Here is a 57671-nt window from a genome sequence, read left to right as displayed (position 1 = left end):
GATGAACCTATGAAAGCAAAAAACCTGATCGCCATTTCACTCGGCCTTGGCATCGCCTTTGCGGCGGGCGTTGCCAAAGCCTTCCCGGATGGCCCGATCACTATTGTCGTACCCTTCCCGCCAGGCGGCGCGACCGACACGACTGCGCGGCTCATGGAGCCGCAGATGTCAAAAGTATTGGGCGCAAACATTGTCGTGGAAAACAAGCCGGGCGCCACCGGTGCGATCGGGGCCGGCCTGGTCGCCGATGCCGAAGCCAACGGCCAAACGTTGCTGGTCGCCTCGCTCGGCACCTTTGCCACCAATCCCTATCTGCAGAAGAAGCTCTCCTACGATCCGATGAAGGACTTCGATCTCCTGACCGTCGCCGTGAGCACGCCCAATGTGCTTGTCGCGACGCCGAAATTCACGGCAAACAGCGTGCAGGAACTGATCTCCGCCATGAAGGAAAAGCCGGAGAGCGTCACCTTCGCAAATTCCGGCACCGGCTCCTCCGACCACCTGACCGCAGCCCTCTTCTGGCAGGCGACCGGCACCAAAGGTGTGCATGTGCCCTATAAGGGAGGTTCCGCCGCACAGGCCGATCTCGTCGGCGGCCATGTGGACGTGTCGTTCCAGAACCTCGGCGCCATCATGAACTTCGTGCAGGCGGGGCAGATGAAGGCGCTCGCACAGACCGGCGAGAAGCGCCATCCGCTGTTATCGAACGTGCCCACGCTCACCGAACTCGGCTACGGCAATGTCGTGGTCAACGCCTGGCAGGGTGTTGCCGCGCCCAAGGGTCTACCGGCCGACGTCAAGGCGAAACTCAATCAGGCGATCCAGGCCTCGCTCAAAGACCCCGAGGTGGTCGCCAAGTTCAGCAAGCTGGGCTTCGAGGTCGTGGCGAACTCCAATGAAGAGTTCGCCACCTATCTCGGCAAGGAGATGACGCGCTGGAAGGACGTCATCGAGAAAGGCAATATCAGCGCGGAATGATCCGTGAAAATGGCCGCCGAGGTCTCTTCGGCGGCCATGTTTCATAAGGAAGCCGCCCTGAACGGATAGAACTGCAGGGCCGTTTCATCAAGCTGGTAGACGCTAGACAAGCGGGGCCGACGCTCTTGCGCTCTCTGCGATCGGAACAACGGCGGCTTCCATGCTTTCCGTCGTCGTGCCGGTCACGATGAAGCCGAGCAGCGGCGCAGCGATGCCAGCGGCTTTCAGCTTCGGTATGTCGTCCCCGACGAACCGCTTCTGGCTCGGCGCGATGACCGGGATGCCAGCCTTGCTGGTGATGTCCCTGTAGCGGGCAAGATCGGTCTCATTCAGCGGTTTGCCATAGTCTGCGAAGGCAGCGACAGACGCCTCCATCATCACCCCCGGAATGGCGATGATCTTTGCCAATTCCTCATCCGTGCCCTTTTCACCGAGAGCCGGCATCGGCCTGAGCCTGGTTTGCAGGAGATGCGGCTGCATGTCACTGAAATAGATATTGAAACCCTCGAAACCGAGATCGGCAAGCGCATCCATTTCTTCAGGGCTCGGCACCTTCTCCTGTCCAGCCATGACCAGTAACGGCACGCCAAGTGTCGCAAGTTTTTCGTAGAAGGGCCGCTCCTCGGCAAAGCTTCCGAAGGTCGTGCCCGAGGCGCGATGATAGGCGTTGAGGTGGACCTTGATCGCGAACGCCCCTGCCCCGATCGCGGCTTTCGCAAGATCGAGATCGTGGCGGGCGAGCGAGACGATGACGGGAAATTCCCCACCGCGCAGCGCCCTGGTAAGTCTGGTTTCCGGATAGATTGGCATGGATAAGACCTCAGTTCAAACGCTGCCCATCATCGGCCGCGAAGAGGTGGGCGGTATTGATATCCGGACGAACACGGATCGTCGCGCCTGGAGAGAGCGAGACGCGCTCGCGAAAAACGCCCGTGATCTGCGTTTCGCCGAGCTTCATCGTCACCTGAGTCTCCGAGCCCATCGGCTCGACGAGCACAATTTCGGCCGGCACCCCACTGCTATCGAGGACGAAGTGCTCCGGCCGGATACCATAGATCGCCTTGCGAGCACGGAATTTATGTGCCGATTCCGGCAGCGGCAACAGGATACCAGGCGCAGCAAATCCTTCCGCGGTGATCATGCCGGTCAGGAAATTCATGGCCGGCGAACCGATGAACCCTGCCACGAACTGGTTGGCGGGTCGGTCGTAGAGATCGAGCGGCGCGCCAATCTGCTCCACCCGGCCACCGTTCAGCACCACGATCTTGTCGGCCATGGTCATGGCTTCAACCTGATCGTGAGTAACATACACAGTAGTCGTCCTAAGCTTCTGGTGCAGGCTCTTGATCTCGCCCCGCATGACGACACGCAGCTTCGCATCGAGATTCGACAGAGGCTCGTCGAAGAGAAACACTTGCGGGTTGCGAACGATCGCCCGGCCCATAGCGACGCGCTGCCGCTGCCCCCCGGAGAGCTGGCGAGGGTAACGGTCGAGCAGCGGCGCGAGACCGAGAATATCAGCCGCCCATTTGACCCGTTCGGCGATCTCCGCCTTGCCGCCTCCGCGGTGCTCCAGCGAGAAACCCATATTGGTCGCAACCGTCATATGCGGATAAAGCGCATAGTTCTGGAAGACCATGGCGATGTCGCGGTCCTTCGGGTCTAGATCGTTCACCACCCGCCCGCCGATCTTCACCTCGCCGCCGGAGATCGTCTCGAGCCCCGCTATCATCCTGAGCAGCGTGGACTTGCCGCAGCCGGACGGCCCGACCAGCACGACGAATTCGCCGTCGTTGATGCCGAGATCGACACCATGGATGATATCGACGGCGCCATAACTCTTGCGGACATCAGAAAGGGTAACTTCAGCCATAGGAAATCCGATTTTCAGCCCTTGAGACCGGTATGCGCGAGCCCTTCGACGAATTGCTTCTGCGCGATGATGAAGACAATGAGGACGGGAAGCGCCGTCAGCGTTGCGGCGGCGAGCTGGATATTCCACATCGGGCCGCCGTAAGCGTCGGTGTATTGGGTCAGCGCCTGCGGCAGCGTGAACTTTTCCGCGCTCGACAAGAACACGATCGGTTCGAGAAACAGGTTCCAGGAATGCAGGAAGGTAAAGATCGCGACTGACGCCAGTGCCGGCTTGGCGAGCGGAAGCGCGATCATGCGGAATATTTTAAAGCGGCCAAGGCCATCGACGCGTGCCGCCTCTTCGAGCTCTGCCGGCAAGGTCACGAAAAACTGTCGCATGACGAAGGTGGCGAAGACGCTTGGCGCTCCGAAAATCGGCACCAGGATCAGCGGCCAATGGGTGTTCACCATGCCGGCTTTCAGGAACATCCGGAAGAGAGGCACGATCGTCACCTCCGAGGGGATAAGCAGGCCGAGCAGCACGATCATGAAGATCGTATTCGCGAATGGAAAGCGGATACGGGCAAACGCGTAACCAGCCATCGACGAGACGGCCATCGTCCCGATCGTCACGACCGCTGCGATATAGGCGGAATTCCAGTATTGCTGCACGAATGGCTGCAACTCGAAGACCTTGGAATAGGTCGTCCAGTCATAGCTCTCAGGAATGAGCTGCGGCGGAAAGGCGAAGATGTCGCTAATCGGCTTTACCGAGGACGTCGCCATCCACCAGGTTGGAAAGACGAAGGGAATGAGAAGCACACACATCAGCCCATAGAGAAAGGTTTTCAGGCGCGGGGAGAGTTCAGCTTTCATAAAAGACGATCCTCTTGCGCATCTGCCACTGGGCGAAGGTCAGCACGGCGACGATCAGGAAAAGCAGGATCGACAGCGTCGAGCCGTAGCCAAAGAAATGGAACTGGAAGGCCTGCTGGTAGAGATAATAGACGAGCACGGTCGTCGACAGACCAGGCCCGCCCTGGGTCAGAACCGCAATCTGCGCGAAGACCTGCAGCGACCCGACGATCGTGATGATCGAGGTCAAAAGGATGGTCGGGCTGATCAACGGCAGCGTGATGCGGCGGAACTGCTTGAAACGCGGCGCCCCGTCGACACGTGCGGCTTCATAAAGTTCATTCGGCACGCCCTGGAGTGCTGCGAGGAACAGGATCATATTGAGCCCGACATTCTTGAAGACCTGTACGACGATCACCGAGATCATCGCTGTCGTCTCTTCGCGCAGCCAGTTCGGCCCCTCGATGCCTAAGACCTGCAGCATGCCGTTGATGCCGCCGTTTTTTTGAAGAAGAAATCCCCAGACGATCGTCCAGGCGACGAGCGATACTACGACCGGCGAAAAGAACAGGGTGCGGAAGATGGTTATTCCGGCGAGCCTCTGGTTAAGCAGAATCGCCAAAAGCAGCGCCAGCGACAGATTGAAGACGACCAGGCCCGCGGAAAAGACGGCTGTCGCACCGAGTACTTCGAGGAGATTGCTATCCTCGATCAGCATTTGATAGTTCTGTGCGCCTGTATAGGTAAAAGTATTGGCAAGCACATTCCATTCGTGCAGGGAATACCAGAACACGAGCCCGAGTGGGATCAGCACGAAGACGATGATGCCGACCAACTGCGGGGCGATGAAGAGGAAACCGGCGAGGCTGTCGCGCCGGGCAATCGTCCAGAACGGCGATGAGGAGCGTCCTTCCGGACTTGCGTGATCCTGCGCGACAGCCATCTTATGCTTCCTTAGCGTTTCAGGAGCGGGCCGATCTGACCGCAGATCTTTAGGAGCGTGCCCGGGATATCCGCATCCGGACGCCAAATCGCATCGAGGCCAGAGCGCACCGCCTGCTGGATCTGCGCAAAACCCGTATGACCCGGGATGACCTTGCCCGTAGCGATGCCTGAGATCACGACCTTGTCGATTTGCTCCTGGCTCAAGAGCGGGTTGGTCTTTTTCAGCACTTCGGCATTCAGCAGCGACTTGCGGGCCGAGGGGAAGAACTGGCTGAGCTTGGCCGAGTTCTCCGGATTCGTCATATACGCGACAAATTCGGCAGCGGTTTTGGCGTTCTTGCCCGTCTGCATGACGCCGAGGCCGGCCTGGCCGATCAGCGCGTAGTTGCCGGCTGGCCCCTTCGGCAGCGGTACGAGATCCCAGGCAAAGGGGTTTTCCTTCGGCAGCAACGAGGCGCGGCTGATCTGGGTAATCGTCATTGCCGCATTGCCGGCGAAGAAATCGACGTTTTCTCCGGGACCCGGGATCGCCTTCTTCTTGAAGATCGCGTCATGGATGAAGGTTAGCGCATCGACCATCGGCTTTTCGGCCATAGTGCATGCCTTGCCGTCGGCGCTCCAGGGCGAAGCGCCCCAGCCGTTCCAGACCGAGGCGAGATTCTGCCAGATCTGGTAGTTGAAATCGCGGACGATCAGCCCACCCTTGCCCGTTTGACCCACTGCCGAAGCCGTCGCGATGGCATTGTCCCAGCTCCACTGATCGGCAGCAATCAATTCGGCTGGGGGCTTGGCGCCTGAAGCCTTGATGAGATCGTTGTTGACGAACATCGCGAACGGCGACGTCGAGAACGGATAGGCATAGAGTTTGCCATCCTTCGACCAGCGTTCGGCGGCGCTCGCACTCAGCTCTTCGAGATTGTAGCCCTTGGTTGCCTTAAGGGTATCGCTCAGCGGGAAAAGCGCACCGGAATTGACAAAGTCGTAGGCTGCGGTCTCGAAGATCCAGGCCATGTCCGGCGCGTTGCCGCCAGCGATCTGGGTGGTCAGCGCGGTCGTATAGGTATCGAACGGCAGCGACTCGTATGTCACCGTGACATTAGGATGATCCTTCTCGAAACCTGCGGCGATCTCATTGAACAGCTTCAGATGGGCCTCGTTGGCGCTCCAGATGGTCATGCGCAGATTGACCGCATCCTGCGCAGTGGCAGTGCAGCTCCAGCCGAGCGGCATAGCAAGCGCCAATGCCGCGACCGCCGATTTCAGTGCCCTATGATAGTTCATTCCCGTTCCTCCTCCAAAGATGGGTTCGATCAATAAGCCGAGATATCAGGCCAGCGTATTTCAATGCCCTCGCGGATGAGCACTCGCTGAAGATCCTGCAGATGCTCGTCGTTTGCCTGCACCTGATGCGGCTTCAGCCCCTTTTCGAGGCAATAGGCGGCGAGCATGCCCGCCGCTTCGCCGATGTTCCATTCGACCGGATGCAGGCGGTAGCAGCCATTGGTGATATGGGTAGTGCCTATATTCTTGCAGGCCGCGATGAGATTCTTCATCCGCTGCGGCAGCAGGCTCCCAAGGGGGATCTCGAACGGGCAGGACGGCACGTCGATATAGTTGTCGCCACCGGTCGAGGGGTGTAGGTCGATGCGGTACATGCCGATACCGACGCTGTCGCGATAGTTTACCGCGCCCTTGTCGCCGCGTACCGCATGGGAAAGATCCTGTTCGACAATGCGAGTGACCGGCTTGATGCGGCGACTTTCACGGATATAGGGCGCCATGGCGAGACCGTGCTCGGTGCCGGTGATGTCGCCGCGCAGACGAAGGCCGCGATAGCCCTGCCCGCCGTCAATACGCGGTGCTTCCGTCTGCAGCCAGTAGAAGACCGAATAGGAAAGGTCCGCAGCGCCTTTGAGGTGGCGCACCTTTTCCTCTTCCGAGACGTCAATGATCGTACCGTCCATGTAGTCGATCATCGGCCAGTTTACGAAGCAAATGTCGGACTGATAAAAACCAGGCGTAAAATTGCGCCGCGCCGCGATGCGACGGAAGAGCCAGAGGTTCTCATCGCCACCACCCTTTCGCTGGTCGGCATCGACAGCCAATGGATCGTCGTCGACATTCGGCGTGAATGAGCGGGTGGTGAATTCCAGCGTGCGCGGATGCGGTGCGGTGAAGCCGAGTAGCGGCCCGCCCCAGAAATGCGGCTCATACTTGCGCCAGTAGTCGTAGTTCTCCGGCTTGTCGATCGTCTGGTCGCCATCGACACAATCGACCGCGAAACAAACGGAAACGGCCTGGACATTGTTCGGCTGCGCTTCGGAAGGTGCGCTCGGCTCGCCGGTATCCGACTGCGCCTCGAAACCCTTCACATATTCCGTACCGGTCATCGGCAGCAGGTCGCCGAGTTCGGTCGCGTCGAGCACATAATCTGCGAAGATGACGATCTCCCAACCCGTATCGCGATGACGGACGGCGACCGAGCGAATGATGTCGCCCTCTACATCCGCCGCGACCGGACGAAAGGGCTGCAGCACCTTGAGGCGGCCGGCACCGCGATAGGGCATCAGCATCGCTTCCATCACCGCAAGGCTGACACGCGGCTCGGCGCAGATACGGCTGACCCACCCGCCACCCGGATTGAGATCACCCCAGGCGCGAGCGCCTTCGGTCAGCGGGTAGTTGTCGCGGTAATACTGGCGGATGCCGTTGCGCAGCTTGCGGTAGGAGCGTGTGATGCCGAATTGCTCGACCCAGGTATGTTCGTCGGAGGGAACTGCCTGGCTCGTCAACTGGCCGCCGATCCAATCGAATTCCTCGGTCATGATGACACTTTTGCCCGCCCGGCAAGCACCGATGGCCGCCGCCACGCCGCCGAGGCCGCCGCCGACCACCAGAATATCCGCACGCATCTCTTTTGCAGGCATTTCAATCACGTCCGTTTGTTCGCGAGGGTTTGCCCCTCGACCGGTTCACAAGTCAGAAGAATTTGTTCGATCGGGGCCGCACCCTCGATGCGACGCACCAGCATCGCCGTAGCCTGTCGCCCCATTTCCTCGCGGGGAATGTCGAAGGCGGTAAACTGCATATGGCTGCGTTCTGCACGCACGTGGCTGCCGAGCACGATGGCTGAGAAGTCCTCAGGCACGGAAAGCCCTCTCGCCCTCGCCGCCGCCTCGACACGCACCGCATCAGCCAGTTCGACGAAGAAGACCGCGGTCGCACCACTTGCGACGATCGCATCCAGCGCTTCACCAGCAGGTCGGCCGACCTCGTTCACGTGCAGGACCAGTTCGGCGCCTTCAGCGATCACTTCGGAAAAACCGCGCCAGCGGTCGACGATCGATTCCGCCGAGCCGCTCGGGCCGACATAGGCGAGTTTCTCGTGCCCGAGCGCTCTCGCCTTTTCGACCAATGCACGGGTGCCGTTCGCGTAATCGCCGCCGACATAAGGAACGGGTCCGCCAGCGTCCTCACGTCGGCCGATAGCCACAAAGGGGTAGTCACCCAGCACCAGCCGCCTCAACTCAGCCCGATCGAACTCGCGGCCGAGCACGAGGCAACCGTCAGCGATCCGAAGCCGGTTGCCATCGGCAAAGATTTTGCGTTCCCGCCCGACGCCTGCACCGGTTAAAAGCAGAAGGTCGTAATTCTGCGCCTGCGCCTCTTCCTCGATGCCGAGCAGAAAAGGCGTGAAAAAGTCCGCCTGCTCGCTCGGAAAAGCCGGCTCATAGGTGAAGACGCCGAGGATACGGTTGAGGCCCTTGGCCATGCGTCGGGCAATCGGATCAGCCACGTAGCCGGTCGTCCGGATAACGTGCTGAACGCGCTCGCGGGTTTCCTGCGGGATACGCGCCAAGGCCGTGGGAGCACCATTGAGGACAAGCGAAACGGTCGCCTGGCTCACACCGGCCAGTTTCGCAATATCGCGCTGGGTCAAGCGCTTAGTGCCCGCCACGCATCATCCTCCCAAGCTCCTCTTGACTGCTAATGCGTATTAGCAGCTAATACGTATAAACAAAATTAAACGACCGACTGTCAAGCGGGAAAATGAAGGAAGACTGATGAGGTTTGGAGAACATTTGAAATCGCTGGGAATTTCCGGCATCCGCGTGTTCGGCGACAGCATCACCGCCGGCTTCAACGCCAGTCGGCCGAATCGTGCCTGGCCGGCTCTGTTCGCAGCCGAGGTCGGCAGCCTCCCCATCCGCAATTGCGCGATCCCCGGCACGGTGCTGCAGGGAGCACGCCTCGCGGATGGCAAAGCACGGCCGGACAACGGCATCGGCCGTTTCGAATACGCGCTCCTGGATGCCCGCCACCGCGACGCGATCCTGATTCTCTATGGCTATAACGACGCCCGTTATACGGCGGCGCCCGACACCATGAATGTCCAGAACTTCACGCGCGACTATGCATGGATGCTGGAAGAATTGATCAGAGCCGGCCACGGAGATCGGCTCGCAATCGGCAGCCCGCCCTACATTCCTGATGCTGGGTTTGCGGTTGGCAGCGCCGGATTCACGGGCCAGACGCGGATCGGTTTCGGAAGTTATGCCGAAGCGGTGCTCATGCTGGCACGACGCTTCTCACTTTTTTATGCGCCTGTTTACGAGACCATGAAAGCTTACGGCGACGGCGCCTTGGCCTCCGCCGATCTAGTCCATCCGAGCGATGCCGGACATCGCGCGATTTCTGGCGCTTTTATAGGTGCGGATCGTCCATAGGTCTCCAGACAGCGTGGCTCCAACATCGGTGTCTGTGTCGCCGTCTCAAAGTGCAGGATGGCCCGCGCACACAAATGTTTTGCCCCTGCCTTGGTGATCATTCTGTGTCATAAGGCATGACTCATCGTCAGGTAAGGCAAACTCGTCATGAAAAAGATCGGTTTTCTGTCCTTCGGCCATTGGACGCCGTCGCCCCAATCACAAACGCGCTCCGCCAGCGACGCACTCTTGCAGTCCATTGATCTGGCGGTTGCCGCGGAGGAACTGGGGGCCGACGGAGCCTATTTCCGCGTTCATCATTTTGCGCGCCAGCTCGCCTCGCCTTTCCCTTTGCTGGCGGCCGTCGGTGCCAAAACCAGTCGTATCGAGATCGGCACCGCGGTGATCGACATGCGTTATGAAAATCCCCTCTACATGGCTGAAGACGCAGGTGCCGCCGACATCATCGCCGGCGGCCGCTTGCAACTTGGCATCAGCCGCGGTTCGCCGGAGCAGGTGATCGATGGTTGGCGTTATTTCGGTTATGTGCCGCCCGAGGGACAGACCGACGCGGAGATGGCGAGGCATCATACGCAAGTATTCCTCGACGTTCTGCGCGGCGAAGGTTTTGCCAAGCCCAATCCGCGGCCGATGTTCCCCAATCCTCCAGGCCCGCTACGCTTGGAGCCGCATTCCGAGGGATTGCGCGAGCGTATCTGGTGGGGCGCAAGTTCCAATGCGACGGCTCAATGGGCGGCAGAGCTGGGGATGAACCTTCAGAGCTCGACACTCAAGAACGACGAGACGGGGGAGCCCTTTCATATCCAGCAAGCCGCTCAAATCCGCGTCTTCCGGGAGGCATGGAAAGCCGCCGGTCATGAGCGCGAGCCGCGGGTATCAGTCAGCCGCAGCATTTTCGCGCTGGTGGACGATCGCGACCGCGCCTATTTCGGCCATGGAGACGACGGCCAGGATCAGATCGGCTTCATCGACGAGAAGACCCGGGCGATTTTCGGTCGCAGCTACGCCGCCGAACCGGAGGTTCTGATCGAGCAACTGGCGAGGGACGAGGCGATTGCGGAAGCCGACACGCTGTTGTTGACCGTGCCCAATCAGCTCGGCGTCGACTACAACGCCCACGTGATCGAAGCTATTCTCTCGCACGTGGCCCCGGCGCTGGGATGGCGATAGGCATCGGCTTCTAGTCCACGACCGTCGTCGTGAAAGACAAGGCCGCAGCCGAGTCAGGAGCCGCTGCGGTCGTGGAGCTCCCGTTCGGCGCGTTCCAACGCACTGGAATTCAGGACTTTGCGGAGTAGCGCAACTGCGACGGCACGCATGCGCAGATTGTACCAGCCTTCCATGCCATCGTCCGGCAGATCATAGACTTCGAGCTTTTCGTAAAGCTGCTGTAGCCTGTTCTGGACGCTACGCAATGAAAGTCTCTTGCGTTGGGCGATCGCCTTGTCGGTCAGGCCGAGTGCCACATCCACCAGAATCTCGTATTCCGCATCCGTCAGTCCGTGAGCATTGCCCAGGCTCTTTTGCTGGATGCCCCTCACTTCGCGGTCGATGACACATTGGGATTCGACAAACACGCTTCGAAGCGCCAGTTTTAGCCGTTCATCCGAGGCCGATTTCAGCACATAACCGTAAGTCGCCCCTTCCGGTACGATCCGCGAGACGCCGCGTACATAGGCTTCATCCGAATAATTGGACCAGAAGAGAATTTTGGTGTCGGGTCTTTCGCGCCAGATGGTGCGGGCAGCTTCGATCCCGTTGCGCTCGCTCATCTGCAGATCCATGACGACATGTTCCACGCGCGCCTTGCGAGCTTCAATCTCACCGCTTTGGCCGCTTTCCGCCTCGACGACCATGTCGCATTCCGGCAGCGCCGCACGAACCGCTTCATGCAGATAAGAACGGTGCAACGGGTCGTCTTCAACGATCAAAACCCTCATTTTAATGATCCCGTATTCGTTTGCGGCCGAGAGGCAATTGGACCTTCACGAAGGTGCCGGGGCCTGAGTCGTTCTGACCGATCTCAAATCTTGCAGCGATGAGACGGGCGCGCGTCTTCATATTGTCAATTCCGTGGCCACCCGGATTGCGGGAGGACATCAAGCCGCTACCGTCATCGATAACCTCGATGGACAAAGTGCCGTTCAGATTTCTTATATGCACGAGGATGACCTCCGGCTGGGCATGGCGGATGGCATTATTGACGGCCTCCTGCACGATACGAAACAGCGCCGTCGCCACCGTTTGGCCCAGGGCGTCGAGCGCACCATTGCTTTCGTCCACCATCCGCCATTGGATCGACAGGCCGCTTTCTCGCGCCGAACGATCGAGATGGTTTTCGATCGCTTCCGCGACGCCGAAGAGCTGCAGAACCGTGGGTTTTGCCTCTTCGATAATTTGTCGCAGATCATGCATGCACTGCTGCAGCGCTCGAGACAGGGGCTCCAAACTTTCCCCGGGCAGCTCTGCCTGCCCGCTCAGCCGTTCCATGCGTCGGGCAAGCCGCGTCAGGTCGGCGAGCGTCTGGTCGTGCAGGTCCATGCCGATGCGCTGCCGCTCCGCCTCCAAGGCCTCGGTAAGCTTCAACGCACCGAGTCTCAGCCCCTCCTCGCGAGCCCGGGCTTCAGCCTCCACGATGGCCGAGCGTTTCGCTTGCTCGGCGGCCCGCAGCGCAAAGAAATAGGGGGCCAGCAAGTCGGCAATCGAGCGGGCGTTCTCGACATCCTCCATGGTGTAACAGTCATGGGAATGGCTGGAGCAGCTCAGTGCGCCGATAATATCTCCCTGCACCTTGAGAGGCACGTGCAGTCGGCTGCGCAGCGACAGTTCGACGATCGGGCTCGAAAAGGCACCCTCAAAATGAAATCTCGGATCTGTGCAGGCATCCGGCGAAAGAAGAAAATCCACCTCGCCCGATAGAAGGCTGCGTATCGGGCTGCCGGTCAAGAGAGCCGGCGGGTGTTTGCTCCAGGCGGTTTCAAGACCGCTTTCATAGGCAATGTGATATTTGCCGTCGACCATCTTGATGCACACATCGAGATGGTCGTGCGGGATGATGTGGCTGATCTCGGCAGCCACGGCCTGGATGATGGAATGAAAATCGAGCTGGCCCGCGAGCAGCCGCGAAATCCCGAGATAACGGTCGAACAGCGATTCTCGCGCCGGATTGAGCATGCCTGGACCTCCTCCCAAGTCCTTTTGCAATTAAGCGCCTGCTTTACACCTTTGTCCTGCGGAAACCCGCATATTTTGCGCGAATATCCGCAAACAGATTGCTTGGATGCGCCTGTACAACACCGGTATTTTTCCTCATTCTCGATCTACTGAGCAACCGGGCCTCAGCGCTTTCACTATCTCCGCAAACCGTTGAGGAGCGGCCGGAGATGAGCCCGTCGGGACTAGGGAGGAAATCATGATCATCAGGAAGATGCTGTTTGCATCTGTCGCCACAGCCTGCATCGCAATCCCACTTTCCGCGGTCGCAGACACCGCCGGCAAAAAGATTGCACTGTCTAACAACTATGCCGGCAACTCATGGCGGCAAGCCATGCTGACGAGCTGGGACAAGATCACCAAGGAGGCCGTTGCCAAAGGTATCGTCGCAGCAGCCGATCCTTTCACGACAGCTGAAAACCAGGCAACCGAACAGGCTGCGCAGATCCAGAACCTCATCCTGCAGGGCTATGACGCCATCGTCGTGAACGCGGCCTCCCCGACCGCTCTGAATGGCGCGATCAAGGAAGCCTGCGACGCAGGTATCACCGTCGTTTCCTTCGATGGCATCGTCACCGAGCCTTGCGCCTGGCGGATTGCGGTAGATTTCAAGGCGATGGGCGAAAGCCAGGTCGAATACCTTGCGAAAAAACTGCCGAAGGGTGGAAACCTGCTGGAGATCAGGGGTCTTGCGGGGGTTTCGGTCGACGATGAAATTCACGCGGGCATTCAAGCTGGCGTCCAGAAAAATCCGCAGTTCAAGATCGTCGGATCCGTTAATGGCGACTGGGCTCAGGATGTGGCTCAACGCGCCGTTGCCGGCATCCTCCCGAGCCTTCCGGAAATCGCCGCTGTCGTGACCCAGGGCGGGGACGGCTATGGCGCCGCCCAAGCCTTTGCGGCGGCCAAGCGGCCGACCCCAACGATTGTCATGGGGAACCGCGAGGACGAACTTGTCTGGTGGAAACAACAGAAGGACAAGAACAGCTACGAGACGATGTCCGTCTCGATCGCCCCCGGCGTCTCGACCCTGGCTTTCTGGGTCGCCCAGCAGATCCTCGACGGCAAGGACGTCAAAAAGGACCTCGTCGTGCCCTTCCTGCGCATCGACCAGGATAACCTCGAGGCGAACCTTTCCAAAACCCAGAAGGGCGGTGTAGCGAATGTCGAATATTCGCTTGAGGACGCCCAGAAGGTGATCAGCGCCGCGAAGTGACGGTTAGAGAGAGCCGATACGGTTGGCGGGCCATCCGCTCCGCCAATCCTATCTCGGCGGCCTCTCGGCCGCGCCACAAACACGAGCCTTCATGACTGCAGACCCAATGAAAAACGAGGTGGTAGCCGCCCGCGGCATCAAGGTCGCCTTCGGTGCCGTCAAAGCGCTCGACGGCGTCGATCTTGTTATCCAGGCCGGCGAATGCGTCGGTCTCGTCGGCCATAACGGGGCCGGCAAATCGACCATCGTCAACGTCATCAATGGCGGCCTCTCGCCTCAGGAAGGCGTCGTTAGCTATGGCGGCAAAACCGGCGCGCACGGAATTTCGGCGGCGCGGGCCAATGGCGTGCGGTGCGTCTTCCAGGAACTTTCGCTCTGCCCCAACCTCACCGTCAACGAAAACGTCAGGATCATGCATCCAGACCTGAAAGGCTGGGATTGGCGCAGCCGCGCCTTGGCACTCGTAAAAAGGCAGCTTCAGGACATCTTTCCCGGCCATCTGATCGATTGCGACAGCACCGTGGACGATCTTTCGATTGCCGAACGCCAGATGGTTGAAATTGCCATCAGCTTTGCGGGGCTTGGCGCTCCGCCGAAACTAGTCATTCTGGATGAGCCAACGTCCTCGCTGGACGCAGGGCTTGCCGCGCAGATGATGGCCTATATTCGACGTTTTGTTGCAGGCGGCGGCGCGGTTTTGCTGATCTCGCACATTCTTGGTGAAATCCTGTCGACCGCAGATCGTATCGTGGTGATGAAGGACGGTCGCGTTGTCGCTGATCGTCAGGCCTCGGAAATGAATTCCCGGAGCCTTGTCGAAGCCATGGGCAATGTCGTGCGCGAACAGGAATACCTGCGCTCGGCCGCCGCAAGGTCGGGTTCGCCTGTACTTTCGATGCCGCCCCGGCGTGGACGCGGGCTCGCCTTTGAGGCCCATCGCGGCGAAATCGTGGGACTCGCAGGCCTTGGCGGCCATGGTCAGACCGAAGCACTTCTCGACCTCTACCTCTCACGCAACAGCAATTGGTGGCCGGGGCGCGGGGGCGAACTTGCCTTCGTCGCGGGAGACCGCGGCCTCAACGGTACCTTCCCGCTCTGGAGCATCCTGAAGAACCTCAGCATCGCTTCCCTGCAGGATCTTTCCTCACGCATGCTCATCGACAATGCGCGCGAAAGCAGACTGGGCCTCGGCTGGAAGAACCGCATCGAGATCCGTACTCCGGACCTGGAAAACCGAATCTTGTCGCTGTCCGGCGGCAATCAGCAGAAAGTCCTGTTTGCGCGCGCGCTCGCCACCACGGCGAGAACCGTGCTGATGGACGACCCGATGCGTGGTGTGGACATCGGGACCAAGCAGGAGGTCTATCAAATTCTTCGTTCCGAGGCCGCTTCGGGCCGGACCTTCATCTGGTATTCCACGGAAATGGACGAGATTCGCCTTTGCGACCGGGTCTATGTCTTTCGCGAGGGAGCGATCGTCGCCGAACTCACCGGTGACGAGATCACCGAAAAGAACGTGCTCGCCGCCTCATTCAGCGCTGGAGAAGCGGCATGAAAATTTCCTCTGGCACCGTTCGGCTGATCATCCCGGCGGCCTCGCTGTCGGTTCTGCTGGCAGCCGTGTTTTATATGCAGCCGCGTGCCATGAGCTATACCGGGCTCAACCTGCTCTTCAATCTCGCCGTCCCGATTGCGCTCGCGACGGTTGCGCAGATGCTCATCATGGCGGTCAACGACCTCGATCTGTCGATGGGCACGTTCGTCAGCTTCTGCGCCTGTGTCACAGCCACCTTCCTGCAGGCCTCACCGGGAACCGGTATGCTGATATTCTTGGGCGCGATCGCCGCTTACGCAGCGATCGGCGTCATCATCTATGTCCGCGAACTTCCAGCAATCGTCGTGACGCTCGGCATGAGCTTCGTCTGGGGCGGCCTTGCGGTGTTAATCTTGCCGTCGCCCGGCGGCGCCGCCCCGGGATGGGCACGCTGGCTGATGACGTCGAAGCCCCCGTTCGTCCCGATGGCAATCGTCGCCAGCGTGGTGATCGCTCTCATAACCCATTTCCTCATCATGCGATCGTCCTTCGGCGTGCTCATCCGCGGGGTGGGCGGCAATGTCCGCTCGGTGGAACGCGCCGGCTGGTCCGTCATCAAGGTGCGGGCCGCCGCCTATGGACTCGCAGGCCTCTTCGCGGTGCTGTCAGGGATTGCGCTCGTCGGCCTGACGACCTCGGCGGACGCCAATATCGCGCTTCGCTACACGCTGCTTTCCATCGCCGGCGTTATCCTCGGCGGCGGCGAATTCGTCGGCGGCAAGGTTTCGCCGATCGGAGCCGTCATCGGCGCGTTGACGCTGGCACTTGCCGGCTCGTTCCTCTCCTTCATGCGGATTTCGCCGGACTGGCAGATCGGCGCTCAGGGCGCGATCCTGATCATCGTTCTGGCGATGCGTCTGTTCCTGAACCGGTTGGAAAAGCGGGAGAAAAGCCGATGAATGCACATCGACTGCTCCTCGCCAAGCCTTGGATCTGGTCCTTCGCAGCAACGGCCGCCGTCTGGATCATCACGGTGCTTTTCACCGGTGGAGCCAGCTCGCTCGGATTGTCTCAGGCGGCTTTGACCTTTGCCGCGTTCTCCGTCGTCGTCGGCATCGGCCAAATGTTCGTCATCACTCTGGGGCCGGGCAATATCGACCTGTCCGTGCCGGCCACGATGACGCTTTCGGGCACGCTGGCATTGAAACTGATGGATGTGCAGGACAGCATGATCCTGGTTGGTCTCATCCTATCCGTCGGACTTGGCTCCATTATCGGGCTGGGCAATTACGCGCTGATCAAACTTTTGAGAATTCCACCGATCATCGCAACCCTGTCGATGAGTTTTATCGTCCAGTCGACGGCCATATGGGCCAATCGCGGCCTGCGCATCAAGCCGCCGGAAATGCTTGCAAGCTTTACCACATCCAGCCTTTTCGGCATCCCGAATGTCGCGCTCGTGGCTCTGATCCTCTCGGCCGTCGCGTGGCTGCTCTTGGAAAAGACCATTTACGGGCGCTGGATTTCCGCAGTCGGTCAGAGCATGCCTGCCGCGCGCATGGCCGGCATTCCGGTCGATGGCACGCGGCTCGTAACCTACATTCTTTGCGCTGTGCTCGCCTCTCTTTGCGGCTATCTGCTTGCCAGTTTCTCCGGCGGTGCCGCTCTCAATATGGGGACGGAATACCTCCTCATGTCGATTGCTGTCGTCGTGATCGGCGGAACCGCGGTGGCCGGGGGGAATTCCAATATTCCCGGGATCTGGGGAGCCTCGCTCTTCATGTTCCTCGTTGTATCGATGCTGAATACCTATGGCTTCGGCGCAGGTTTCCGTCTCATCCTCACCGGCCTCATCATCATCGCCGTCATCCTCGTGGCCGGCGGACGCCGATCCACCCGATGAACCCCAATCGGACAGTAGCCATGCTCCAAAAATTGTCGATCTATGAAATTCACGACGAACGCTTTCGGCAGCTGATCGTGGCCAGTGCCGGACTGGAGGAACTTTACGGCGAATGCCGTTGGGCGGAGGGGCCTGTTTGGTTCGCCGACCTCAACTGCCTGATCTGGAGCGATATTCCCAACCAGCGCATGTTGCGCTGGGTGCCAGACGGCGGTGTTTCGGTTTTCCGTTTCCCTTCCAATTTCGTCAACGGCAATACGCGCGACCGCCAAGGCCGGCTGATATCCTGCGAACACGGCGGCCGACGCGTGGTGCGGACGGAGGTCGACGGCACGCTCACCATTCTGGCAGACCGTTATCAGGGCAAGCGGTTGAACTCCCCCAATGACGTCGTGGTCCGCTCCGACGGCAGTATCTGGTTTACCGACCCTACCTACGGCATCAAGTCCGACTATGAAGGCTATCGAGCAGAACCCGAGCAAGCTACCCGCAACGTCTATCGGCTGGATCCGGAAACCGGCGCGCTCGAAGCCGTGATAACCGACTTCGGCCAGCCCAACGGGCTCGCCTTTTCGCCCGATGAAACCAGGCTCTATGTCGCCGATTCCGCTTCAAGCCACGACCTGACCGCGCCGCGCCACATCCGCGTCTTTGACGTTGTCGGGGAGATGACCGTCGCGAACGGAAGGGTCTTTTGCAGTCTCGATAACGGCCTGCCCGACGGCTTTCGCATCGACGTGCAGGGCAATCTGTGGACCAGTGCCGGCGACGGCGTCCATTGTTTCTCTCCCGAAGGAACCCTGCTCGGCAAGATCCTGGTGCCGCAGACGGTCGCCAATCTCACCTTCGGCGGCCCCCGTCGCAACAGGCTCTTTATTACCGCCACCACATCCGTCTACTCCGTCTTCGTGGCGACGAATGGCGTGACTCTGGGCTGACTACTCGGCCGCCTTGTTGCAGCGGGAGGTTCTCGCCTGCGGGTCAACCCAGCTTTTCGGCACAAATCGCGTAACGGTGCTGGGTAGCCCGCTCGAGCCCTTTCAAAAAGCTGAAATTCTTGCGTTGGCTTCGGTGGATCGCTCCCAAACCTGTATCGACGGTAATCTTCTCGAAACCCGCTTGCCTGAGCAGATCTACGACTGCATCGGCCCGAGCCCCTTGCGAAAAATGGACCCGCGACAGAATGCTCTGGTGCGTCTGTGTCAGCTCCGCCGTGTGAGGGCCATTCTGCTGCCCGCTCTCGCCGAAGCCCGCCTTCGCCAGCCACACCGACAACTTCTTCGCCAAACGCGATACCAGACTCGGATTGACGAAGTCACCGTCGATGATCAACAGCTTGCCGGACGGCTTCAGAACCCTATGCCATTCACGAAAGCAGGCCAGGGGATCGACAAGCGTCCAGACGAGATGACGGTTGATGACCACGTCATAGGTCTCGTCGGCTTCCATGGTGCGCTCAGCATCACCGACCAGGAAGCGGATCTGCCGGCCTCGGGTCTTGGCTTTGGCCCTCGCCCGCTCCAGCATGGCTTCGGACCAATCCATCCCGGTCACCTTGAAGCCGAGGTCGTCCATCAGATGCGAGACGACTGCGGTTCCACAAGCAAGATCTAGCGCGACTTTGCCCCTACCGTCTCCGAGATGCTTACGCAGAAGCGCGTGCCACGCTGCCCGCTCCTCCTCCGAAAAAATCTCATGTCCAGGCTGCGTATCGAAGGTCTCGGCTCTCAGGGACCAATAGGCTTTGATTTCATCACGCAGGTCATGGTTATGCAGGGCAGTCTGGTTGAGCATCGCGAAATCTCTTGGACGAGTCGAATTAGATTGGAAGACTTCTAAAAGATATTTCTTGACGGATAAAGTCATGAAAACATAAATCGCCGTTATTAACACCTACACAGGAGAGGAACCCCGTGTTGAAGCTCAAGATGGCGGCCGGTGCCGCCACGGTTATGCTTGCAGTTTTGCCAACGATTGCCACGGCTGCCGAAAAGATCAAGGTCACAGACATCTCCGGCCGCGAGGTCGAGGTGAGCGTGCCGGTCGAGCGCGTGATCCTGGGCGAAGGCCGGCAGATCTACTTCACGGCTGCTCTCGATACCGATGAACCCTTCAAACGCGTCGTCGGCTGGCGCGACGATTTCAAGAAGGCCGATCTCGACGGCTACAATATCTATCTGAGCAAGTTTCCGCAGATGGCAAAGATCCCCACCTTCGGGGGCATGAAGGATGGCACGTTCGACATCGAACAGGCCGTCGCACTGAAGCCGGACGTGATCATTATGAACACCGAGGCAAAATCAGCCACCGAGGAAAGCGGCTATATCGAAAAGCTCGCCAAGGTCGGCATCCCGCTCGTCTACATCGACTTCCGGGAAAAGCCCATGGAAAACACCGATGATTCCATGCGTATCATCGGCAAGTTGTTTGGCAAGGAAGAGCGCGCTGAGGAATTCGTCAAATTCCACGACGAGCAGATTGCCCGGGTAACGGACAAGCTCGAAAAAACAACCGATCTGAAGAAGCCGGTTGTCTTTATCGAGCGCGCCGGCGGCTATTCGGACGATTGCTGCATGTCTTTCGGCAACGAGAATTTCGGCCGCATGGTGGAACTCGCCGGTGGAACCAACATGGCGAAGAGCATCATTCCGGGCACCTTCGGCACGGTTAATCCCGAGCAAATCATCGCCTCCAATCCCGATCAGGTGATCGTGACAGGGTCGAATTGGGAGCTTTACGTTCCCGGCGGCGCCTGGGTAGGCGTTGGTCCGGGCGCCGACAAAGCAAAAGCTCAAGAAAAGCTCGCTGCACTGATGAAGCGGCCCGCCTTTACCGGCATCAAGGCAGCGGCAAACGGCAATGTGCATGCCATCTGGCACCAGTTCTACAACAGCCCGTATCAGTTTGTTGCTGTGCAGCAGATCGCCAAATGGCTGCATCCCGAACTGTTTGCCGATCTCGATGCGGATGCAACCTTCAAGCAGCTGCACGAACGTTTCCTGCCGGTCGCCTACAACCCCGGCTATTTCGCGTCGCTGAAGGCGGGCCTCTGATATTTGGTAAACCCAAGGGGCCGGCGGTGCCAACCGCCGGCCGCCAAAGGATAGAGTAATGATCATCACATGGTTTATTCGGGCGCTTGTCGTCCTGTTTCCGTTTCTGGCCAGCTCGGCTCTTGCTGTTGAAATCACTGACGTCGCCGGCAGAACGGTCGATATCGACTTACCTGCCAAACGCGTGATCGTCGGAGAAGCGCGCCAGGTCCATGTGATTGCCGCCTTGCGCGGAGATAGAACCTTCGACACGATCGTCGGCTGGCGCGACGATCTCTTGAAGAAGGATCCCGACAGCTATCAGGCCTATGTCGAACGCTTCCCCGAAATCGCCAATCTGCCGCAGTTCGGTTATGTGCCCCAGGGCAATTTCGACCTTGAAACCGCGATCACTCTTTCCCCGGATGTCATCACCTTAAATCTCGAAGCCGCCAAGGTGGCCAAGGAGAGCGGCTTCGAAGACAAGGCGGCCGCAGCCGGCATCAAGGTCGTCTATCTCGATTTCCGCATCGATCCAGACAAGAATACGGAACGCTCAATCGACATACTGGGCAAGTTGTTCGGAGCGAGCGACAAGGCCGAAACCTTTAAGACCTATCGCAAAGCCCAGATCGCCCGCGTCACCGATCGTCTGGCGGTCGTCAAGGATCTGAAGCGTCCGAAAGTATTCATCGAACGGTCTCCGGGCATTTCCGGCGAAGACAGGTGCTGCCGCACATTCGGTCCCTATAATTTCGGTGCCATGGTCGATCAGGCGGGGGGCCAGAATATTGCGGACGGGATCATCGGGACGACCTTCGGCGATCTCAATCCCGAGCAACTGATCGTCTCCGATCCGGACCAGGTCATCGTCACCGGTTCCAACTGGGCCGCCGAATCCGACATCAATCAATTTGTCGCGGTCGGCCGGGGTGCCGATCTCAAAGCTGCGCGCGAACGTCTCGCCAACCTGATGAAGCGAACCCCCTTTCCCGAGGTGAAAGCCGTCAGAACCGGGCAGGTTCATGCCGTCTGGCACCAATTCTACGGCGCGCCCTACGAGTTCATTCCGATCCAGCAATTCGCCAAGTGGTTCCATCCGGAACTGTTTGCCGATCTCGATCCGGAAGCGACTTTCATTGAGTTTCACCAGAAATTCCTGCCTGTCACCTACAAGCCCGGCTATTTCGTCTCGCTGGAAAAAGGACTGAACTGATGGCCGTCTTGATTCAGCAGCAATCTGTTGTCGAAGGGGGCCGGCGCTACCGGAGCCTTGCTGCGCGGAGAATCTTGATCCTCTGCTGTCTGCTGGCGGCGCTCGCGCTTAGCATCGCCATCGATATCGGCCTCGGTCCAGCCCGATATTCATTGGGTGAGGTACTGGCTGCGATCTTCACGCCAGGCACAGTACCGAACCAGCTTCGTGTCGTGATCTGGGATATCCGCATGCCGATCGCGTTGATGGCTGTGACCGTAGGCGCCTGCCTCTCGGTCGCCGGCGCGCAGATGCAGACGATCCTCGCCAATCCCCTCGCCAGCCCCTTCACGCTGGGAATTTCTGCCGCAGCCGGCTTCGGCGCAGCTCTGGGCCTCGTTGCGGGTGTCGCGGTCTTTCCGGCGGCCGTACAGTACATGGTTCCCATCAACGCCTTCCTAATGGCGATGGCCGCCTCGCTCTTCATCTACGGCGTGTCGACACTCAGAGGCGTTACCGTCGAGACAATCGTTCTGCTCGGCATCGCTCTGGTCTTTACCTTCAATGCACTTCTGTCGCTGCTCGAATATCTCGCATCCGAACAGGCGCTTGCCGCCGTGGTCTTCTGGACCATGGGCTCGCTCACCAAGGCCACGTGGAGCAAGGTCGCCGTCACCGGAGCGATACTGGTCGTCGTCATTCCACTGTTTGCCCGCAATGCCTGGGCACTGACGGCGCTTAGGCTCGGCGACGAGAAAGCCTCCTCCTTCGGCGTCAGCGTCAGAAGGCTCCGTTTGGAGACGATGATGCTTGTGAGCCTGCTTGCAGCCATTCCGGTTTCCTTTGTGGGTACCATCGGCTTTGTGGGACTGGTCGGCCCGCATATCGCGCGTATGCTCGTTGGTGAGGATCAGCGGTTCTTTCTGCCGGGTTCCGCCATCTGCGGGGCCTTGTTGCTTTCGGCAACTTCGGTCGTATCAAAAGTGCTGATCCCGGGCGCCATTTTGCCGATCGGCGTTATCACGGCCCTCGTCGGCGTGCCCTTCTTCTTCTCACTGATCTTCACCAACAGGAGGCGCGCATGGTAAGCATCGAGCTTTCCGGCGTCGGAGCGCGCTATGGTCGCACTCACATCTTCGCCGACATTACCACCGGACCTATCGAAGGGGGTCATTTGACCGCCGTGATCGGACCGAACGCCGCCGGTAAATCCACCCTGTTCAAGCGAATCGCCGGCCTGCTCAAAGGCGACGGCGTCGTCGAAGTCAGCGGAGAGGAGGCCTTGTCGCGGCCGGTCTGCTATATGCCCCAGGATACAGGCGCCAACGCGGTCCTGACCGTCTACGAATCCGTGCTGCTTGCCGCAAAGCAGGGCTCGGGCTGGCGCGTTGCCGATCAGGATCTCCACGGCATAGACGAGATCCTTCATTCGCTCGGCATCACGGACCTGGCATTTCGCGATCTCGGCGCTCTTTCAGGTGGACAGCGCCAGCTGGTTGCGATCGCACAGGCCCTGGTGCGCAAGCCGCAGGTTCTTCTGATGGACGAACCCACTTCGGCGCTCGATCTCTTCCGGCAGATCGAAGTGCTGCAGTATATGCGCGGGCTTGCGCGAAAAAGCGGGATTGCCGTGTTGATCGCACTGCATGATCTCAACCACGCCATGCGATACTGCGATCATACCATGGTCGTCGCCGACGGCCGGCTCGTAGCCAACGGGCCTACAGCGGAGGTCATTACCGCATCGCTCCTGAGTGACGTCTACCGGGTGAGCGCCCGTATCGAAACCTGTACGCATGGGCGCCCACTGGTGATTGTTGACGGCACTGCCTGAGGCCGATCCCACCGCGACGCAGCTGCCCACCCGTCGTCTTGAGATGGGGTGCATTTACCGAAAAATCGGGCAGCTCTCGCCGCCGCGTATTCTTGAGCGGGTGAGGAAGCGTCGTTCCCGGCCGTTATCAAGCGAGAACATGCCCCCGCGGCCCTGGACGACGTCGATGATCAATTGGGTGTGCTTCCAGGCTTCGTACTGGCCGCCGCTGATATAGAAAGGCACGCCGCCGATTTCGCCAAGCCGTACGTCGTTTTCGCCGATACGAAACTCGCTCTTGGGATAGCACATGGGGGACGATCCATCGCAACAACCGCCCGACTGATGAAACAGGATATCGGGGTGATCCTGCTGGATCTCCAAAATGAGATCGAGGGCCTGCTGCGTCGCCAGAACCGGCGCTTCGTTCTCTGACTCGGCCATCTTTCTTTCCCTCCGCGCCGCAGAAAGGAGAGCCCCAAAAGGATGGGGCTCCCGACGATTGAAAGACGCTCAGAAGAAGCCGAGCGCCTTCGGGCTATAGCTCACCAGCATGTTCTTGGTCTGCTGGTAGTGATCGAGCATCATCTTGTGCGTCTCGCGGCCGATGCCTGACTGCTTGTAACCACCGAAGGCAGCATGGGCGGGATAGGCGTGGTAGCAATTGGTCCAGACACGTCCCGCCTGGATCTCCCGGCCAAAATGGTAGGCACGCATACCATCGCGGGTCCACACACCGGCGCCAAGACCGTAGAGAGTGTCATTGGCAATTTCCAGAGCTTCCTTTTCATCCTTGAACGTCGTGACCGACACGACCGGACCAAAGATTTCCTCCTGGAAGATGCGCATCTTGTTGTGGCCCCGGAAGATCGTCGGCTTTACATAATAGCCGCCTGCGAGGTCGCCGCCGAGATCATTGCGCCCGCCACCGGTCAGCACCTCAGCCCCCTCCTGTCTGCCGATATCGAGATAGGCAAGAATCTTTTCCAACTGCTCGTTGGATGCCTGGGCTCCGATCATCGTCGCGGCATCGAGGGGATTTCCCTGTTTGATCGCTTCAACGCGTTTGATGGCCTTTTCCATGAAACGATCGTAGATCGATTCCTGGACCAGCGCGCGGCTCGGGCAGGTGCAGACCTCGCCCTGGTTCAACGCGAACATGGCAAAGCCTTCAAGCGCTTTGTCGAGAAAGTCGTCGTCTTCGGCCATGACATCGGCAAAGAAGATGTTGGGCGACTTGCCGCCGAGTTCGAGCGTGACCGGAATCAGGTTCTGGCTGGCATATTGCATGATGAGCCGGCCGGTCGACGTTTCGCCGGTGAAGGCAATCTTGGCGATCCGGTTGCTGGTGGCGAGTGGTTTCCCCGCTTCAAGCCCAAAACCGTTGACGATGTTGAGTACGCCAGGAGGCAGAAGGTCGCCGACGATCTCCGCCCATACGAGGATCGATGCCGGTGTCTGTTCGGCAGGCTTGAGGACGACGCAGTTGCCGGCGGCAAGTGCCGGAGCAAGTTTCCATGCCGCCATCAGGATCGGGAAATTCCATGGAATGATCTGGCCGACGACGCCCAGTGGCTCGTGGAAATGATAAGCAACCGTATCGTGATCGATCTCGCCGATCGAACCTTCCTGCGCCCGAATGCAAGAGGCAAAGTAGCGGAAATGGTCGATGGCAAGGGGAATGTCGGCTGCCATGGTCTCACGGATCGGCTTGCCGTTGTCCCAGCTTTCCGCCTGGGCCAGAACCTCAAGCTTGTCCTCCATACGCTGCGCCATCTTCATCAGGATGTTGGCGCGTTCCGTGGTCGAGGTGCGCCCCCACTTGTCCTTGGCGGCATGGGCGGCATCGAGGGCCGCATTGATGTCCTTCTCGTCCGAGCGCGGGATCTCGCAAATCGTTCCACCCGTGACAGGCGTGATATTGTCGAAATACCGACCGCTAATCGGCTCCCGCCATTCGCCACCGATGTAATTGCCGTATTTAAGCTTGAACGGAGATTCGATAATTTTCTGATGCAGCATCTGATCCTCCCAGGATAACAGGTTCATCCCGAACCGAAAGAGAATCTGCCTTTCTTTCCGTAGATGTGACAGAGGCGGAACATCATACCGCAGTGCACAGTGTCGCAAATCTGCGACAGATCGTCAGGCAATCTGCAGCAATCAGTGCAAACCGAACCTGTTGATCTTCCGGTGCAGCGTCGCTCGGCTCATCCCGAGGGAAAGAGCAGCCTGGGTCACGTTTCCATTAGCCCTGGATAAGGCGCGTAGGAGAGCTGCACGCTCGGCCTCCCTCAAGTCCTGCCGCTCGGCGCCTACGCCTTCGCCAAGAAGGTCGGCTGCGCAGATGCCCGCATCTATGCGCTCGTCATCGAGTTCAAGAGCGGAGCGCGCCGTCCGGGTGGCGCCAAGCACCATGTCGCTCTTGTCGACAGCAAGCAGCGCGGACATCGTGCCGGTCGGAGTTGGAAGCACGACGAAACGGGCTCCCGCAAAAGCGTGACGGAAGAGGTTAAGTTCGATCCGCATGGCCGTATCGCGGACGGTCTGCGAAATGATCGAGAGGGTGGTCTCATTGAGGTCGTCGCGGCAAGTCGAGACGTCCAGTGCTCCGGCCAATTGGCCACGTGAATCGCGGATCGGGGCGGTCGTGCAGCTGAGGTTGATTGTGGAACTGAAAAAATGCTGGTCGCGAATGATGGACACGGCCCGATCATCGGCAATCGCCGTGCCGATGCCGTTCGTGCCGATGCTGGCTTCGGTCCAGATCGAACCAGGCCACAAGCCAATGTCGTGAAATTCCTTGTCGTCGGCGGCGACGCCGCGCCTTTCAAGCGCTATGCCCTCGTGGTCGGTCAGGAGCAGGCAACATCCGGCCTTGCCGACGGTTTGGAACAATAGATCCAGTTCATCTACCGCCTGGGCAATCAGTTCTTGCGATTGCGCGCGCACCAGGCGCAATTCCTGCTCCGTCAGGCGGAGAGGCAACCTTTTTTCTTCGGGCGCGAGACGGTGGACCGTCATGCAGCGTCGCCAGGAGGCCACAACGCGCGAGCTGGCGGCAGCCGATTGCGCGGACACATAGACCTGATCTGCATGCGTGACATGCTCTTGCATCGGCTCCTCCCACCGAACGGTGCCTCATTCTCGTTTTAAAAGCATGGCGCCGCAACTGGCCTAAGGTCTAAGAAGACTTGGCTTTTGCGAAAAGTAAGTATGACAAATCGGACTCGAACGAAAACGGGGAGCCGAGCAGGTTCTCAGTGAAAGGAACCAACAAGCCGCTTGACGTGGAGAGATTGCAGCACCGCATTCTTCCGCACAATTGGAATAAACTTCCTCGAAGAATAAGCCGGGAAAATCGAGAGTACGGTACAGATTACCGCATGTCGCACCGGCTTCAGCACCAAGAGGAATATCATGAGCCTTCGTATCAACGACATCGCCCCGGACTTCACGGCAGAGACCAGTCAAGGCACGATCCATTTCCATGAATGGATCGGCGATGGCTGGGCCGTCCTGTTTTCGCATCCGAAAAACTTTACCCCAGTTTGCACGACGGAACTCGGCACCATGGCCGGCCTCGAAGGTGAATTCAAAAGGCGCGGCGTGAAGATCATCGGCATCTCCGTCGATCCGGTCGAAAGCCACGCAAAGTGGAAGGGCGACATCAAGACGGCAACCGGCTTCGACGTCGAGTATCCATTGATCGGCGACCGAGACCTCAACGTTGCCAAGCTTTACGATATGTTGCCGGCCGGTGCAGGCAGTTCGTCGGAAGGCCGCACCCCGGCGGACAATGCCACAGTCCGCTCCGTCTACGTTATCGGCCCTGACAAGAAGATCAAATTGATCCTCACCTATCCGATGACCACCGGCCGCAATTTCAACGAGATCCTGCGCGCGATCGACTCCATCCAGCTGACCGCAAAACATCAGGTTGCTACGCCCGCAAACTGGCAGCAGGGAGATGATGTCATCATCACGGCTGCCGTATCGAACGAGGACGCCATCGCCAGGTTCGGCTCGTTCGAGACGATCCTGCCTTACCTGCGGAAAACCAGGCAGCCCGCCGCTTAACCGGCCTTCACCTCGGTTCGACGACCCACGCGAGCTACTGCGTGGGCTTTCCCCTCCTTTTCGTGAGCCGACCACCAGACGCGGCGGAGAGACTGCGTCTTGTTGCATGCGGTCCCGGTCAGTATCAGCCGAGCCGCATCTCGGTCTGCTGGTCGAAGAGGTGTAGGTGGGACGGATCGAACCGCAACCCTATCACCTCGCCGGATCGGATCGCTGCACGGCTATTGAGCACAATGACGAGTTCCGGCTCCGTCGCGGTGGTGATGTAAGTGCTGGCGCCCGTGGTTTCCACGGCGCCGACGGGCAGACGCAGCATCGCGTCCGCATCGCCGGCAAGTTCGAAATGCTCCGGCCGAATACCGACCAATAACGGCTGGCCCGCCTGGACGGGTCTTGTCAAAGGAATCGCCTGCGGCGCCTCGAATTCGAGGCGGAGAGACTTTCCATCGGCCCCGGACGACGCAGGCACGAAATTCATGGCAGGCGAGCCGATGAAGCCGGCAACGAATTTGTTCACCGGACGATCATAGAGATCCAGCGGCGCGCCCTGTTGTTCTATGATCCCTTGACGCATGACGACCACATGATCGGCCATGGTCATCGCCTCGATCTGATCGTGGGTAACGTAGACGGACGTTGCCTTGAGCCGATCATGAAGGGCGCGGATCTCCTTGCGCATATGCACGCGCAACGCAGCGTCCAGATTGGACAATGGCTCGTCGAACAGAAACGCTTTAGGGTTGCGGATAATCGCCCGGCTCATCGCCACGCGCTGGCGTTGACCGCCGGAGAGCTCTCGCGGATACCGGCCAAGAAGGTGGGAAAGGCCCGTCGTCGCTGCGACCTCCTCGGCCTTGCGCTTGGCCTCGGCCTTATCGACACCCCGGATGCGAAGACTATAGGTGAGGTTCTGTTCGACCGTCATATGCGGATAGAGCGCATAGGATTGAAAAACCATGGCAAGGTCGCGCTTGCGAGGCGGCACCCCGTTCATCTTCGTCCCGGCAATGACGAGGTCGCCGCTTGAAATCGTTTCAAGGCCAGCCAATGAACGCAGAAGCGTGGATTTCCCGCAGCCCGATGGTCCGACCAATGCCACAAACGCGCCTTTGCGGATCTTCAGGTCGATATCCCGCAGCGCATGGTAGGCGCCGTAATATTTGTTGATACCCGTCAGCTCGATCTGGTGCACGGTCATTTAAGAGCTCCCGACGTCAGGCCGGAGACGATCCGGCGCTGCAAGAGGACGAAGATGGCAAGAATCGGGGTCACATACATCGCCGCATAGGCCATGATATTGTTCCATTCGTTCGTATTGGGCCCCATGAACGAGTTGAGCCCCACGCTTGCCGGCTGATATTCGATCGCCTGGATCATAGACTTCGAGTAGACGAATTCGCCGAAAGCCTGCATGAAAATCAGAATGGCGCTGACGAGAATGCCGTTGCGCGCAAGCGGCAGAACGATATGGAAGAAGGCTCCGAAGCGGGAATTTCCGTCGACAAGCGCGGCTTCCTCGAGCTCCATCGGCACGCTCATGAAGGTCGCGCGCACCAGGACCACAAAGAACGGCATGCTTTTGGCTGCAATCGCCAGGATGACAGCAGTGCGCGGGTAGTCCAGGAGACCTATTTGCGAAAATCCGACGAAGATCGGGGTGATCATCAGCGAGGCCGGCAGTACCTGCAGCATCAGGACGAGGAACAGGCCGGCATCCACCCAGGCATTACGGTAACGAGCAAGCACATAGGCGCAACCCGTTCCAAGAACGGCGATCATCGACACCGCCCCCGAGGCGATCACCACCGAATTCCAAAGATAACGGCCGACGTTTCGGCTCTCCCAGACCGAGCGGTAGATGCTCCATTGAGGATCGGCGGGCCAGAAGGACGGAGGCGAGGCAAACATCGCCGAGCCTGTTTTGATCGCCGTCACATACATCCAATAGAGTGGGAACAGATAGACCGCCGCCAGCAGAACTGCGATGATCAACATGATCTTGTCGCGCAAGGCCCAACTCATCCGCGTACCTCATGGCGCGTGGAACGCACATAGACGACCGAGGCGATCATCACAAAAACGATCATGATGACCGATATCGTTGCGCCTTGAGCAAAATCGTATTGTCGGAAGGAAAGATCCCAGGCCCAATATTGTGCCACATTGGAGGAATTGTTCGGTCCTCCGGCGGTGATCGCAGCAAAAAGGTCGAATTGCTGCAGCGTGAAGATCAGCCCCAGCGAAATGATAGCTCCGATCGTCGAACGCATCATCGGTAGGGTGATGGTGAAAAAGCGCTGGATGACATTGGCTCCGTCGAGCTCTGCCGCCTCGTAAAGATCCTGAGGTATCGTCGACAACCCGACCGAAAGAAGGATCATGTTGAAGGAAATGCCAAGCCAGATGTTGGCAATGACGACCGCCCACAGCGAGAAATCAGGGTCGGAGCGCCAAAAAATATGTCCGGTGATGAGGCCGGATTCCCGCAGCAAATAGTTCAGGACGCCAAAATCGCCGGACAAGATCCAGTTCCAGATGGCGCCGACCACCAGGCCCGGCATGACCCAGGAGACGAGAAAGAGGCCGCGCATCCAGGAGGCGCCTGGAAAGTTCGTCCAGAAGAAGAGCGCGAGCGCAAAACCAATGATGAACTGGCCGGCGATCGAGGCGATAACGAAAAGCGCGGTGTTTTTGAGGATCGGCCAGGTCTCCGGCATGGAAAACAAGGTTGTATAGTTCTTGAGCCCAACGAACGGTCGAAAGATCGTGCCGAGGCTGAACATGTCCACTTCCTGGAAGCTCATGACGATATTGTAGACAAGCGGCAGGCCCGCCATCGTGAACAGGAAGATAAGCGGCACCGACACCAGGGCTATATCGAAGCCACGCCCGTCGCTGACGGAAAGAAGCAGTCTCTTCATGTTTCCTCCAGATCGACATTCAACTCCGGTCCGGAGCCGCAAGGACTGGCCACTGCGGCCCCGGCCGGGAGGAAGGAAAGCGGCTAGCGAAGACGCCACCTCAGCATCAGCCGAGCACCGCCTTGATCTTCTGGTCGGCCTGATCGAGCGCCTCCTTAGGGCTCATCTGGCCTGTCAACGCGGCCTGGATGGCATCTTGAATGGCCTTGGAAATTTTCGGCCAGGCCGGATGCGGGCCCCGCGGCTGGGCATATTGCAGCTGCTCCTGGAAGACCTTCAACGCGGCATCCTTCAACGGCTGACCGGTCGATGGAATAGCAAGATCCGAGCGGGCCGGCAGTTGGCCGAAATCCTTGAACATCCGATTGTCCTGCGACACGAAATATTCAAGCACCTTGAAAGCTTCCTTCGGGTGTTGCGTTTTTGAAAAGATCGCCCAGTTGAAATCGCCCATGGCCGACGAGCGCTTCGAACCCGTTTCCGGAAGCGGCAGGAGTGCCACACCCCAATCGAACTTCGCCTCCTTGACCATGCGGTCCAGCTCCCAAGGGCCGGAAATCGCCATGGCGGCATTGCCCGAGTTGAAGGTGCCGGTGGAATCCCATTGGCTGCGGGTCAGCGTGTCGCGAGAGGCGAGTTTTTCGTCGATGATCGTCTTCCAGATTTCCAACGCCTTGACGGCTCCCGGCGCATTGATCTTGTCGTAGCCGCCGCCGCCCATCTGCGCCCAGGGGAGGAACTGGAACGTGCCCTCCTCGTTCGCCTTCGCAGAAAAGGTGATGCCGTAGACGTTTTTGGCCGGGTCACTCAGCTTGCGGGCTGTATCGACCAGGTCGTCCCAGGTCTGCGGCGGCTTGTCAGGATCAAGCCCTTTGGCGCGGAACATATCCTTATTGTAGTAAAGCGCGATCGTGTTGGTCGCCTTCGGCACGCCAAAATATCGCTCCTTCCACATCACCGACTTCAACGGACCGGGGTAATAGTTGTCAGGCTTGATCACGCTCGACTGGGCAATCATATCGGTCAGGTCGAGGAAGGCGCCACGCGATGAAAACAGGACGTGCTCCGGGTTGTCGACGGCGATGATATCCGGCGCCTGCCCCGTCGAATAGGCTCGCATCGCCTCGCTCACAACGTCATCGAACTGGATCTGACGGTATTCGACGGTGATGCCTGTCTTCAGGTTATTGAAATCCTTGATCAGGTTCGGTGCCGGCTGGATGTCGCGGTCAAGCGACCAGACGGTAATCTTCACCTCCTCGGCACGCGCCGAGGTCCAAAGCGTCGACAGGCTTGCGACCGCAAGCGCGCCGATCAGGGCTAATTTACGAATATCCATGCTCTCCTCCTTCAGGTTGTACTCGCTGCGAATGCCTCCTCCAGGTCATCCGGCAAGAGAGGCTGCGTCAGGCGGGATCGATGACAAAGTCACCGCCCCGGCAGGACTTCAAATAGTTCAGTGCATGTACCTGGCCGGTCATCTCGAGCGCATCGCGATAGACCGGATCGTGCCACCCCTCGATATCGATCGATCCCGTCCACCCTGCCAGTCGCAGTTCGGAGATGACATCCGTCCAATTGGTATCCCCGAAGCCCGGCGTGCGCATGAAAACGAAAGGATGTTTGCCGAAAATTCCGTGTTCGCGGATGACGTCCCAGCGGATCGTCGCGTCCTTGCCGTGGACATGGAAGATCTTCGCAGCCCATTTGCGGATCTGCGGCAGCGGCTCGATCAGATAAACCATCTGATGGCACGGCTCCCATTCGAGACCGATATGATCATCCGGCGTTTCGTTGAAAATCAGTTCCCAAGCATCCGGATTATGGGCAATGTTCCAGTCGCCCGTTTGCCAGTTTCCATCCATGGCGCAGTTTTCAAAGGCGATCCTGATCCCCTTGTCGGCAGCCCGCTTGGCAAGTTCGCTCCATATCTGCCGATATCGCGGCAGGCTTTCCGGCAACGGCCGCCCGCGCAGCCGGCCGGTGAAGCCGGCGACGCATGTGGCGCCAAAATGATGGGCGTTGTCGATGCAATCCTTCCAACCCTGCAGCGTCTGCAGATCCATTTCCGTTTCTTCCAACGGATTGCCGAACATGCCTATGGTCGAAATGGTGATGTCGCGGTCGCCGATTGCCTCGCGGCAACGCTTGCCAAGGTCACCCACGTTCTGGCCGTTGGTCGTTTGCCAGAAGAAGGGCTGGAAGCTCTCAAAGCCAAGATCAGCGATCTGGCCGATCCGTTCGGCGGCATTGCCCTTCGTCGCGCTGACCATTGTCCCGATGCGAATAGACTTGGCTGGATTGCTCACGTTGAAAACCTCATGCTTGGATGGCGACAGGCTGACCGGTCTTTGCGCTCTCGATTGCGCCAAAAACCATGGCCAGGCTCTTGATATTGTCAAAACCGGCGGTCTCCGGAGGCCGACCGGATCCGATCGACTCCAGAAAACCAGCAATCACGCTGGCATGACCATGGGTCTCTTGCTCATGTGGCGCATCCGGCACGTCGACAGTACGATGCCCCCGCAGCAGGCCGGGTTCGTCGCCGGCAACCGTGGCATCGAAGCTTTCCTCACCGTCCCAGGTGAGCATGCCCTTGGATCCGACCAGCCGCCAGGAGCTCTCCCAACTCGTCCGTCGCCCCTCGGCGCACCAGGAGCCGCGATAGGTGAAAACCACCTCGTCGCTGAAGCGGAAGACCGCGTTTGCCGACGCTCCATGCGCATACCACGAGCCTGCCGGATTGGTTTCGACACAGTAGACGGATTGGGGCTGCCTGCCGCTGACAAACCGCGCAGCATCGAAGGTATGGATCGCCATATCGAGAAGCAGCACATTGTCCATGGCTTCCCTGAACCCGCCAAAATGCGGCGCGAGGAAAAAGTCGCAGTGGATGCCGGACAGGTCACCGATGGCCCCGCTTTCAACGAAGCGCCGCATCCGGCGCACGCCTGAGATAAAGCGGCGGTTCTGCACGACCGCATGTATGCGCCCGGCCTCCTCGGCCAGCCGCACGAGCTGCCGGGCCTCATCGAGCGATGCAGCCATCGGCTTTTCGCTGAGCACGTGGCAGCCGTGTTTCAGGCCGGCTGCAACGACAGGCTGGCGTGCGGCTGGTATCACCACATCGAAGAGAATATCGGCATTCGTTTTCTCAAGCACCGCTTCGAGATCGTTTCCGATTTCGACATCGCTGAGGCCGAAGGCTTCGGCAAGCGACCGGGCGACGGCAACATCCAGATCGACCAGACCGACGATCGTAACCGACCTCGCCAGGTCAGGTTGCATGGCAAGAGCCCGCATCCACCCGTGCGCCATGGCGCCACATCCGCATAAGACGGCCTTCAATGTCACGATCGTCCTCCAGCTGACAGAGGTGATGCTCCTTCACCATCTCCGTAAACGTTTACGATCCTAGTTGCGGTTTCCGTTCTGTGTCAATAGGGTTTCGAAAACGATTACGATCTGGTGGATAGAACAATGAAGGGCATTCGCCGGCTGGCAGAACATCTGGATGTTTCGATTGGCACAGTTTCGCGCGCCCTCAACGGCAAACCCGACGTCAATGAAGAAACCAGGCGCCGTGTTTTGGAGGCGGCGGAAAAGCTTGGCTATGTCGCCAACCAATCCGGCCGGGCTCTGCGCAAGGGCGCAACCGGAGTTATCGGTTTCATGATGCAGACGGGCCGGGAAATCACCGGCCAGGGCGACACCTTCTTCATGAGCGTCTTTGATGGCGTTCAAGCGGTGTTGGCGCGCCACAAGCTCGACCTCGTTGCACTTTTATGCTCCTCGGAAGAGGACCCGGACGATTACCTCAAGCGCATGGTCGCGCGCGGTTTTGCCGATGGCCTTATTTTGTCAGCCACGCGGCGCCACGATCCTCGTTTTGAATTTCTGGCGCGTCACCAAATCCCCTTTATCACGCTGGGCCGCAGTCTGACGGACGTTGGCCAGCCTTGGATCGATCTTGATTTCGAGGGAATGGCCGAGCAATCCGTCGAGCGGCTCGTCAAGGCAGGCCACCGCGAGATCGGATTTGTCTGGCCGCATGGCGAACTCAATCTCGGTTACGTGTTTATCGAAAGGTGCCGCCAAGCCCTCGCCCGTTTCGGGTTGATATTGTCTGAGCACCATATCTTCCGGACTACTCCGAGCGAAATGGGTGGTTACAAGGTGGCTCGGGACATCAAGACCATCGAACGCCCCCCCACCGCTCTTATCCTGGTCAATGAGACGCTCGTCACAGGACTTTACCGCGGCCTGGAGGAAGTGGGGCTGCAGCCGGGGCGCGATATCGCCATTATCGGTCGCCAAAGCCCGCACGCACGTTTTCTGTCTCCCACCCTCACAGGATTCGACCTGTCGCTTCGCGACCTCGGAGTTGCCCTCGCCGAAGGGCTTTTGTCCGCAATGCCTGCCTATGCCGAACTTTATCCGAAAGCTCCGCGACAAAAACTGTGGCCGATGACGCTGATCGAAGGCGAAAGCGGCTGAAACTGCTTGCGCAGCACATGCCGAGGCGCAATTGTGCCAAGGTGGCGGCCCATTATCTGCCATGGCGGCAGACCGCCAGATCCGTTTTCAGATCACACCCCAAGCCCGAAACCTTCCCCTACCGGTCAGTTCTCGCAGCGAGAGTTCGGCGGCAATTTTCAACGCTCCCTGGGGGGTAACGCAGAGCGCCTCGGCGATCATGCCCGCAGACACCATTGGCGTGGAGAGGACGAGCTCGATCAGCTGAGGAAGCTTTGATGACTGCCGCCTGCCGGCGGCTCGATGCTGCATCTGCTGCTTTGCCAGGAGCAGCCGGTCGTGCTCTTTCGAGCCGAATTCAGCCGCCATCGTGATCGCGTCAAGAAATGCCTTCAGCCGCGTATCCCGGTCTCGGCTTGCCCGACGCTCGCGCGCGATCTGCTTCAGCCCGAGATTGATTGTTGCGAGATGCGCGCTGGTGGCTCCAATCTGCCGCAGGAGTGCGGCGGTCAACTGCCGACCGAGCCAGGGCGCATGCTGAAAGACCTGCAGGACGTTCCAAGCATCCAGCAGCAAGGCTGCCCTGAGCAGCGGCGGCAGGCCCTCCGTCTCCATGTCGACAGACCGCCACTCCGCAAGCCGCTCGTCTTCATCCCAATCGGCCTCATAAACAAGGGGATCCCGGTCGCGCCGCAGCTGGGGCTCCGTGGTTCTGGCCTCAGCAAGCAGCACCTCGCTTCGTGCCAGAAGCGCATCGATGGCAGCAAGATGGACGGCAAGCGGATCATCCTCGTCCCCCTCCTCGGATGAATGCTCATGCGTCATAGCTGCGGCGTTATCGGATTGATCGGTCTCGCCTCCCCTTCCCCTGAGGCAACGCAAGCCCTCGGTACTCATGGCCCATTCGGGCGGGTTAGAAAAAATTCGCCGACGGGTACGCAGGACGTCATGCGCAATTGTCAGTTCGTGGGTTGGCGCACGCACGCTCATGCCGGCATCGTAAAGCACCAGGTCCTCGAGCTGGACCAACTCTCCGTCGACCCACAAGGAAGCACATGCTTCGGAAAAATGGGTACGCGCCAACCATCCCGGCCCGACAGATGAACGGCTAATCCGCTCGTCCACCCGTGCCAGCGCCGAGGTCGCAGCGCTTAAGGGCGTGAGCAGGTCCTGTAAGGGCAATTTGGATAATTCGTAACGCATTGAAAAAGCGTTATCTGATTTGCCTTTTGAAAGCTATAAGGGTGTTTGGTTTCATCACTGGGTGTTAACCATAATCGCCACCCACCCGGCGAATGATGAATATTGGGGTCGCCCGCATGAGCTTTGCCGAAGCGACGAACTCGACCACCGCAGCGATGCACGAATCGTAGCCCTCATCATATCCGTGCTGGCTGATTCTGACTAGGCCGACCTGCCCAGGCAACATTGCACGCATCGATGATGGGCAACTCCACATATCGTCCTCCGCCAAATCACTGCGCCGGCTGCCGGAGCATCGATCCTCCCTGGGAGGAAAGATGACGACAGCGATGGCGCCATCATCGACAAAGACGCGGGGCAGCAGGAAGTCCTCCAAAAAATTACCGAACTAGATTCCGCTCCACCTTGGGGATGGCAGGACAACCCGTCTGCAGCCCGATCATGCAGTCCACCGATGACTTCCTGATGCATCAGATGACACTCGTTCACCTCGCAGTTCGGCATAAGCCGCGGCACCAACTTGGGCCCACGTCACCTGGCAAAGACGCCCTTCAGCCCATGACTGCGATGCAGTGCCGGACTTGCCGGACTTGCCGGGGCAGAACCCGGCTCTACCCTGAGCGCAAATGCGACCAGCAGCCGGGAGCGACTTCTACGGGCAAGTCCGAGTTTGCCGAGACGACAACCTCGCTGGTTGGGGCGTTCTAGTTCGATGCGCGCAGGCCCCACAGAGAGTTCAGGGCCGAGGAAGAGATAAAGGCCTTATGCGCCAGCGCAGGATTGCGACACCGGCCAGAGATCCGCGCGAAGTCCGGCCGCCGCCCCGAAAGCTTCGCCCCTGCCTTCCGCGCGTATCCAGACACACGCACCCTTTCGTACGCAGCAATGCAGTCCAACCATTTCAACGGCGCCAAAGAGAGCCCCTCTTCTTACTGGCTCGCAATACGACCGGAGAACCCTGGTTCGGCCGACAGAACGAAGGATTGACGGCAGTTAGCCGCGGCTAACTGCCGAAACATAAGCGAGAGAGAAGACCGGGCCTCGCTTCCAATTCGTGGCGCGACCCTATCCGCCGCTCCGCGAATCTGATCTTCTCTCCAAAATGCGGCTCCCGATACCGCGTATGAAACGCAAGTTAGCCGCGGCTAACCGCCGGCCCGGTTAGGGTGTCGTTAACCAAAAAACCCTTGCCAAATCGACAGAATCGGGTCTCTTTCATCAACTGCGGTAAAAAACGTTTTCCTCGCCCAGAACCGTAGTTTTAGAAATTAGGCGCTCAAGTAATGAAGCAAGCTGTTGAGAAGAATGCCGCTCCCCCGGTGGCGGACCTCAAGGGACTTATCCAGCATCATTCCGCTGCACTGTCGGCGCAGTTGCAGGCACACCATATGGCCGTCTTTCCGCCCAATGCGGAAAAGACAATTCGCAATTTCACGCCGGCTGAGACCGCCAAATTGATCGGCATCGGCGAGGGTTATCTGCGACAGGTCGCTGCCGAAATGCCGGATCTCGCAGCCAGCCAAACCGGCGGGCGCCGCAGCTATTCCGTCGATGATATCCAGGCATTGCGCGTTCATCTTGACCAAGGCAGCAGGGGCGGGCGGCGATATCTGCCTCACCGCCGCGGAGATGAGGCGCTCCAGGTCATTGCTGTCATGAATTTCAAAGGTGGCTCCGGCAAGACCACCACGTCGGCGCATCTCGCCCAATACCTGGCCTTAAGAGGCTACCGCGTCCTTGCCATCGACCTCGATCCCCAGGCGAGCCTTTCTGCACTTTTCGGGCACCAACCCGAAATCGATGTCGGACCAAACGAGACGCTTTACGGAGCAATCCGTTATGACGGCGAACGCCGCCCGATCGCCGAGATTGTCAGGGCGACCTATATTCCTGACTTACATCTCATTCCCGGAAACCTCGAACTGATGGAGTTCGAGCATGATACACCCCGCGCCCTGATGAAGCGGCAAGTCGGAGACACCTTGTTTTTCGCAAGGATCGGGCAGGCGCTTGCTCAGGCGCAAAATCTCTATGATGTCGTCGTCATCGACTGCCCGCCACAACTCGGCTACCTCACGCTCTCAGCGCTGACGGCCGCGACATCCGTCCTTGTCACCGTGCACCCGCAAATGCTGGACGTCATGTCGATGAACCAGTTTCTGGCAATGACTGGCGATTTGCTCGAAGAGATCAGCAATGCCGGAGCACGCTCGGACTACAATTGGATGCGATATCTCGTCACTCGCTTCGAGCCCAGTGATGGGCCTCAAAATCAGATGGTGGCATTCCTGCGCTCCATATTCGGTGAACATGTGCTGATCCATCCGATGTTGAAAAGCACAGCGGTCTCCGATGCCGGGCTTACCAACAACACGCTCTTCGAAGTGGAGCGCGGTCAATTTACGCGCTCGACATACGATCGCGCGCTGGAGGCCATGAACAACGTCAATGCAGAGATAGAGACTCTGATCAAGAAAGCATGGGGGAGGGCCGCATGAGCAGAAAAGACGTTTTCGCCAATCTGCAACCCCCGGCGCCAGCCCAGCCGGAAATTCGGACAGCCAAGAATCGTTTGCGGCCGATCCTCGGTTCACCGGAGTTGCTGGAGAACGGATCACGGTCGCCCGTTGGTGCCATCGGCCAATCCTTAAGCGAAGTGAACGACCGCAATCGCCGTGCCGAAGAGATCGAGAGGCGTTTGTCGCAGGGCCATGCGGTCATCTCACTGGATACCGCCGATATCGATCCCTCCTTTATTCCAGACCGTATGCCTGGCGCCAAGGAAGCACATGACCGGCTCGTGGCGTCAATTCGGGAGCAGGGGCAGCAAGTACCGATCCTGGTCCGGCCCCATCCAGAAATCCCAGGCCGCTATCAGGTCGCTTTCGGTCACCGCCGCTTGCGTGCCATCACCGAGCTCGGCCAGCAGATCAATGCCATCGTGCGCGAACTATCGGACGAACAGCTCGTCGTCGCCCAGGGACAGGAAAACAACGAGCGCCAGGACCTTACCTACATCGAAAAAGCGCGGTTTGCGCAGCGGTTGCAGCAGCGCTTTCCCCGCGACGTCATCATGGCCGCCATGTCGCTCTATAAAAGCGACCTGTCCAACATGCTCTCAGTGGTGTCGCGGATCCCGGCCGAGCTTATCGATATGATCGGTCCCGCTCCATCGGTCGGAAGGCGCAGCTGGATGGAGCTTTCCGATCTTCTATCGACCGACAAGGTCGTAGACCGGGCCAAAGCCTTCCTGGAACGGTCCGAGATCGCCGAGTGGGAATCCGAAGACCGGTTCAAGGCGCTGATGGAGCATCTCAAGCCGCGGCCGCAAAAGGCCAAGTCGGATGTCTGGGCAACCGGCACAGGCGCTCGCCTTGCAAAGGTCACCCACAACGATACTCGCGTCGAAATTCTTATCGATCGAAGGGAGGCGCCGGAATTTGCGGCCTTCGTGCTCGATCGCCTGAAGGCTTTGTTCGAAGAACATCGCTCTAAGAACTGAACAACACGGAACCAAAGCAGGAGCATCCAGCAAAAGAAAAAAGCCCCCGAACGTTACCGTCACGGAAGCTTTCCTCGTAGTCTCGACAGCTTCGAGAATCGCATTTCCGAGAATCACTGTCAAGAGTTTTGGCGCCTTTCGGGCGGGTGGATTTCTTTTGCCTAAACCAAGGTGAAGGCAAATGAGGCATGAATTTATAACGACGCCCTTCGGGCGGCGATCGATGTCGCTTGGAATGCTGGCAAATCAGCATCTCGCCGACCAGATCGAACCTGGAATGCGCCGGAACAAGTGGAAACTATTCCGATCGGTCTGCGAAGCCCGCCGAGCCTTGGGGATCAGTGACCGGTCGTTGACCGTTCTTGATGCGCTCCTGACGTTTTATCCGGCGGACGAACTCAGCCAAGACAGCAGCCTTGTTGTTTTCCCCTCAAACGCTCAGCTCTCTCTCCGGGCAAGGGGGATGACGCCCGCAACTCTTCGCAGGCATCTCTCCATGCTGATCGAGGCCGGCCTGATTTTCCGCAAGGATAGTCCAAATGGAAAACGTTACGCGCGGCGTGCACGGAGCGGGCAAATCAGCGAGGTTTTCGGCTTCAGCCTTGCGCCTCTGCTCGCCAGAGCGTCTGAAATCGATTGCCTTGCTGCCGAGATCGTAACCGACAGAGAAAATCTCAAAGCAACCAAAGAACAGATCAGCATCTGCCGGCGCGATATCTCCAAGCTGCTCGCGACTGCCATTGCCGAAGCACTTCCCGGAGATTGGGATGATATGTTGGCCGAATTTCGCACAATTACCTCTCAGATCCCTCGCAACCCTACCTTAGAAACCCTTCAGCCAATTCGGCGGCAGATGAACGAACTTCATCACTTCGTCGTTAAGAGCTTGAAGTCACAAGTTAAAATTCAGAATCTGAGCGCCAATGAATCCCAGAATGAGCGCCACAAACAGGATTCAAAACCAAACTTCAATTTTGAATCTGAAAACATCTGCATCCGAGATCATCTTCCACCTCCAAATCCGTTGGACCAGCAAGTCGAAGTCACGGAACAGCTGCGTGATGTCGATGAAGATATCCCAAATCACACACCGTCTTCCGAAGGGATAACGCTCGATCTGGTGCTTCGAGCATGCCCCCAGATCATCGATTACGCCCCAGCCGGATCTGTCCGAAACTGGCGCGATCTTGCCGCCGCCGCTGCCGTTGTGCGTTCAATGTTCGATGTGAGCGAGACAGCCTACACCCAGGCCTGCGCCACGATGGGGATTGAAACGACGGCGATCGTTATGGCCTGTATCCTCGAGCGGGCCACATCCATCAATTCGCCGGGGGGATACCTGCGTGATCTGACCAAGCGATGCGAACGCCGCCAATTCGTTCCAAACCGGATGCTCATGGCCGTCCTGCGGGCTCACGCAAAAGTCGGTACCAGCAGTAATGAAACGGAGATGCCGCTTAGGTTTAACAACGAAAAGCCACTTCAGAAAAAGCAAGACGTTACCGTCTCGCCGGAATATTGCAGTGCCAATTGACCAGGTAAGCGGGGCACATTTGGTGGCAGGGCTGGCTGAACGGGCAGAGTTCCATAGGCGCCTACTGCAGTCTCAGCTTGAATCGGGCGCAAACCAACAAAACCAGATAGCCGGCGGCCGCCAGAACAAACGGCCCGCGAAGAGCCATTTCGCGTCCGGCCTCGGTCTCGATCAGCGACACCAGTATGCCAGCAGCTATCGCACCGAGAGGCATCGATCCCCAGCCGAAGAAGCGGTAAATGCTGTTTACACGCCCCAGCAGTTCTGCCGGAATGCGGCGCTGGCGCCACGACACGGTGATGACGTTCCAAAGCATGGATGCTGCCATAAACAAGGCCATTGCTGCGCCGACGACCCACGCCGTGGAGCTAAGACCAATGGCTGCGTATGCCATTCCCCACGTCAGGAACGAGAGGTAGAGCGCCGCCTGCGCGCCAATCCCTTTCGTGATGAGCGGCGCCCCCAGACTGCCAGCTACCGCGCCTGTCGCAGCCGCGGACAGCAAGAGCCCATGCTCGGCGGCCGACAACCCCAAAATCTCTTGGGAGAACAGAATAGTGATTGTCGTGGCCATCGAGAATAGGAAGTTCACCATGCCCAAGGTTACGGCGAACCTAAACAGCAGGCGATCTTTTCGCATCCAGTTTATGCCCTCAACCAAAGCGGGCCAAAACCGCGCAGAGTTCGTCAGTTGAGGTGGCAATGTAATGAGCCAGACCATGCCGGCTGCAAACACCAGCGCTGCGCCATCCAGGCCAAAAGGCACCGCGATACCCAGCCCGATCAGTACGCCTGCTAGCGGGGGGCCAATGAACTGGCCTATCAGTTGCTCTGCGCTCCACATCTGACCATTAGCAACCTCAAGATCTGCTGGAGCGACAATAGACGGCAAAATTGTTTGAGCTGCGTTGTCTCGCATTACCTCGGCAGAGCCGAGAAGAAAGGCAAGGCCTGCTAGGAGCCAAACGGCCCCGGCCACCGGCTCGCTCAAAGCGAGCATCATGATGGCGGTCACAATGCCCGCCCGGATCATGTCTGCACGCGCGATCAACTTGCGGCGGTCAGTTCGGTCAATGATCACGCCTGACGGCAAGGCAAACAGCAGCCAAGGCATGCTGCCGGCGGCTGCTACAGCAGCAATCGCGAGCGGATCGCGTGACATCAGCGTAGCGAGCCAAGGTAGCGCTAGGGCAATCACTCCGTCGCCAAGGTTTGTAAGCGTGCCTGCGGTCAGAAGCAGGCGATAGTTTCGATTACGAACCAAAAGCGGCATTGCCATCTTGAGTTGATCCCCTTCGCTGTTTCTAGCAGCCTATAGGGTAACTTGGCATCGTCAATCGAGATCATCCGGCATCCGTCACCTTAAGTTAGCGCCCACGGGCAAAGCCCCGTGTCATGAGCGTGCTGCGACGATGGCCGCGAGAGGTGGAACGAGCTTCCCTTCGTTATTGATCCCAAGTCGATCTCCGAGATAGTGCCAGAATGACAGGCCGAGCTTCTGGCAGGTTTTCATCAACCCGAGCATGCTGTCGCGCGCCTGTCGACCGTCGCGGCTGACCGTGCCGCCCGAGATCTTCCGCTTGATGACACAGCCGCGCAGATCTCTTTCCGACGCATTCGTATGCAGCGGCGTTTCGGGCCGCTCCAGAACCCGCAGCAGTTCGGCCTTGCGACGCGCAGGCGAGCCAGCAGTTTGTCGAGGTCGCCATAACCGGTGCGCATGGAGAAAATTCTGTCGAACCGGACCTTGAGGCCTTGGGCTGCCCGTCGGCTGGGACTTCGCTGGTAGTTTTTCAGCTGCTTGTAGAACAGCCAGATAAGTTCGCGCAGGGTCTCGACATGCTTTACCTGGCGCGGCGTCGCCGGCATCAGCTTATGCAACAGCCGTTCGGCATGGACCCAGCAGAGCGCATGGGTACCGACCCGGAATTGCCCGGCATCGTCGGAGACGATCACCGCATTGCCAACCAGACCATGATGGCGGATGGCGCCCCAGATGCCGGCCTCGGCAAATGGTTGGATGATGTCCCGGTCGAAAATGTCGATGCCATGTTCGGCCAGATGCCTGAGAAACGGAACCTGATTGGCAAACCGCCGCGGCTCGCCTGTGTTCAGGCGCGCCAGAAGGGCAGGGTCCACCTGCCGGTCTTCCAGAAAGGTAAAGGCGGCATCGTTGAGGACATAGTCCTGATAGTTGCCGCGCAGCAGAGCCAGAAAGTTCAGCCGCGACTTCGATGGAGCCGTGCGGAAGGCGCAAAAATGCTCGCCTCCGATATGCGTCGTATAAAAATTGCGGTTGGCATGGCGGGCACCGGTGTCGTCGACGGTCACATAGGACGCCGCCACCAGGCCGGCATGCAGCACAGCGGCATCCTCGGCATGAAAGCCTTCCAGCTTCTGTGTCAGAAGCCGGATGACCTGTCGTTTGGAAATCTCGACACCGACATCGTTGAGCAAGGTCGTCAAACGCTGCGTCGTGACCTGACCATGGCTATGCAGCATCAGACAGAAACGCCGCAGGTTGGGTCCAAAGCCACCCAGAATTCCTGCCGGTAGCGGCGCAGTGATCGTGCGCCCGTCCGGCGTCAGCCAGCACTCACGACGATAGCGCACCACCTCGGCCCGCACGACCAGATCGCGCACCACGCAATCCTTGTAGCCCTTGAAACGCGATCCAGGCGGAGCCGCGACCGGTAGCACCTCTTCACGCGTGACGCTGCCCGTGTCGTTTTTGGGGCCCCGACGCCGCGCAGGCTTGCCGGTGACGGCAACCGTCTTATCGCTGGTCGCCTTTTCCATATCCGATGATCTGAACGGTGGGCGTGGCGGCAGGTTCTTCAGCCGTGCGATCTCATCGCGCAGGAGCTGGTTGTCGACCTTCAGTCGGGTGTTCTCGATCCTGAGCTGGTCGTTTTCGGCGCGAAGCTTTTGGTCTTCGGCCTCCAGCTTTTCGATACGGATGTCGGCTCGATCAGCCCGAGTGACCAGACCCGTCACAAGCTCACGCAGCGCTTTCAGCGACAGCGTATCGGCATGCTCGACCATGGGCAGGCGGCGCTTCGTCATATACACAGTGAATCATGATTTACGGAAAACAGGAATCCCTCCAGCCACCGGATTTGCTCCGGTTACTGACCACGCATATGGCAGCCGCGGCCGGAGGGCTTTTCGCCCTACTCAAAATAACTAGCTGCAAAAGCCCCTGGGCTTCGGACAGCACGCCTCATTTTCCTGCTGGAGAGGCCGCAATACGCCTGACTTCGTCGGCAGCTGCGTTGAGGACGTCTTGCGACAAACCTTCGTCGAGGATGCGGGAGAGTGTGACTGCACCCACCATGAGCGACAATATGGTCATTGCTTTGCCTCTTGGTTCCGAGCCCTCGGTCACGTCCATGAGTTCGTCCAGCACTTGGAGATGAGCCTTTATGCCGTCCTGAAAAGGAAGCTTCACCTCCTCGCTTTGACGACGTGCCACGTCAGAACCGAGCGCCACCAAGGGGCAACCATCGCCTTTCTCACCCTCGAGGATCCTTTGAGAGATAAAAACGGATTATGGCCTCCAGCGGATCCGGGGTCGAGGCCGCGGCGGTCGACCATCTGCCGGTCGAGCTTTCCATCGCCCGCCTTAAGGCAAGCGCTGCAAGATCGTCCTTGGACTCGAACTGCTTATAAAATCCGCCTTGGGTGAGGCCCGCACCTTTCATCAGGTCCTTCAATCCGATGCCATCAAAACCGTGCTCTCTAAACAGCCGGCTTGCGACGTTGATGACGGCCTCGCAATTTGCCGCGGCTTGCGCTAAAAATCGCGGGGGAAGCGCGGATGATTTCGCGCCGCCTCAGGAGAAATTCCTATGTCATTTCAGCGGCCGCCCGCGAAAAACATCCCCGCTCCGTCATTACCTTCCGGTCGCGGTTATAGTGATCGCGTCATCGAGCAGGGAGCCGGGTCGCGAACCGTTCTCCGCAAACGGGGAGCATCCGGCGCTCGATGGCGGTCGTTTAAGGCACGGCAACGCCGTCAGGGCGCCAACCGCCGGGGCGAAATGGTTTCGGAATTTGGACCCTCCGCAGCCATATCCCCCGGAAAAGCCGAAGCGATCGAGCAGGCAGAGAACCTGACATCCATCTAACACACCGACTGCCTGCCCATCCCTTGTGACACCGTGACGACCACCTTCGTCGCGGACACTCGTCGTACCGGTGTCGTGGCACCAGCTTATGATGTCCTCCGCCCTCGACCATGCCGTTTTTCGCTATGTGGCAGAATCGGACGCCTCAATTCCCCCCCAAGGCACAACCTGATTGCCGGCGCTTGGATTGGCCGGAGGTCGGCAATATGTTCTCCTCTGGAGAAGGCGGCTCTCGGCGATCCGCAGGAATCGCATCAAAAGGAGATGAGGCGATGAAACTGAACGACCCGACACTGTTTCGCGAGGCTGCGCTGGTGGGCGAGCGCTGGCTCGATGCCGATCCGTCGAACGCGGTAGAAGTCAACAACCCGGCGACTGGCGAGATCATCGGCCGAGTGCCGAAGCTTGGCGCGGCAGAGACCCGCGCTGCGATCGAAGCGGCGCAGGCCGCTCAGCAGCAATGGGCTTCAAGGACCGCGAAGGAGCGCTCGGCGATCCTGCGCAAATGGTTCGACCTGATGATCGCCAACAAGGACGATCTGGGACGTATCCTGACGCTCGAGCAGGGCAAGCCGCTGACCGAAGCGACCGGTGAGATCGTTTATGGCGCGAGCTTTATCGAATGGTTTGCGGAAGAGGGCCGACGCGTCTACGGCGATCTCATTCCGGGCCACCAGCCCGACAAGCGCATCATGGTGATGAAGCAGCCGATCGGCGTGGTGGCGGCGATTACACCGTGGAACTTTCCGAATGCGATGATCACTCGCAAGGCCGGCCCGGCGCTGGCCGCCGGCTGTGCCATGGTGCTGAAACCCGCATCGCAGACGCCGTTTTCGGCGATCGCGCTGGCAGTGCTGGCCGAACGGGCGGGCTTGCCCAAAGGGCTGTTCAGCGTGATTACAGGTTCGGCCCGCGAGATCGGCGGCGAGATGACGGCCAATCCGATCGTCAGGAAACTGACCTTTACCGGTTCGACCGAAGTTGGTGCGGAGCTCTATAGGCAGTCCGCGCCGACCATCAAGAAGCTCGGGCTGGAGCTCGGCGGCAATGCCCCTTTCATCGTTTTCGACGATGCGGACCTGGATGCAGCCGTGGAAGGGGCGCTGATCGCCAAATATCGCAACAACGGCCAGACCTGTGTCTGTGCCAACCGGCTCTATGTGCAGGACGGTGTTTACGATACATTCGCGGCAAAGCTCGCCACGGCGGTCGGCAAGCTGAAAACTGGTAACGGCTTCGACGAGGGCGTCGTTCTTGGGCCTCTGATCGACAAGGCGGCTCTGGAAAAGGTCGAGGAGCATGTCGGCGACGCCTTATCCAAAGGTGCCCGCGTCATTCAGGGCGGCGGGCGCCATGCGCTTGGCGGCACATTTTATGAGGCAACAGTTCTGGCCGATGTGACGGCCGACATGGCCGTGGCGCGGGAGGAGACGTTCGGGCCGGTGGCGCCGCTTTTCCGCTTCAAGGACGAGGCGGATGTCATTGCGCAGGCCAATGATACCGAATTCGGCCTTGCCTCCTATTTCTATGCCCGTGATCTTTCCCGGGTATTCCGGGTCGCCGAGGCGCTTGAATACGGCATGGTGGGCGTCAATACCGGCCTGATCTCGACTGCCGAAGCCCCCTTCGGCGGCATCAAGCTTTCCGGCCTCGGCCGTGAGGGTTCGCGCCACGGCATCGAGGAATTCGTTGAGATCAAATATGTATGCCTCGGCGGCATAGGCTGATTGACAGGAACCCTTCGATCATCCGCGGCTGCCGAGCTTTGTCGCGCACATCCTGCTTCTGCTTATCATCAGCATTGAGGAACGAACGAGCGCCGACGTGTGGTCGGGTCACGTCGTTCTGCTGCTGGGGAAGGCAGTGGTGCTTGACACCGTACACGCTGCCTGAGTTCGAAACTGGGGGAGGAAAACCACTTCGCCGCGGTCTCTCGATTAATTGCCGTCAGCTGCGGGCCAACACCGGCAGATTTGGGTATTCCGTAAGCTCCTCCGAGGTTCGCTTGTGTTCGCCGATAAACTTTTCCTCTCCATCTCGACAGCCGCTGAAACAATAGCGAGCGCCGGTTGTTACACTTGTCTCCGGTCGAGAGACCACCACAACAAAGAGGAAGCGGAAAATGCTCGTCAAAATGCTCGCAGCTACTGTTCTTTCCCTGGGCTTAGCCACGGCAGCAGTCGCTCAATCAGGCGGCTCCGGCTCTGGCACTGATTCAGGTTCTGGATCGTCCGGATCCGGAACAAACAGAGGAGCTTCCGTGGGCTCTGGAGCCGGTGGTACAGGAACGTCGCTCGACGCCAATAACCCTACAACAGGCAGCGTGGGTGGAAATGCCAACAATACCGGATCCACCAATGCTCCTTGCAAGACCACACCGACACAGCAAGGCTCGGCAGGTACGGCGGCGTCGAACTCCGGCAGCGCGGCAACCCAACAGCCGGCATGCTGAGTGATTTTGGGCTGGGACGCGCCTGCGTCCCACCCCCCTTGAATGAATTCGGAAAAGAAGCAATTTCAATAACGAAAATCCAGGTCCGCGGCCACCTTCTCAAGCTGCTCCAGGGCTGCCCCTCGGCGCCGGTAAAGATCGGCACGCTCGCCAAAAGTGCGGCGACGCATTGCAATCTGGTGACGCAGGTTGATCTCCGCAGCCATCATCGCTCCGCAGAAAGCCGCGCTTAGGACGCTGGCGCCTGAATGGAGGTCGCTTGCCACTTTGCGATCTATAGAGCCTGCCACATCACGGAAAAGCTCAAGCCCCTCCACGATAAGATGCGCCGCAGCAAGGGGTTCTTCGGTCGCCTGCGTCTGAGCATCTCGCAGACCGCTATCATTGTTGACTTCATGATCGGAAGGTTCCTCGGAAAGCACGTCTAAATATCGCCGAAAGTAGCGCCGATCCCGATCTGCGGATATCGTAAGCCGTTCTGAAAGTTCGTCCAATCGCCGCCGGGCGTCGGAAAAGCGGTCACTGTCGTCGTCCGATACCGCAATAGCCATCTTCCCCATCGCGAGACCAAGGAGCGCGGCCAGAATCGACGCAGTGCTGCCTGGTATATCAGGGGCTCGCCGACCAATGGATTCGACGATGTCTCTGAATTGCTTGTCTACGAGGGCAGATGACAATTTCAATACTCTTTGAACCAACCGCAAACGGATCGAACTAACCAATGCTGTCGAAGTTCCGTCAACCTCACTTCTAGATGACGCCCGCGTCTCTTTGTTCGGGGCTTCGACGGGAAGGCTTGTTGGGCCGCTGGGGTCAGGTGTCGGTTGCAAGGCAGGGTTCATGCTACCCGGTCGGCGAAGATGTTGGAAAGACAGCAATGCGCCACCCAGCCCGGTCAAACCTGCGCTTACGCGGAAAAAGGCTTAAGCGCTAATCAATCACCACCAGCCCCGCTTCCTCTGCGGCCGCGACGAATGCGTCTCTTGCGTCCTCCGGCTCTGCTTTTCCATCGAGCACCAGCATGAAAGTGCGGAGAGCTTGATGAAAATGCTCCCCATCGTCGACGGGCCAGTCTTCAAGGAGGCAATTTGCGGCGTCTCGGGTGCAGAAGATCAGATCGTGGTCTCCTGCACCATGAAGCTCGACAGAAACGGGAATGGCCCAGTCGACATCAAACATGCAGCCTTACCTCCAGAGGAAAAGAGACGCGAGGGCAGGAGATTTGTGATCTCTGAAGGGGGGGACGGGAGACCGCCCTCGCGACCTCACTCTAATGCACTGGATCGCGAATCGTTCCACGAGGGGATCGAAGCGTCGGGGGAGGAACCCCCACCGCCGATGATAGTTATCTTCCGAAAGGAGACCGAGATATGGCTATGCATTATACGGACATTCGCGGTACGCTTGTAAGCTTCCTTGCCGAAATCGGCTTGGTAGGGCCGAACGTCGAAGCCACCGCTACGGACCCGGTCCCGCCGCTTTCGACCGAACAGGAACTACTGGTCGAATGCTGGCAATCGGGCCAGATCGAACCTGCGGTTTGGTGGCAGCACCTTGACGATGATCCGGTGCTCGCGGCAAATTTCCAGAAGCCGCAGGTAACACATTAGGGCGCCCGGCCATCGAGCGCTCGCGCCGGGTGCTGCTCGGCCCAAGGATAGTGAATTAACTCACGTGCCCCGTAAGTCCGGCGTTCCCGCGGTGGTCGATCGAAAAGTTCGTGCCGGATCTTCATATCGACGTCTGCGTCCCTATCCGGCGTCATTTCTGCACGCGGGGCTTACGGATCGCATCGTGACTTGCCGCGGCTTGCGGCGCTATCCGATTCTGGGTTCAGGTACCTGCGCCGCTTCTGCGCCGGATCAGCTCAAACACGCCCGAAATGTCTTCGTCTCCATGTCCTGCACTATCGCGTTTTCGAAACAGGTCCAGCAGGGGGGCAAGCAGACTGGTGGCGACACCCTGCTCACGGGTGGCTGTGAGTATATTTTCCAGCGAGGTGGCCTGCATGGCGAGGTTCGACACCACATTAAGGCCGTGCCCGCCGCTATCGATCTTCTCTGCGTATCCTGGGAGTTCACCCATCATTGCGGTCATCCAGGGGCCAAGCAACTGGAGAAACTCCCTCGCGTGAATGCCCTCGGAATCGACAAGGGCAGTAGCGTGAAAGAAGCCGGCGAACAGACCATACATGCCGCTGAGAAGAGCGAGGTCGTGTAGCGACGCCAGTCCAGCATCGGCACCGAGATAGGCAGCGGCGCCGAGCGCCTTAAGCGTACCGATATGTGCGTCGAAAGTCGGCTTCGAGCCGCTGTAGAGGATCAGGGCATGTTCGCCTCCGATCATCGGAGGCGTCGCCATGATGCCGCCGTCGAGATAGGAGGCTGTAAGGCTTGCGAGCCGCTCGGCGGTGGCGCGCGCTTGGGCGGGCGTGCCATTGGTCACATTGACCACCGCACGCCCGGCGAGCGCCGAGGCCGCACCATCGAGCACAGAGCTCGCGGCGGCATAGTCCAATACGCAAATCACAGTGAGATCGCTTGAAGCAATGGCGTCTGCTGCGCTGGTGACTTCACGCGCTCCTTGAGCAACTAGGAAGCCAGCCTTGCCAGCTGTCCGATTCCAAAGGGTGACCGAATGCCCTTGTTGGAGAAGGCGAGCGGCCAGCGCCTGCCCCATCGCCCCTAGGCCGAGAACCGAAATATTGGTCATGGATCTATTCTTCCCTCGATGTCCCAACACGACGCCCCCTTTGGGGGAGCGGGTTGCTGAAAAGATGCAATATTGGACGAAAGCGGGGTAGTCGGCTATTCGTAGATCCATCGTCTTCAAAACAGAACGATGGATGGATTAGTGCTCAATCTCAACGACCTTCTCATCTTCGTTCGAGTGGTGGATCACGGCGGTTTTGCCGCAGCTGGTCGCGCGCTGCGCCTTCCCAAATCCACGCTGAGCAAGCGGCTCGCTGAATTGGAGCGGGAGATCGGGGTCCGTCTGATTCAACGAACCTCGAGGAGCTTCGCCGTGACGGAGATCGGCCGAGATTTGTATCGACATGCCGCCGCCATGCTGATCGAGGCCGAGGCCGCGGAGCATGTCATTAAGGGCCGCCTGGCCGAACCAAGCGGAACTGTCCGGATCACAGCATCCTTGCCCATTGCCCAATTCCGTTTGTCGGCGCTGCTTCCACCCCTCGCCGCGCGCTATCCGAAAATGCGCATCACGCTCGACGTTTCCGACAGATTCGTGGACATCGTGCAGGAGGGTTTTGACATCGCGATCCGCAACCACTTCGCCCCTCTGTCCGATGCCGATCTCGTACAACGTCGGATATATGACGACCCAGTCTGGCTGGTCGCCTCGCCCGACTATATCCGGGAGAAAGGTGCGTTTTCTCGCCCCGGGGAGGCGAGAGAACTCGATGGGTTGATGGCATCGCCCTCGGAATCGGTATGGACGCTTCGCAATGACCAAGGCTCGGTCACCAAAGTCACGCCTTTCCCTCGCTACGCGGCTAACGAGACGATCTCGCTACTTGAAGCAGCCAAGGCTGGTCTTGGAGTAGCTTGCCTTGCGAGCAGTTTCTGTGCACCACTCATTGAATCTGGCGCACTTGTTCGCATTTTTCCCGAATGGACAGCAGGTGGTGTGGCGACAACGCTACTCGTTCCGCACCGCCGCGGGCAACTGCCTTCAGTTCGGATAGTCGCTGACTATTTGATCGCAAAACTCTCTCGCCGAGCTCATGACCCCTAGTCCGCGATCCCGGATTCGGGAGGGTGCTCGTGGTGGCCGTTCGAACCGCGTTCTGCAGGGAGACGGGCGAAGAAACAGGCACCATGCTGGACCCCGTTTGGACGACCGAACACAAAGTCTCCCTTTCCGGCAGGCCCTTCAAAGACAAATATGCAGAAAATCCTAGAGCCCCTGCACGAGTTGAGGTCGTGGAGAAACTAAATAACGCATTGGCCGCTATCGATTGAGATGGGATGTCTGCTTGCGGCGCAAGCATACGCCCTTGCATTCCCCGCACGAATAAAGGCTTGAAGGCCTTACTGGGGCGTGGCCTGAAGGCGCTGTTTCAGAAGCCAATCCCAAAGCTCGGAATCATTCAAGGCGGCCCATTCGACGCTTGAGTGGTCCACGCCCTCCAGAACGCTCAAGCGAGCATTGCGCTTCAGACCGACGAGCCGCTCGTACAGCACGATCGAATCCGACAAAGGGATGACTTCATCGTTCGTGCCGTGGAACACCCAAAATGCCGTCTTCTCATTTGTCCTGCTCAGATAGTGGCGATTACCGCCACCAGCGATCGGAACGACAGCGGCGAACTTTTCCGGAAACTGTTCTGCCATTGCCCAGGTGCCGAAACCGCCGCGGCTGAATCCCATGACATAGACCCGCGTGCGATCCACCCGATATTTTGACATAACCTCGTTGAGCGCCACCTCCACTTTCTCGATCGGAAAAAGCAGTTCTTCACTCGGGTTCTGTGGCGAAAACACCAGGAAGGGGAATGTCTTTCCGCCCTCGATCAATTTCGGAAGGCCACTCGATTTGACTTTCTCGATATCGGTCCCGCCCTGGTCGCCGCCGTGTAGCCACACAACCAGCGGATAGGAGTTGCTGGATGACGCATAGTCGTCCGGCGTGTACATCAGATAGTTGAGATCAGTCTCCAGGCTGGCGTTCGATCTGGCTTTTATCTGCTCGGCCTGCGCCAGGCCCGCACCGCACATTCCGACTACAGCCGCGAAAGCTACTGCCATAATGTTCCGCCGCATCCGATGACCTCCTTACGATTTTGGACCTGCAATCCCATCAGATGGATCCGAAGGACCAGAACTCAAGTCTTCCCGTCCGGGATGTAGTCCGGCTCGGGAAAATGTTAGCGCGCCAAAACCGTTGCATTCTCGAAATGCAGCGCGCGACGTGGAGACTGTCACATTGATATGGAAACGAGGCGGCGAGGCTTGAACGGCGCTGCTTCCCTAATCGGCAGGTTTAGGTGAGGGCCTGTTCAAGCTTATTCACTACTGCACGATCAAGGGGTCCGTCCGCGGTCGGCCCTCAATGGCCGTCAGAAAGGTCGCCGTCGCGCCTCCTTGAAGCAGACATCGCAAGGCAGCGCCAATGTCGCTAGGGCGCCAGAAGCTGGAATATTCTTCGTACAGCCGCCGGAGCCGAGCAAACCCATCCTCGCCGGCGCCGCGTTTGGGCTGTCAGCCGCGATCGGCGGACTGAGCGAGCTCCTCTCGCAACTTGTCCACCTTCTCACTGGCCCACTGCTGGGCATCCTCGCCAAAGATGAGGCGCGCCGGTGCCTTGTCTTGTGAAGCGAGCTCCACAATTCGTGCGGCAAGCAGCTTCGGGTCGTTCGGCTGGTTGCCGTTTGCCCCGTCCACGAACGATCGATACCGGGCGACTGCCTCGGCATAGTCTGGAATGAGGATGCTGCCGAAGCTCGCGGACTTGCCGTCCATGAAGTCGGTTCGCAGCATCCCCGGCTCGACCAGGAGAGAGCGGACACCAAACGGGGCCAGCTCCTGCGCAAAGCCCTCCATCCAGCCCTCGACCGCGAATTTCGACGCGGAGTATACCGACCCTCCAGCGTTGGAGACCAGTCCGCTAACCGATGAGATTGTGACGATGAGGCCTGAGCGACGCTTGCGCATGTGGGGGACGACCGCGCGCGCGACGTTCATCGTGCCGAACAGGTTTACCTCGAACTGACGCCGCACAGCGGCTTCCGTGAAGGTCTCGAAGAAGCCCAGTTCGGCATATCCGGCATTGTTGACCAGCACGTCGATTTTACCAAACCGCTTTACAATTTCCGCAGCGACCGACTTCGCTGCCTCGGCGTCGGTGATATCGAGCGCGACGGGGTGCAGGCGATCCTGGTAAACCTCAAAGCCATCGCGCACCGCATCAGCGGACCGCGCCGTTGCCACCACCGTTTGGCCCGCATCGAGTGCCGCACGCATGATCTCGCGGCCCAGTCCCCGGCTTGCGCCCGTCACCAACCAAACCCTAGCCATAGCCGTTCCTCTCTTCCTTGAGCGTCATCAGCTATGTAGGGTTGGTAATATATCGTGATAACGCGCTAATAAGTAATGGACCCCAGTAGCAGGGATTATCAATGCGGCCGGATCAGCTCAGCGACCTTGCAGTCTTCGCGGCTATTGCCTCGGAGCGCAGCTTCACGCGCGCCGCAAGGCGGCTCGGCGTCACGCAGTCAGCGTTGAGCCAGACCATGAAGCGGCTGGAGGGCCAACTGGGTTTTCGGCTCCTCTCTCGCACGACACGCAGCGTCGCCCCGACTGCTGCCGGTGAGCGCCTGCTCGCAACCCTGTCGCCGGCACTGGCCGGGTTGGACGACGAGATCGAGGCGCTGTCCCAGGCACGGGGAGCGGCGATCGGCACCATCCGGATAACGACGGGCAAACATGCCGCCGACACGGTGCTGTGGCCGATGCTCCCGTCCTTCATGCGCCACCACCCCGGCATCGAAGTTGAGGTACGCGTGGAGAGCGGGATGACAGACATCATTGCTGGCCGCTACGACGCGGGTATCCGGCTCGGCGAGCGTTTGGAGAAGGACATGATCGCGCTGCCGATCGGGCCACCCCTTCGCGTCGCGGTGGTGGCTGCTCCCGGCTACCTGAGCGACCATCCGGCGCCTATCGGGCCTTCCGACCTTACGGCGCATCGTTGCATAGCCTACGGCGATGCACATGGCGAGCTGTCTCCCTGGCTATTCGAGCGCGATGGTCGCGCGGTGACGGTCGTGCCGGGTCGGGGGCCGGTGTTTAACGACGGCGACCTGCTTGTCGCCGCCGCCGTTGAGGGTTTGGGTATCCTCTACATTCTGGAGGATCTGGTCGCGACGCCAATTGTCGACGGTCGTCTCATCCGCCTTCTGGAGCCGTGGTGCGAGCCCTTTCCAGGTTACCATCTCTATTACCCCGACCGGCGGGGCACAGCGGCCTTTGAACTGTTCAAGGAGACGCTTCGAGGATGGAAAGAAAAATAGACGGTGGCTGGCCGTCGGGAGTAGTTCCTCAGAATTCGACCGCCGTCGGTAGGACCAGTTGTTCCCATCCGGCTCGTACTCGAAGGTCTGACGTCGCTGCGCAGACAGCAGTTCTCGCGAAAGCTTCCTAGCCTCCCCATCCGCGCTTCACACGGATGCTGCCTTCGACGATCGCTGCAGCATGCCCGCTACCTCAGCTCGGTTCCGATTTCCCCATTCGCAGAGCGGAACCAGCGCCTCAACGAGCGTTTCCCCGAACGGCGTCAGCGCGTAATCGACCACCGGAGGCACCTGGTGGTGATCGTGGCGTACCAGAACGGTCATTGCGACCAACTCCCGTAATTGCTGGATCAGCACTTTTTCGCTGATGCCTCCGACCCGCCTTCTGATCTCGGAAAATCGAGTAGGGCCATCCTGGAGATGGTAAAGGATCAAAGGCTTCCACTTGCCGCCGATAACCGCCAGCGAAACGTCAAGGCCACATTGGGTGCTCGGTCCGTCCATCAAAAACCTCGCGCTTACCTTTTGGTATGTTCTACCCATCGAGCAAGTGGGTGTCTACATGTCTTCCGTCGCCCGCCGCCAGAGGTCGGGATAGCCGGAAACATTACGAGGAGCTGTCAATGAGAGACGATATCCAAATGATCAAAGAGCTATACGCTGCAGCAGAGGGAGACGGACTGGATGTCGGCAAGTTCGTCTCCTTCTTCTCCGGGGATGCCTATGTGCGGGATATCCCGACCAACATGGAGTTCCGCGGCAAGGATATCGCCATGGTCGCCGGCGGCATGGCTCAGGCCTTTCCAGATATTCACCGAGAGCTCTTCAACATCTACGCGATGGAAAATGTGATCGTGGTCGAGCTCGCCATTCGCGGCACGCATAGTGGAGCATTGGTGACACCAGATGGCCCGATCGCTCCCACCGGGAGGACCATCGATGTTCCTTGCTGCGATGTCTTTCACCTGCGGGATGGAAAGGTCGTCTCCTTTCACTGCTACAACGCAGCCTCCATCCTGCAGCGCCAGTTGGGTCTTGCGGGTAGCGACACGGCAGCTTGATAGGCGGAGAGACTGATTTGTTGACACTCCCTGCCGATTCAATTTCTTCGGCAAGGCCAGTCCGGGGGCGCCGCGTTTCTCAAGTCATGAACTCTTGACGATTGTCTCGCGCCTGAATCTGCGATGCGAAAGACAAATTGACGGGCCTGCCGCCCCATATCTGAAGCGCCTTTGGGTGCCGGAACGAGCCGGAAAGCGCGCTTTCCCAACGAGTCAACTGGAACTGCTTCGCCTTCTTGATGCAATTCGGGAATCAGCTAGCGCTCAGATCATAGTGGCCACGCACTTTTCAATCCGGGAGCCTGTTCCTGGTGCCCGATTGCTGAAACCTACCCGCGCAGGCCTTGCGCGGGTCAGGGACTCAATGTCCTGACTCCGCGGACGCACGTTGATAGAAGCGTCGGATCGACAGGTGGGACGACCGGATGTCGAGGTTGATCGCGTGGCGTGCTGCCGCTCGGTCCCGCTGGGAAATCGCCTCGATAGCGTTGCTGTGGATTTGAACGCCGTTATTGAAGATCCGATAGAAGAGCCCCTCATCCTTGCGCGCAGACGCTACGATCGGGCCGGTGCGAAGCCAGAGGGTTGAGATGATGTCGAGCAGTTGCGGATAGCCGCCGGCACGATAGAGCTCGAAATGGAACGCCTGGTTGCCAGCGAGTGCAGCGTCGAAGTCGCGGACCTCAAGGGCCTCCTGGATGCTGTCGTTATGGCGCCTCAGCGCATCGGTCAAAGCCGGGTTCTTCGGCGCGCTTGCCGCCCGCTCGGCCGCATAACCTTCCAGCTGCATGCGCACGCGAATGTAGTTCTCGTGATCGGAGGCAAGATAAGGCGCAACCCGAAGCGTCCGCGGCCCGGATTGCTCGATGGCCCGTTCCGCAATCAGCCGTGCCACCGCCTCACGCACCGGCATTGGGCTTGTTCCGAATACTTCCGCGAGGGCGCGAATGGAAACCTGCTCGCCTGGAAGAAATTCTCCCTTGAGCAGACCAAGTCGAAGGCTCTGGTAGACCCGATCCTGCACTGTCGACACATCGACCGGCACCAGCGTTCGCTGGCTTCTTATTGTCGGATCGAAAGTGTTCACGTCCTCTGGCCTCGCTAGGTCGTTGAATCAGTGTTGGGGTGCTCGGACGCCCGCGCGACCTCCAAGCCATCAGTCGTTCTACGTTCAATCGGCGGAGTTCACAACAAAAAGCAATATTGCCGCGGCTGTGAGATGTGTGATCACATATCTCAAGGCTTTACACATCGGGACGTGTGTGATTACATGCCTGCAGTGCCTCAGGAGGACCCTTGGCGATCGACGCTGAACGGTGCGGCACACGGACAGACATTCGGGAGGAGAAGAATATGAGAAGTCTCGTCATGAGCGCGATTTCGGCTGCAGCCGCATTCAGCGCTACTGCACTTCACGCCGAGCCATTGAAGATTGGCATTGTCGAGAGCCTTTCTGGCGCCCAGACGTCGACGGGTCGCCTTTACGCCAATGCCGTCAAATATGGTGTCGATCGCATCAACGATACGGGCGGTTTCAACGGCGAGCCCGTCACCGTCACGGAATACGACAACGCCGGCGGTTCGCCCGAAGCGGCCGACAAATTTCGCCAGGCCGTAGCGGACGGCGTCGACATCATCTTCCAAGGCGCTTCCTCGGCCATTGCCGGTCAGCTCACCGAGGACGTGCGCAAGCACAACATCCGCAATCCCGGCAAGGAAGTGATCTTCATCAACCTGGGCGGCGAGGCCATGGAACTGACGGGCAACAAGTGCCAGTTCTACCACTTCCGCTACACCACGACCGCTCCGATGCGGGTGAACGCGCTTGTCAGCGCGATGAAGGAGTCGGGGGACCTCGGCGACAAGGTTTATTCGATCAACCAGAATTATTCCTGGGGCCAGGACATGCAGGCAGCCGTCGAGGCAGCGGCAGCAGAGGGCGGCTACACGGTGGTCGACGAGGTTCTCCACGACGTCAACAAGATCCAGGACTTCGCGCCCTTCGTCGCGCGGA

At 59.1% G+C, this 57671-nt stretch carries 51 protein-coding genes and 2 pseudogenes (1 of these 53 cut by a window edge); 23 read left to right on the top strand and 30 right to left on the bottom strand.

Translation table 11 applies throughout. The features are described from left to right. Window positions 1-9: 9 nt before the first annotated feature. Complete coding sequence (locus C5L12_RS04825) at window positions 10-978, top strand: Bug family tripartite tricarboxylate transporter substrate binding protein (protein ID WP_105370885.1); 969 nt, start codon at window positions 10-12, stop codon at window positions 976-978. A gap of 102 nt (window positions 979-1080) precedes the next feature. Here the strand turns inward: C5L12_RS04825 and C5L12_RS04820 are convergent, their stop codons facing one another. The 7 genes from C5L12_RS04820 to C5L12_RS04790 are packed head-to-tail and all read right to left on the bottom strand — an operon-like array spanning window position 1081 to window position 8590. Next, window positions 1081-1788: a hypothetical protein gene (locus tag C5L12_RS04820; RefSeq protein WP_105370884.1), complete on the bottom strand. Its 708-nt coding sequence runs from the start codon at window positions 1786-1788 to the stop codon at window positions 1081-1083. 10 nt (window positions 1789-1798) lie between these two features. Beyond that, the gene (locus tag C5L12_RS04815; RefSeq protein WP_105370883.1) at window positions 1799-2851 is read right to left on the bottom strand and encodes an ABC transporter ATP-binding protein; all 1053 of its coding nucleotides are present in this window, start codon (window positions 2849-2851) and stop codon (window positions 1799-1801) included. A 14-nt stretch (window positions 2852-2865) separates the two neighbouring features. Continuing rightward, window positions 2866-3708, bottom strand: coding sequence for a carbohydrate ABC transporter permease (locus C5L12_RS04810; protein WP_105370882.1), 843 nt, complete (start codon window positions 3706-3708; stop codon window positions 2866-2868). After that, a complete protein-coding gene (locus C5L12_RS04805; RefSeq protein ID WP_105370881.1) occupies window positions 3698-4630 on the bottom strand; it encodes a carbohydrate ABC transporter permease in 933 nt (310 codons plus the stop codon). The genes C5L12_RS04810 and C5L12_RS04805 overlap by 11 nt, the downstream gene beginning before the upstream one ends. Before the next feature lie 11 nt (window positions 4631-4641). Then, window positions 4642-5913: an ABC transporter substrate-binding protein gene (locus tag C5L12_RS04800; protein WP_105370880.1), complete on the bottom strand. Its 1272-nt coding sequence runs from the start codon at window positions 5911-5913 to the stop codon at window positions 4642-4644. 29 nt (window positions 5914-5942) lie between these two features. Continuing rightward, window positions 5943-7544 carry an FAD-dependent oxidoreductase gene (locus tag C5L12_RS04795; protein ID WP_105370879.1) on the bottom strand — a complete coding sequence of 534 codons (1602 nt, stop codon included), beginning with the start codon at window positions 7542-7544 and terminating at the stop codon, window positions 5943-5945. Window positions 7545-7564: 20 nt separating this feature from the next. Then, the gene (locus tag C5L12_RS04790; protein ID WP_105370878.1) at window positions 7565-8590 is read right to left on the bottom strand and encodes a LacI family DNA-binding transcriptional regulator; all 1026 of its coding nucleotides are present in this window, start codon (window positions 8588-8590) and stop codon (window positions 7565-7567) included. 106 nt (window positions 8591-8696) lie between these two features. On the opposite strand from C5L12_RS04790, the gene C5L12_RS04785 reads away from it, so the two are divergent. Together C5L12_RS04785 and C5L12_RS04780 are read left to right on the top strand one after the other, a co-directional pair. Further along, window positions 8697-9359 (top strand): SGNH/GDSL hydrolase family protein, encoded by a 663-nt coding sequence (locus C5L12_RS04785; protein ID WP_105370877.1) that lies wholly within the window; start codon window positions 8697-8699, stop codon window positions 9357-9359. Between the two features lie 147 nt (window positions 9360-9506). After that, complete coding sequence (locus tag C5L12_RS04780) at window positions 9507-10529, top strand: LLM class flavin-dependent oxidoreductase (RefSeq protein WP_105370876.1); 1023 nt, start codon at window positions 9507-9509, stop codon at window positions 10527-10529. A 53-nt stretch (window positions 10530-10582) separates the two neighbouring features. Here C5L12_RS04780 and C5L12_RS04775 read toward each other — a convergent pair whose 3' ends face one another. Continuing rightward, window positions 10583-11299, bottom strand: coding sequence for a response regulator transcription factor (locus C5L12_RS04775; protein ID WP_105370875.1), 717 nt, complete (start codon window positions 11297-11299; stop codon window positions 10583-10585). Window position 11300: 1 nt separating this feature from the next. Further along, on the bottom strand, window positions 11301-12533 hold the full coding sequence (locus C5L12_RS04770) for a GAF domain-containing sensor histidine kinase (protein WP_105370874.1): 1233 nt from the start codon (window positions 12531-12533) through the stop codon (window positions 11301-11303). Window positions 12534-12771: 238 nt separating this feature from the next. On the opposite strand from C5L12_RS04770, the gene C5L12_RS04765 reads away from it, so the two are divergent. From C5L12_RS04765 to C5L12_RS04745, 5 genes are all read left to right on the top strand, one after another. Then, a complete protein-coding gene (locus tag C5L12_RS04765; RefSeq protein ID WP_105370873.1) occupies window positions 12772-13788 on the top strand; it encodes an ABC transporter substrate-binding protein in 1017 nt (338 codons plus the stop codon). 91 nt (window positions 13789-13879) lie between these two features. After that, window positions 13880-15343, top strand: coding sequence for a sugar ABC transporter ATP-binding protein (locus C5L12_RS04760; RefSeq protein WP_105371045.1), 1464 nt, complete (start codon window positions 13880-13882; stop codon window positions 15341-15343). Further along, the gene (locus C5L12_RS04755; protein WP_105370872.1) at window positions 15340-16281 is read left to right on the top strand and encodes an ABC transporter permease; all 942 of its coding nucleotides are present in this window, start codon (window positions 15340-15342) and stop codon (window positions 16279-16281) included. The genes C5L12_RS04760 and C5L12_RS04755 overlap by 4 nt, the downstream gene beginning before the upstream one ends. Then, entirely contained in the window at window positions 16278-17225 is a 948-nt protein-coding gene (locus C5L12_RS04750) for an ABC transporter permease (protein WP_105370871.1), read from the top strand. Before C5L12_RS04755 ends, C5L12_RS04750 begins: the two co-directional genes overlap by 4 nt. A gap of 20 nt (window positions 17226-17245) precedes the next feature. Further along, complete coding sequence (locus C5L12_RS04745) at window positions 17246-18163, top strand: SMP-30/gluconolactonase/LRE family protein (RefSeq protein ID WP_105370870.1); 918 nt, start codon at window positions 17246-17248, stop codon at window positions 18161-18163. A 43-nt stretch (window positions 18164-18206) separates the two neighbouring features. Here the strand turns inward: C5L12_RS04745 and C5L12_RS04740 are convergent, their stop codons facing one another. After that, window positions 18207-19019 (bottom strand): class I SAM-dependent methyltransferase, encoded by an 813-nt coding sequence (locus C5L12_RS04740; protein WP_105370869.1) that lies wholly within the window; start codon window positions 19017-19019, stop codon window positions 18207-18209. A 134-nt stretch (window positions 19020-19153) separates the two neighbouring features. Here C5L12_RS04740 and C5L12_RS04735 point away from each other — a divergent pair, with 134 nt between their 5' ends. The 4 genes from C5L12_RS04735 to C5L12_RS04720 are packed head-to-tail and all read left to right on the top strand — an operon-like array spanning window position 19154 to window position 23286. Then, on the top strand, window positions 19154-20278 hold the full coding sequence (locus C5L12_RS04735) for an ABC transporter substrate-binding protein (protein ID WP_105371044.1): 1125 nt from the start codon (window positions 19154-19156) through the stop codon (window positions 20276-20278). Between the two features lie 58 nt (window positions 20279-20336). Continuing rightward, window positions 20337-21473: an ABC transporter substrate-binding protein gene (locus C5L12_RS04730; RefSeq protein WP_105370868.1), complete on the top strand. Its 1137-nt coding sequence runs from the start codon at window positions 20337-20339 to the stop codon at window positions 21471-21473. Next, entirely contained in the window at window positions 21473-22540 is a 1068-nt protein-coding gene (locus tag C5L12_RS04725; protein WP_105370867.1) for a FecCD family ABC transporter permease, read from the top strand. The genes C5L12_RS04730 and C5L12_RS04725 overlap by 1 nt, the downstream gene beginning before the upstream one ends. Next, a complete protein-coding gene (locus C5L12_RS04720; protein ID WP_105370866.1) occupies window positions 22534-23286 on the top strand; it encodes an ABC transporter ATP-binding protein in 753 nt (250 codons plus the stop codon). The genes C5L12_RS04725 and C5L12_RS04720 overlap by 7 nt, the downstream gene beginning before the upstream one ends. Window positions 23287-23340: 54 nt before the next feature. Here the strand turns inward: C5L12_RS04720 and C5L12_RS04715 are convergent, their stop codons facing one another. The 3 genes from C5L12_RS04715 to C5L12_RS04705 form a co-directional block, all read right to left on the bottom strand. Beyond that, window positions 23341-23709, bottom strand: a complete 369-nt coding sequence (locus tag C5L12_RS04715) for a DUF779 domain-containing protein (RefSeq protein WP_105370865.1) — start codon at window positions 23707-23709, stop codon at window positions 23341-23343. A 69-nt stretch (window positions 23710-23778) separates the two neighbouring features. Next, window positions 23779-25287 carry an aldehyde dehydrogenase gene (gene adh / locus C5L12_RS04710; protein ID WP_105370864.1) on the bottom strand — a complete coding sequence of 503 codons (1509 nt, stop codon included), beginning with the start codon at window positions 25285-25287 and terminating at the stop codon, window positions 23779-23781. Window positions 25288-25428: 141 nt separating this feature from the next. Next, a complete protein-coding gene (locus C5L12_RS04705) occupies window positions 25429-26382 on the bottom strand; it encodes a GAF domain-containing protein (protein WP_105370863.1) in 954 nt (317 codons plus the stop codon). Window positions 26383-26685: 303 nt separating this feature from the next. Here C5L12_RS04705 and C5L12_RS04700 point away from each other — a divergent pair, with 303 nt between their 5' ends. Then, entirely contained in the window at window positions 26686-27345 is a 660-nt protein-coding gene (locus tag C5L12_RS04700; protein ID WP_105370862.1) for a peroxiredoxin, read from the top strand. A gap of 124 nt (window positions 27346-27469) precedes the next feature. On the opposite strand, the gene C5L12_RS04695 is transcribed toward C5L12_RS04700, so the two are convergent. From C5L12_RS04695 to C5L12_RS04670, 6 genes are all read right to left on the bottom strand, one after another. After that, window positions 27470-28543: an ABC transporter ATP-binding protein gene (locus C5L12_RS04695; protein WP_105370861.1), complete on the bottom strand. Its 1074-nt coding sequence runs from the start codon at window positions 28541-28543 to the stop codon at window positions 27470-27472. Next, the gene (locus tag C5L12_RS04690; RefSeq protein WP_105370860.1) at window positions 28540-29367 is read right to left on the bottom strand and encodes a carbohydrate ABC transporter permease; all 828 of its coding nucleotides are present in this window, start codon (window positions 29365-29367) and stop codon (window positions 28540-28542) included. The genes C5L12_RS04695 and C5L12_RS04690 overlap by 4 nt, the downstream gene beginning before the upstream one ends. Continuing rightward, entirely contained in the window at window positions 29364-30266 is a 903-nt protein-coding gene (locus C5L12_RS04685) for a carbohydrate ABC transporter permease (protein ID WP_105370859.1), read from the bottom strand. Before C5L12_RS04685 ends, C5L12_RS04690 begins: the two co-directional genes overlap by 4 nt. Before the next feature lie 106 nt (window positions 30267-30372). Then, window positions 30373-31605 (bottom strand): ABC transporter substrate-binding protein, encoded by a 1233-nt coding sequence (locus C5L12_RS04680; RefSeq protein ID WP_105370858.1) that lies wholly within the window; start codon window positions 31603-31605, stop codon window positions 30373-30375. Between the two features lie 67 nt (window positions 31606-31672). Then, complete coding sequence (locus C5L12_RS04675; RefSeq protein ID WP_105370857.1) at window positions 31673-32575, bottom strand: sugar phosphate isomerase/epimerase family protein; 903 nt, start codon at window positions 32573-32575, stop codon at window positions 31673-31675. Window positions 32576-32585: 10 nt separating this feature from the next. After that, entirely contained in the window at window positions 32586-33620 is a 1035-nt protein-coding gene (locus C5L12_RS04670) for a Gfo/Idh/MocA family protein (RefSeq protein ID WP_105370856.1), read from the bottom strand. 126 nt (window positions 33621-33746) lie between these two features. Here C5L12_RS04670 and C5L12_RS04665 point away from each other — a divergent pair, with 126 nt between their 5' ends. After that, window positions 33747-34763, top strand: a complete 1017-nt coding sequence (locus C5L12_RS04665; RefSeq protein WP_105370855.1) for a LacI family DNA-binding transcriptional regulator — start codon at window positions 33747-33749, stop codon at window positions 34761-34763. Window positions 34764-34850: 87 nt separating this feature from the next. On the opposite strand, the gene C5L12_RS04660 is transcribed toward C5L12_RS04665, so the two are convergent. Beyond that, window positions 34851-35945 (bottom strand): RHE_PE00001 family protein, encoded by a 1095-nt coding sequence (locus C5L12_RS04660; protein WP_105370854.1) that lies wholly within the window; start codon window positions 35943-35945, stop codon window positions 34851-34853. Between the two features lie 1283 nt (window positions 35946-37228). Here C5L12_RS04660 and repA point away from each other — a divergent pair. The 3 genes from repA (at window position 37229) to repC (ending at window position 40981) form a co-directional block, all read left to right on the top strand. Next, a complete protein-coding gene (gene repA, locus C5L12_RS04645; protein ID WP_105370851.1) occupies window positions 37229-38443 on the top strand; it encodes a plasmid partitioning protein RepA in 1215 nt (404 codons plus the stop codon). Then, window positions 38440-39447: a plasmid partitioning protein RepB gene (gene repB, locus C5L12_RS04640; RefSeq protein WP_105370850.1), complete on the top strand. Its 1008-nt coding sequence runs from the start codon at window positions 38440-38442 to the stop codon at window positions 39445-39447. Before repA ends, repB begins: the two co-directional genes overlap by 4 nt. Window positions 39448-39628: 181 nt before the next feature. After that, entirely contained in the window at window positions 39629-40981 is a 1353-nt protein-coding gene (gene repC / locus C5L12_RS04635; RefSeq protein ID WP_105370849.1) for a plasmid replication protein RepC, read from the top strand. Between the two features lie 61 nt (window positions 40982-41042). Here repC and C5L12_RS04630 read toward each other — a convergent pair whose 3' ends face one another. From C5L12_RS04630 to C5L12_RS04620, 3 genes and pseudogenes are all read right to left on the bottom strand, one after another. Beyond that, window positions 41043-42260, bottom strand: coding sequence for an MFS transporter (locus tag C5L12_RS04630; RefSeq protein WP_105370848.1), 1218 nt, complete (start codon window positions 42258-42260; stop codon window positions 41043-41045). A 114-nt stretch (window positions 42261-42374) separates the two neighbouring features. Further along, window positions 42375-44047: pseudogene (locus tag C5L12_RS04625) on the bottom strand (IS66 family transposase). A gap of 157 nt (window positions 44048-44204) precedes the next feature. Then, a pseudogene (locus tag C5L12_RS04620) lies at window positions 44205-44748 on the bottom strand (TetR/AcrR family transcriptional regulator). 635 nt (window positions 44749-45383) lie between these two features. Between C5L12_RS04620 and gabD the strand changes: the two are divergent. Continuing rightward, window positions 45384-46838: an NADP-dependent succinate-semialdehyde dehydrogenase gene (gabD, locus tag C5L12_RS04615; RefSeq protein WP_105370847.1), complete on the top strand. Its 1455-nt coding sequence runs from the start codon at window positions 45384-45386 to the stop codon at window positions 46836-46838. A gap of 790 nt (window positions 46839-47628) precedes the next feature. Here the strand turns inward: gabD and C5L12_RS04610 are convergent. Beyond that, window positions 47629-48285, bottom strand: a complete 657-nt coding sequence (locus C5L12_RS04610; RefSeq protein WP_157948991.1) for a cyclodeaminase/cyclohydrolase family protein — start codon at window positions 48283-48285, stop codon at window positions 47629-47631. Between the two features lie 208 nt (window positions 48286-48493). Further along, complete coding sequence (locus C5L12_RS04605) at window positions 48494-48742, bottom strand: DUF982 domain-containing protein (RefSeq protein WP_105370845.1); 249 nt, start codon at window positions 48740-48742, stop codon at window positions 48494-48496. 191 nt (window positions 48743-48933) lie between these two features. On the opposite strand from C5L12_RS04605, the gene C5L12_RS04600 reads away from it, so the two are divergent. After that, window positions 48934-49173 (top strand): hypothetical protein, encoded by a 240-nt coding sequence (locus tag C5L12_RS04600; protein WP_105370844.1) that lies wholly within the window; start codon window positions 48934-48936, stop codon window positions 49171-49173. A 223-nt stretch (window positions 49174-49396) separates the two neighbouring features. On the opposite strand, the gene C5L12_RS04595 is transcribed toward C5L12_RS04600, so the two are convergent. Next, window positions 49397-50275 carry an NAD(P)-dependent oxidoreductase gene (locus C5L12_RS04595; RefSeq protein ID WP_105370843.1) on the bottom strand — a complete coding sequence of 293 codons (879 nt, stop codon included), beginning with the start codon at window positions 50273-50275 and terminating at the stop codon, window positions 49397-49399. A 141-nt stretch (window positions 50276-50416) separates the two neighbouring features. On the opposite strand from C5L12_RS04595, the gene C5L12_RS04590 reads away from it, so the two are divergent. Then, the gene (locus C5L12_RS04590; RefSeq protein WP_105371043.1) at window positions 50417-51319 is read left to right on the top strand and encodes a LysR substrate-binding domain-containing protein; all 903 of its coding nucleotides are present in this window, start codon (window positions 50417-50419) and stop codon (window positions 51317-51319) included. 296 nt (window positions 51320-51615) lie between these two features. On the opposite strand, the gene C5L12_RS04585 is transcribed toward C5L12_RS04590, so the two are convergent. Further along, window positions 51616-52332, bottom strand: a complete 717-nt coding sequence (locus tag C5L12_RS04585; protein ID WP_425350740.1) for a carboxylesterase family protein — start codon at window positions 52330-52332, stop codon at window positions 51616-51618. 453 nt (window positions 52333-52785) lie between these two features. Continuing rightward, window positions 52786-53583: an SDR family NAD(P)-dependent oxidoreductase gene (locus C5L12_RS04580; RefSeq protein ID WP_245422763.1), complete on the bottom strand. Its 798-nt coding sequence runs from the start codon at window positions 53581-53583 to the stop codon at window positions 52786-52788. A 119-nt stretch (window positions 53584-53702) separates the two neighbouring features. On the opposite strand from C5L12_RS04580, the gene C5L12_RS04575 reads away from it, so the two are divergent. Beyond that, on the top strand, window positions 53703-54596 hold the full coding sequence (locus tag C5L12_RS04575) for a LysR family transcriptional regulator (protein ID WP_105370840.1): 894 nt from the start codon (window positions 53703-53705) through the stop codon (window positions 54594-54596). A 147-nt stretch (window positions 54597-54743) separates the two neighbouring features. Here the strand turns inward: C5L12_RS04575 and C5L12_RS04570 are convergent, their stop codons facing one another. Next, entirely contained in the window at window positions 54744-55100 is a 357-nt protein-coding gene (locus tag C5L12_RS04570) for a winged helix-turn-helix transcriptional regulator (RefSeq protein ID WP_105371042.1), read from the bottom strand. 119 nt (window positions 55101-55219) lie between these two features. Between C5L12_RS04570 and C5L12_RS04565 the strand changes: the two genes are divergently transcribed. After that, entirely contained in the window at window positions 55220-55657 is a 438-nt protein-coding gene (locus tag C5L12_RS04565; protein ID WP_105370839.1) for an ester cyclase, read from the top strand. 361 nt (window positions 55658-56018) lie between these two features. Here C5L12_RS04565 and C5L12_RS04555 read toward each other — a convergent pair whose 3' ends face one another. Continuing rightward, on the bottom strand, window positions 56019-56744 hold the full coding sequence (locus C5L12_RS04555) for a GntR family transcriptional regulator (protein ID WP_105370838.1): 726 nt from the start codon (window positions 56742-56744) through the stop codon (window positions 56019-56021). Window positions 56745-57010: 266 nt separating this feature from the next. Between C5L12_RS04555 and C5L12_RS04550 the strand changes: the two genes are divergently transcribed. Then, window positions 57011-57671, top strand: the 5' portion of a protein-coding gene (locus C5L12_RS04550) for a branched-chain amino acid ABC transporter substrate-binding protein (protein WP_105370837.1). 572 nt of this gene lie beyond the right edge of the window; only the first 661 of its 1233 coding nucleotides appear in the window; its start codon is at window positions 57011-57013; its stop codon lies off the right edge, out of view.

It is taken from the genome of Neorhizobium huautlense (genome assembly GCF_002968575.1).
Taxonomy (GTDB): Bacteria; Pseudomonadota; Alphaproteobacteria; order Rhizobiales; family Rhizobiaceae; genus Neorhizobium; species Neorhizobium huautlense.
The sequence above is the reverse complement of the archived record's forward strand: the minus strand, read 5'-3'. Positions and strand labels throughout refer to the sequence as shown.

Coding starts and splice junctions, on each gene's coding strand:
- C5L12_RS04825 (WP_105370885.1), top strand. CDS start 10: ATGAAAGCAAAAAACCTGATCGCCATTTCACTCGGCCTTGGCATCGCC.
- C5L12_RS04820 (WP_105370884.1), bottom strand. CDS start 1,788: ATGCCAATCTATCCGGAAACCAGACTTACCAGGGCGCTGCGCGGTGGG.
- C5L12_RS04815 (WP_105370883.1), bottom strand. CDS start 2,851: ATGGCTGAAGTTACCCTTTCTGATGTCCGCAAGAGTTATGGCGCCGTC.
- C5L12_RS04810 (WP_105370882.1), bottom strand. CDS start 3,708: ATGAAAGCTGAACTCTCCCCGCGCCTGAAAACCTTTCTCTATGGGCTG.
- C5L12_RS04805 (WP_105370881.1), bottom strand. CDS start 4,630: ATGGCTGTCGCGCAGGATCACGCAAGTCCGGAAGGACGCTCCTCATCG.
- C5L12_RS04800 (WP_105370880.1), bottom strand. CDS start 5,913: ATGAACTATCATAGGGCACTGAAATCGGCGGTCGCGGCATTGGCGCTT.
- C5L12_RS04795 (WP_105370879.1), bottom strand. CDS start 7,544: ATGCGTGCGGATATTCTGGTGGTCGGCGGCGGCCTCGGCGGCGTGGCG.
- C5L12_RS04785 (WP_105370877.1), top strand. CDS start 8,697: ATGAGGTTTGGAGAACATTTGAAATCGCTGGGAATTTCCGGCATCCGC.
- C5L12_RS04780 (WP_105370876.1), top strand. CDS start 9,507: ATGAAAAAGATCGGTTTTCTGTCCTTCGGCCATTGGACGCCGTCGCCC.
- C5L12_RS04775 (WP_105370875.1), bottom strand. CDS start 11,299: ATGAGGGTTTTGATCGTTGAAGACGACCCGTTGCACCGTTCTTATCTG.
- C5L12_RS04770 (WP_105370874.1), bottom strand. CDS start 12,533: ATGCTCAATCCGGCGCGAGAATCGCTGTTCGACCGTTATCTCGGGATT.
- C5L12_RS04765 (WP_105370873.1), top strand. CDS start 12,772: ATGATCATCAGGAAGATGCTGTTTGCATCTGTCGCCACAGCCTGCATC.
- C5L12_RS04760 (WP_105371045.1), top strand. CDS start 13,880: ATGACTGCAGACCCAATGAAAAACGAGGTGGTAGCCGCCCGCGGCATC.
- C5L12_RS04755 (WP_105370872.1), top strand. CDS start 15,340: ATGAAAATTTCCTCTGGCACCGTTCGGCTGATCATCCCGGCGGCCTCG.
- C5L12_RS04750 (WP_105370871.1), top strand. CDS start 16,278: ATGAATGCACATCGACTGCTCCTCGCCAAGCCTTGGATCTGGTCCTTC.
- C5L12_RS04745 (WP_105370870.1), top strand. CDS start 17,246: ATGCTCCAAAAATTGTCGATCTATGAAATTCACGACGAACGCTTTCGG.
- C5L12_RS04740 (WP_105370869.1), bottom strand. CDS start 19,019: ATGCTCAACCAGACTGCCCTGCATAACCATGACCTGCGTGATGAAATC.
- C5L12_RS04735 (WP_105371044.1), top strand. CDS start 19,154: ATGGCGGCCGGTGCCGCCACGGTTATGCTTGCAGTTTTGCCAACGATT.
- C5L12_RS04730 (WP_105370868.1), top strand. CDS start 20,337: ATGATCATCACATGGTTTATTCGGGCGCTTGTCGTCCTGTTTCCGTTT.
- C5L12_RS04725 (WP_105370867.1), top strand. CDS start 21,473: ATGGCCGTCTTGATTCAGCAGCAATCTGTTGTCGAAGGGGGCCGGCGC.
- C5L12_RS04720 (WP_105370866.1), top strand. CDS start 22,534: ATGGTAAGCATCGAGCTTTCCGGCGTCGGAGCGCGCTATGGTCGCACT.
- C5L12_RS04715 (WP_105370865.1), bottom strand. CDS start 23,709: ATGGCCGAGTCAGAGAACGAAGCGCCGGTTCTGGCGACGCAGCAGGCC.
- adh (WP_105370864.1), bottom strand. CDS start 25,287: ATGCTGCATCAGAAAATTATCGAATCTCCGTTCAAGCTTAAATACGGC.
- C5L12_RS04705 (WP_105370863.1), bottom strand. CDS start 26,382: ATGCAAGAGCATGTCACGCATGCAGATCAGGTCTATGTGTCCGCGCAA.
- C5L12_RS04700 (WP_105370862.1), top strand. CDS start 26,686: ATGAGCCTTCGTATCAACGACATCGCCCCGGACTTCACGGCAGAGACC.
- C5L12_RS04695 (WP_105370861.1), bottom strand. CDS start 28,543: ATGACCGTGCACCAGATCGAGCTGACGGGTATCAACAAATATTACGGC.
- C5L12_RS04690 (WP_105370860.1), bottom strand. CDS start 29,367: ATGAGTTGGGCCTTGCGCGACAAGATCATGTTGATCATCGCAGTTCTG.
- C5L12_RS04685 (WP_105370859.1), bottom strand. CDS start 30,266: ATGAAGAGACTGCTTCTTTCCGTCAGCGACGGGCGTGGCTTCGATATA.
- C5L12_RS04680 (WP_105370858.1), bottom strand. CDS start 31,605: ATGGATATTCGTAAATTAGCCCTGATCGGCGCGCTTGCGGTCGCAAGC.
- C5L12_RS04665 (WP_105370855.1), top strand. CDS start 33,747: ATGAAGGGCATTCGCCGGCTGGCAGAACATCTGGATGTTTCGATTGGC.
- C5L12_RS04660 (WP_105370854.1), bottom strand. CDS start 35,945: ATGCGTTACGAATTATCCAAATTGCCCTTACAGGACCTGCTCACGCCC.
- repA (WP_105370851.1), top strand. CDS start 37,229: ATGAAGCAAGCTGTTGAGAAGAATGCCGCTCCCCCGGTGGCGGACCTC.
- repB (WP_105370850.1), top strand. CDS start 38,440: ATGAGCAGAAAAGACGTTTTCGCCAATCTGCAACCCCCGGCGCCAGCC.
- repC (WP_105370849.1), top strand. CDS start 39,629: ATGAGGCATGAATTTATAACGACGCCCTTCGGGCGGCGATCGATGTCG.
- C5L12_RS04630 (WP_105370848.1), bottom strand. CDS start 42,260: ATGGCAATGCCGCTTTTGGTTCGTAATCGAAACTATCGCCTGCTTCTG.
- gabD (WP_105370847.1), top strand. CDS start 45,384: ATGAAACTGAACGACCCGACACTGTTTCGCGAGGCTGCGCTGGTGGGC.
- C5L12_RS04605 (WP_105370845.1), bottom strand. CDS start 48,742: ATGTTTGATGTCGACTGGGCCATTCCCGTTTCTGTCGAGCTTCATGGT.
- C5L12_RS04600 (WP_105370844.1), top strand. CDS start 48,934: ATGGCTATGCATTATACGGACATTCGCGGTACGCTTGTAAGCTTCCTT.
- C5L12_RS04595 (WP_105370843.1), bottom strand. CDS start 50,275: ATGACCAATATTTCGGTTCTCGGCCTAGGGGCGATGGGGCAGGCGCTG.
- C5L12_RS04585 (WP_425350740.1), bottom strand. CDS start 52,332: ATGGCAGTAGCTTTCGCGGCTGTAGTCGGAATGTGCGGTGCGGGCCTG.
- C5L12_RS04575 (WP_105370840.1), top strand. CDS start 53,703: ATGCGGCCGGATCAGCTCAGCGACCTTGCAGTCTTCGCGGCTATTGCC.
- C5L12_RS04570 (WP_105371042.1), bottom strand. CDS start 55,100: ATGGACGGACCGAGCACCCAATGTGGCCTTGACGTTTCGCTGGCGGTT.
- C5L12_RS04565 (WP_105370839.1), top strand. CDS start 55,220: ATGAGAGACGATATCCAAATGATCAAAGAGCTATACGCTGCAGCAGAG.